The sequence below is a fragment of the Acidovorax sp. GW821-FHT09B03 genome, assembly GCF_059418305.1.
Genome location: NZ_JBWKPP010000007.1, coordinates 222,387 through 279,236, shown reverse-complemented (window position 1 = coordinate 279,236; position 56,850 = coordinate 222,387). Strand labels below are relative to the sequence as shown.

At 67.5% G+C, this 56,850-nt stretch carries 48 protein-coding genes and 2 riboswitches (1 of these 50 cut by a window edge); of the genes, 29 read left to right on the top strand and 19 right to left on the bottom strand.

Annotation, left to right across the window (positions count from 1 at the left end; genetic code table 11):
• Positions 1-115 precede the first annotated feature (115 nt).
• The 6 genes from gcvP to AC07PA_RS15770 all read right to left on the bottom strand — a co-directional run bounded on the left by gcvP (position 116) and on the right by AC07PA_RS15770 (position 7,936).
• On the bottom strand, positions 116-3,004 hold the full coding sequence (gene gcvP, locus AC07PA_RS15795) for an aminomethyl-transferring glycine dehydrogenase (RefSeq protein ID WP_007860260.1): 2,889 nt from the start codon (positions 3,002-3,004) through the stop codon (positions 116-118).
• Positions 3,005-3,043: 39 nt separating this feature from the next.
• Positions 3,044-3,418, bottom strand: coding sequence for a glycine cleavage system protein GcvH (gene gcvH / locus AC07PA_RS15790; protein ID WP_007860258.1), 375 nt, complete (start codon positions 3,416-3,418; stop codon positions 3,044-3,046).
• Between the two features lie 73 nt (positions 3,419-3,491).
• Positions 3,492-4,634 (bottom strand): glycine cleavage system aminomethyltransferase GcvT, encoded by a 1,143-nt coding sequence (gcvT, locus tag AC07PA_RS15785; protein ID WP_494609919.1) that lies wholly within the window; start codon positions 4,632-4,634, stop codon positions 3,492-3,494.
• 49 nt (positions 4,635-4,683) lie between these two features.
• A riboswitch (glycine riboswitch) is annotated at positions 4,684-4,808 on the bottom strand.
• Between the two features lie 13 nt (positions 4,809-4,821).
• Positions 4,822-4,912: riboswitch (glycine riboswitch) on the bottom strand.
• Between the two features lie 39 nt (positions 4,913-4,951).
• Entirely contained in the window at positions 4,952-6,247 is a 1,296-nt protein-coding gene (locus tag AC07PA_RS15780) for a TRAP transporter large permease (RefSeq protein WP_007860254.1), read from the bottom strand.
• The gene (locus tag AC07PA_RS15775) at positions 6,244-6,756 is read right to left on the bottom strand and encodes a TRAP transporter small permease (RefSeq protein WP_007860252.1); all 513 of its coding nucleotides are present in this window, start codon (positions 6,754-6,756) and stop codon (positions 6,244-6,246) included. The genes AC07PA_RS15780 and AC07PA_RS15775 overlap by 4 nt, the downstream gene beginning before the upstream one ends.
• Positions 6,757-6,961: 205 nt before the next feature.
• Positions 6,962-7,936, bottom strand: coding sequence for a TRAP transporter substrate-binding protein (locus tag AC07PA_RS15770; protein WP_007860249.1), 975 nt, complete (start codon positions 7,934-7,936; stop codon positions 6,962-6,964).
• A 439-nt stretch (positions 7,937-8,375) separates the two neighbouring features.
• Between AC07PA_RS15770 and AC07PA_RS15765 the strand changes: the two genes are divergently transcribed.
• The 11 genes from AC07PA_RS15765 to AC07PA_RS15715 all read left to right on the top strand — a co-directional run bounded on the left by AC07PA_RS15765 (position 8,376) and on the right by AC07PA_RS15715 (position 22,289).
• Positions 8,376-8,834 (top strand): Lrp/AsnC family transcriptional regulator, encoded by a 459-nt coding sequence (locus tag AC07PA_RS15765; RefSeq protein ID WP_007860247.1) that lies wholly within the window; start codon positions 8,376-8,378, stop codon positions 8,832-8,834.
• A gap of 88 nt (positions 8,835-8,922) precedes the next feature.
• Positions 8,923-9,831, top strand: a complete 909-nt coding sequence (locus AC07PA_RS15760) for a LysR family transcriptional regulator (protein ID WP_494609920.1) — start codon at positions 8,923-8,925, stop codon at positions 9,829-9,831.
• A 464-nt stretch (positions 9,832-10,295) separates the two neighbouring features.
• The gene (locus AC07PA_RS15755; RefSeq protein WP_145697235.1) at positions 10,296-11,120 is read left to right on the top strand and encodes a putative hydro-lyase; all 825 of its coding nucleotides are present in this window, start codon (positions 10,296-10,298) and stop codon (positions 11,118-11,120) included.
• A 16-nt stretch (positions 11,121-11,136) separates the two neighbouring features.
• Entirely contained in the window at positions 11,137-12,105 is a 969-nt protein-coding gene (locus AC07PA_RS15750) for a TRAP transporter substrate-binding protein (protein ID WP_494609921.1), read from the top strand.
• An 82-nt stretch (positions 12,106-12,187) separates the two neighbouring features.
• Positions 12,188-12,721, top strand: a complete 534-nt coding sequence (locus AC07PA_RS15745; protein ID WP_494609944.1) for a TRAP transporter small permease subunit — start codon at positions 12,188-12,190, stop codon at positions 12,719-12,721.
• A gap of 11 nt (positions 12,722-12,732) precedes the next feature.
• Positions 12,733-14,043 (top strand): TRAP transporter large permease, encoded by a 1,311-nt coding sequence (locus AC07PA_RS15740; RefSeq protein ID WP_007854479.1) that lies wholly within the window; start codon positions 12,733-12,735, stop codon positions 14,041-14,043.
• 73 nt (positions 14,044-14,116) lie between these two features.
• Positions 14,117-15,082 carry a TRAP transporter substrate-binding protein gene (locus tag AC07PA_RS15735; RefSeq protein WP_007854476.1) on the top strand — a complete coding sequence of 322 codons (966 nt, stop codon included), beginning with the start codon at positions 14,117-14,119 and terminating at the stop codon, positions 15,080-15,082.
• Between the two features lie 31 nt (positions 15,083-15,113).
• Positions 15,114-15,662, top strand: coding sequence for a hypothetical protein (locus AC07PA_RS15730; RefSeq protein ID WP_494609922.1), 549 nt, complete (start codon positions 15,114-15,116; stop codon positions 15,660-15,662).
• 42 nt (positions 15,663-15,704) lie between these two features.
• Complete coding sequence (locus tag AC07PA_RS15725) at positions 15,705-19,364, top strand: hydantoinase B/oxoprolinase family protein (protein WP_494609923.1); 3,660 nt, start codon at positions 15,705-15,707, stop codon at positions 19,362-19,364.
• A 107-nt stretch (positions 19,365-19,471) separates the two neighbouring features.
• The gene (locus AC07PA_RS15720; protein WP_494609924.1) at positions 19,472-21,136 is read left to right on the top strand and encodes a methyl-accepting chemotaxis protein; all 1,665 of its coding nucleotides are present in this window, start codon (positions 19,472-19,474) and stop codon (positions 21,134-21,136) included.
• 34 nt (positions 21,137-21,170) lie between these two features.
• A complete protein-coding gene (locus AC07PA_RS15715) occupies positions 21,171-22,289 on the top strand; it encodes an AIR synthase-related protein (RefSeq protein WP_494609925.1) in 1,119 nt (372 codons plus the stop codon).
• Between the two features lie 58 nt (positions 22,290-22,347).
• On the opposite strand, the gene AC07PA_RS15710 is transcribed toward AC07PA_RS15715, so the two are convergent.
• Positions 22,348-24,054 carry an electron transfer flavoprotein-ubiquinone oxidoreductase gene (locus tag AC07PA_RS15710; RefSeq protein WP_007854461.1) on the bottom strand — a complete coding sequence of 569 codons (1,707 nt, stop codon included), beginning with the start codon at positions 24,052-24,054 and terminating at the stop codon, positions 22,348-22,350.
• 140 nt (positions 24,055-24,194) lie between these two features.
• Here AC07PA_RS15710 and AC07PA_RS15705 point away from each other — a divergent pair, with 140 nt between their 5' ends.
• The 4 genes from AC07PA_RS15705 to AC07PA_RS15690 all read left to right on the top strand — a co-directional run bounded on the left by AC07PA_RS15705 (position 24,195) and on the right by AC07PA_RS15690 (position 29,545).
• Entirely contained in the window at positions 24,195-24,977 is a 783-nt protein-coding gene (locus AC07PA_RS15705) for an SDR family oxidoreductase (RefSeq protein WP_007854458.1), read from the top strand.
• Positions 24,978-24,995: 18 nt separating this feature from the next.
• The gene (locus tag AC07PA_RS15700; RefSeq protein ID WP_007854455.1) at positions 24,996-25,892 is read left to right on the top strand and encodes a DMT family transporter; all 897 of its coding nucleotides are present in this window, start codon (positions 24,996-24,998) and stop codon (positions 25,890-25,892) included.
• Positions 25,889-26,311: an acyl-CoA thioesterase gene (locus AC07PA_RS15695; protein WP_007854452.1), complete on the top strand. Its 423-nt coding sequence runs from the start codon at positions 25,889-25,891 to the stop codon at positions 26,309-26,311. Before AC07PA_RS15700 ends, AC07PA_RS15695 begins: the two co-directional genes overlap by 4 nt.
• Positions 26,312-26,482: 171 nt before the next feature.
• Entirely contained in the window at positions 26,483-29,545 is a 3,063-nt protein-coding gene (locus AC07PA_RS15690) for a bifunctional diguanylate cyclase/phosphodiesterase (RefSeq protein WP_494609926.1), read from the top strand.
• A gap of 1 nt (position 29,546) precedes the next feature.
• Here the strand turns inward: AC07PA_RS15690 and AC07PA_RS15685 are convergent, their stop codons facing one another.
• Genes AC07PA_RS15685 through AC07PA_RS15675 form a run of 3 tightly spaced genes read right to left on the bottom strand, consistent with a single transcriptional unit; the run spans position 29,547 to position 31,708 of the window.
• Positions 29,547-30,281: a hypothetical protein gene (locus AC07PA_RS15685; protein WP_494609927.1), complete on the bottom strand. Its 735-nt coding sequence runs from the start codon at positions 30,279-30,281 to the stop codon at positions 29,547-29,549.
• A gap of 7 nt (positions 30,282-30,288) precedes the next feature.
• Positions 30,289-30,870: a peroxidase-related enzyme gene (locus tag AC07PA_RS15680; protein WP_494609928.1), complete on the bottom strand. Its 582-nt coding sequence runs from the start codon at positions 30,868-30,870 to the stop codon at positions 30,289-30,291.
• A 43-nt stretch (positions 30,871-30,913) separates the two neighbouring features.
• Positions 30,914-31,708 (bottom strand): IclR family transcriptional regulator, encoded by a 795-nt coding sequence (locus tag AC07PA_RS15675; protein ID WP_494609929.1) that lies wholly within the window; start codon positions 31,706-31,708, stop codon positions 30,914-30,916.
• A gap of 122 nt (positions 31,709-31,830) precedes the next feature.
• Between AC07PA_RS15675 and AC07PA_RS15670 the strand changes: the two genes are divergently transcribed.
• The 11 genes from AC07PA_RS15670 to AC07PA_RS15620 all read left to right on the top strand — a co-directional run bounded on the left by AC07PA_RS15670 (position 31,831) and on the right by AC07PA_RS15620 (position 43,212).
• Positions 31,831-32,826, top strand: a complete 996-nt coding sequence (locus tag AC07PA_RS15670) for a Bug family tripartite tricarboxylate transporter substrate binding protein (protein WP_494609930.1) — start codon at positions 31,831-31,833, stop codon at positions 32,824-32,826.
• A 48-nt stretch (positions 32,827-32,874) separates the two neighbouring features.
• Positions 32,875-33,795, top strand: coding sequence for an amidohydrolase family protein (locus AC07PA_RS15665; RefSeq protein ID WP_494609931.1), 921 nt, complete (start codon positions 32,875-32,877; stop codon positions 33,793-33,795).
• A gap of 17 nt (positions 33,796-33,812) precedes the next feature.
• Complete coding sequence (locus tag AC07PA_RS15660) at positions 33,813-34,808, top strand: Bug family tripartite tricarboxylate transporter substrate binding protein (protein WP_494609932.1); 996 nt, start codon at positions 33,813-33,815, stop codon at positions 34,806-34,808.
• Positions 34,809-34,873: 65 nt separating this feature from the next.
• A complete protein-coding gene (locus AC07PA_RS15655; RefSeq protein ID WP_145697256.1) occupies positions 34,874-35,560 on the top strand; it encodes an RraA family protein in 687 nt (228 codons plus the stop codon).
• Complete coding sequence (locus AC07PA_RS15650; RefSeq protein WP_494609933.1) at positions 35,557-36,492, top strand: NAD(P)-dependent oxidoreductase; 936 nt, start codon at positions 35,557-35,559, stop codon at positions 36,490-36,492. Before AC07PA_RS15655 ends, AC07PA_RS15650 begins: the two co-directional genes overlap by 4 nt.
• Before the next feature lie 78 nt (positions 36,493-36,570).
• A complete protein-coding gene (locus AC07PA_RS15645) occupies positions 36,571-37,563 on the top strand; it encodes a Bug family tripartite tricarboxylate transporter substrate binding protein (protein WP_494609934.1) in 993 nt (330 codons plus the stop codon).
• A gap of 18 nt (positions 37,564-37,581) precedes the next feature.
• Positions 37,582-38,538, top strand: a complete 957-nt coding sequence (locus tag AC07PA_RS15640) for a tripartite tricarboxylate transporter substrate binding protein (protein ID WP_494609935.1) — start codon at positions 37,582-37,584, stop codon at positions 38,536-38,538.
• 6 nt (positions 38,539-38,544) lie between these two features.
• Positions 38,545-39,429, top strand: coding sequence for an amidohydrolase family protein (locus AC07PA_RS15635; protein WP_494609936.1), 885 nt, complete (start codon positions 38,545-38,547; stop codon positions 39,427-39,429).
• A 29-nt stretch (positions 39,430-39,458) separates the two neighbouring features.
• A complete protein-coding gene (locus AC07PA_RS15630; RefSeq protein WP_494609937.1) occupies positions 39,459-40,388 on the top strand; it encodes an SMP-30/gluconolactonase/LRE family protein in 930 nt (309 codons plus the stop codon).
• Between the two features lie 141 nt (positions 40,389-40,529).
• Positions 40,530-42,728, top strand: a complete 2,199-nt coding sequence (katG, locus tag AC07PA_RS15625) for a catalase/peroxidase HPI (RefSeq protein ID WP_007854424.1) — start codon at positions 40,530-40,532, stop codon at positions 42,726-42,728.
• A 94-nt stretch (positions 42,729-42,822) separates the two neighbouring features.
• Positions 42,823-43,212 (top strand): carboxymuconolactone decarboxylase family protein, encoded by a 390-nt coding sequence (locus AC07PA_RS15620; RefSeq protein WP_494609938.1) that lies wholly within the window; start codon positions 42,823-42,825, stop codon positions 43,210-43,212.
• 2 nt (positions 43,213-43,214) lie between these two features.
• On the opposite strand, the gene AC07PA_RS15615 is transcribed toward AC07PA_RS15620, so the two are convergent.
• Positions 43,215-43,757 carry a PAS and helix-turn-helix domain-containing protein gene (locus AC07PA_RS15615; RefSeq protein ID WP_007854419.1) on the bottom strand — a complete coding sequence of 181 codons (543 nt, stop codon included), beginning with the start codon at positions 43,755-43,757 and terminating at the stop codon, positions 43,215-43,217.
• Positions 43,758-43,834: 77 nt separating this feature from the next.
• Here AC07PA_RS15615 and AC07PA_RS15610 point away from each other — a divergent pair, with 77 nt between their 5' ends.
• The gene (locus AC07PA_RS15610; RefSeq protein ID WP_007854411.1) at positions 43,835-44,542 is read left to right on the top strand and encodes a CoA transferase subunit A; all 708 of its coding nucleotides are present in this window, start codon (positions 43,835-43,837) and stop codon (positions 44,540-44,542) included.
• 2 nt (positions 44,543-44,544) lie between these two features.
• The gene (locus AC07PA_RS15605; protein ID WP_007854410.1) at positions 44,545-45,183 is read left to right on the top strand and encodes a 3-oxoacid CoA-transferase subunit B; all 639 of its coding nucleotides are present in this window, start codon (positions 44,545-44,547) and stop codon (positions 45,181-45,183) included.
• Positions 45,184-45,302: 119 nt separating this feature from the next.
• Here AC07PA_RS15605 and AC07PA_RS15600 read toward each other — a convergent pair whose 3' ends face one another.
• From AC07PA_RS15600 to AC07PA_RS15565, 8 genes are all read right to left on the bottom strand, one after another.
• Positions 45,303-45,596 carry a hypothetical protein gene (locus tag AC07PA_RS15600; RefSeq protein ID WP_057206153.1) on the bottom strand — a complete coding sequence of 98 codons (294 nt, stop codon included), beginning with the start codon at positions 45,594-45,596 and terminating at the stop codon, positions 45,303-45,305.
• A 51-nt stretch (positions 45,597-45,647) separates the two neighbouring features.
• Positions 45,648-45,941 (bottom strand): DUF4148 domain-containing protein, encoded by a 294-nt coding sequence (locus tag AC07PA_RS15595; RefSeq protein WP_494609939.1) that lies wholly within the window; start codon positions 45,939-45,941, stop codon positions 45,648-45,650.
• Between the two features lie 251 nt (positions 45,942-46,192).
• A complete protein-coding gene (locus AC07PA_RS15590; protein WP_494609940.1) occupies positions 46,193-50,872 on the bottom strand; it encodes a LamG-like jellyroll fold domain-containing protein in 4,680 nt (1,559 codons plus the stop codon).
• 199 nt (positions 50,873-51,071) lie between these two features.
• A complete protein-coding gene (locus AC07PA_RS15585) occupies positions 51,072-51,926 on the bottom strand; it encodes a class I fructose-bisphosphate aldolase (protein WP_007854399.1) in 855 nt (284 codons plus the stop codon).
• A 35-nt stretch (positions 51,927-51,961) separates the two neighbouring features.
• Positions 51,962-52,969: an aldo/keto reductase gene (locus tag AC07PA_RS15580; RefSeq protein ID WP_145697277.1), complete on the bottom strand. Its 1,008-nt coding sequence runs from the start codon at positions 52,967-52,969 to the stop codon at positions 51,962-51,964.
• Positions 52,966-54,003 carry an ABC transporter permease gene (locus AC07PA_RS15575; protein WP_007854392.1) on the bottom strand — a complete coding sequence of 346 codons (1,038 nt, stop codon included), beginning with the start codon at positions 54,001-54,003 and terminating at the stop codon, positions 52,966-52,968. The genes AC07PA_RS15580 and AC07PA_RS15575 overlap by 4 nt, the downstream gene beginning before the upstream one ends.
• Complete coding sequence (locus AC07PA_RS15570) at positions 54,000-55,520, bottom strand: sugar ABC transporter ATP-binding protein (RefSeq protein ID WP_494609945.1); 1,521 nt, start codon at positions 55,518-55,520, stop codon at positions 54,000-54,002. The genes AC07PA_RS15575 and AC07PA_RS15570 overlap by 4 nt, the downstream gene beginning before the upstream one ends.
• Positions 55,521-55,531: 11 nt before the next feature.
• Positions 55,532-56,578 carry a substrate-binding domain-containing protein gene (locus tag AC07PA_RS15565; RefSeq protein ID WP_007854385.1) on the bottom strand — a complete coding sequence of 349 codons (1,047 nt, stop codon included), beginning with the start codon at positions 56,576-56,578 and terminating at the stop codon, positions 55,532-55,534.
• A gap of 181 nt (positions 56,579-56,759) precedes the next feature.
• On the opposite strand from AC07PA_RS15565, the gene AC07PA_RS15560 reads away from it, so the two are divergent.
• Positions 56,760-56,850, top strand: the beginning of a protein-coding gene (locus AC07PA_RS15560) for an FGGY family carbohydrate kinase (RefSeq protein WP_145697281.1). 1,454 nt of this gene lie beyond the right edge of the window; the window shows 91 of its 1,545 coding nt (coding positions 1-91); its start codon is at positions 56,760-56,762; its stop codon lies beyond the right edge, outside the window.

Below are 56,850 nucleotides of genomic sequence, written 5' to 3'. Positions count from 1 at the left end.
CTTTGGTGACTTTCTCTTGGCGACGCAAGAGAAAGTTACTGCGCCGCCGGGCGCACATCCCGGCCTCCGCCCTCAACGCAGGCAAGGAGCAACAGAAGGCCCCTGCCGCGCAAGATCAAGCGTAGTCGCTGACCGGAATGCAACTGCAAGACAGATTGCGATCCCCCCACACATTGTCCACCCGCCCCACGGGCGACCAGTACTTGGCACTGCGCAGCGCAGCCACAGGATAGGCCGCCGTCTCACGCGGGTACGGACGTGTCCACTCGCCGGTGAGCAGGCTCTCCGCCGTGTGCGGCGCATTCTTCAGGGGATTGTTGTCCTGCGGCCAGGCGCCCGCCTCGATCTGGCGGATCTCTTCGCGGATGGCGATCATCGCGTCGATGAAGCGGTCGATCTCGAACAGCGTCTCGCTCTCGGTGGGCTCCACCATCAGCGTGTTGGGCACGGGGAAGCTCAGCGTGGGCGCGTGGAAGCCGTAGTCGATCAGGCGCTTGGCCACGTCCTCGGCCATCACGCCGCTGGTGTCCTTCAACTGGCGCAGGTCCAGGATGCACTCATGGGCCACATGGCCGTTGGCGCTTGCGTACAGCGTGGGGTAGTGGTCCTTGAGGCGCGCGCTGATGTAGTTGGCCGACAGGATGGCGGTCTCGGTCGCGGCCTGCAGGCCTTCGGCGCCCATCATGCGGCAGTACATCCAGCTGATGGGCAGCACGGCGGCATTGCCCAGGGGCGCGGCCGAGACGGCGCCCACGCCGCCAGCAACGCCGGCCGTGGCATGGCCGGGCAGGTAGGGCACGAGGTCTTCCACCACGCACACCGGGCCCACGCCGGGGCCGCCACCGCCGTGGGGGATGCAGAAGGTCTTGTGCAGGTTCAGGTGGCTCACGTCGCCGCCGAACTCGCCGGGCGCTGCCACGCCCACCAGGGCGTTCATGTTGGCACCGTCCACGTAGACGCGGCCGCCGTGCTGGTGCACCAGGGCGCACAGCTCCTTGACCTGGGTCTCGAACACACCGTGCGTGCTGGGGTAGGTGATCATCACCGCTGCCAGATTGGCGCTGTGCTGCTCGCACTTGGCCTGCAGGTCCACGAGGTCCACGTTGCCGTTGGCGTCACACGCCGTCACCACCACCTGCATGCCCACCATCTGCGCGCTGGCAGGGTTGGTGCCGTGCGCGCTGCTGGGGATCAGGCAGATGTTGCGGTGGCCATGGCCCTGGGCCTCATGGTAGGCCTTGATGGCCAGCAGGCCCGCGTACTCGCCCTGCGAACCGGCGTTGGGTTGCAGGCTGATGCCGGCATAGCCCGTGGCCTGGCACAGCCAGGCGCGCAGCTGCTCGTCGAGCTCGCGGTAGCCTGCGAGCTGCTCGGCCGGTGCGAAGGGGTGCACCTGGGCGAACTCGGGCCAGGTGATGGGGATCATCTCGCTCGTGGCATTGAGCTTCATGGTGCAACTGCCCAGCGGGATCATGCTGCGGTCCAGCGCCAGGTCCTTGTCCGACAGCTGGCGGATGTAGCGCAGCATGCCGGTTTCGCTGTGGTGGGTGTTGAACACCGGGTGCGTGAGGTAGCTGCTGGTGCGGCGCAGTTCGGCCGGGATCAGCGGCTCCACGCCCTTCTCGAAGGCGTCGAAGGTCGGCAGGGCCTGGCCGTCCTTGGCGAAGACCTTCCACAGAAGGGCGATGTCGGCACGCGTGGTGGTCTCGTCGAGCGAGATGCACAGGTAGTGCTCGAAGTACACGCGCAGGTTGGCGCCCAGCTGCACGGCGCGCGCGGCGATGGCCTGGGTGGCGCCGTCGGTCTTGAGCGTCAGGGTGTCGAATGTCGCCTGCGGACGCACGGGCGCACCCAGCTGCTCCAGCCCCTTGGCCAGGATGGCGGTGTAACTGGCCACGCGCTGGGCGATGCGCTTCAAGCCCTCGGGGCCGTGGTACACGGCGTACATGCTGGCCACCACGGCCGGCAGCACCTGGGCCGTGCAGATGTTGGAAGTAGCCTTTTCGCGGCGGATGTGCTGCTCGCGCGTCTGCAGCGCCAGGCGGTAGGCGGGCTTGCCATGGGTGTCCACGCTCACGCCGACCAGGCGGCCAGGCAGGGAGCGCTTGAACTCATCGCGGCAGGCCATGTAGGCGGCGTGCGGGCCGCCCGCGCCCATGGGCATGCCAAAGCGCTGGGTGGTGCCTACGACGATGTCGGCGCCCCATTCGCCGGGCGGTGTGATCAGGGTCAGCGCCAGCAGGTCGGCGGCGGCGATGAAGGCGGCCTGCTTGCCATGGGCCTTCTCCACGTCGGCGCGCAGCTCGTCGATGCGGCCGCTGGTGGCGGGGTACTGGGCCAGCACGGCAAAGTATTCGCCGTCGAGCGCGGCATGCCACTCGGGCGCGGAATTGGCCAGCACCACCTCGATGTTGAGCGGCTTGGCACGGGTCTGGATGACCTCGATGGTCTGCGGATGCGCGTCACCGGCGACGATGAAGCGGTTGCTCTTGCTCTTGACCGAGCGCTTGGCCAGGGTCATGGCCTCGGCCGCGGCCGTGGCCTCGTCGAGCATGGAGGCGTTGGCAATCGGCATGCCGGTCAGGTCGCAGACCATGGTCTGGAAGTTGACCAGGGCCTCCATGCGGCCCTGCGAGATCTCGGCCTGGTAGGGCGTGTAGGCCGTGTACCAGGCCGGGTTCTCGAGGATGTTGCGCAGGATCACGCCCGGCGTGTGCGTGCCGTAGTAGCCCTGGCCGATGAAGCTCTTGAGCACCTGGTTCTTGCCTGCCATGGCCTTGAGCTCCGCCAGGGCCGCCGCCTCCGTCACGGGGGTGGGCAGGTCCATGGCCGTGCTGCGTGCAATCGAGCGCGGCACGATGCTCTCGATGAGGGCGCGGCGAGAGGCCTCGCCGATCACCGACAGCATGTGCGCTTCGTCGGCCGCGTCGATGCCGATGTGGCGGGGCAGGAATTCGGTGGCGTTTTCGAGCGCGCCGAGCGGCAGGGCGGATTGCATCAACATGGGGCAGGTCTCAGGCTTCTTCGAGGCAGGGGGCAGGGCTTAGGCGTTCTTGGCGAACTCGGTGTAGTCGGTCTCGGACAGCAGCGCGTCGAGTTGGCCGGCATCGCTGAGCTTGACCTTGAAGAACCAGCCCGCGTTCAGGGGATCGGAATTGGCCAGCGACGGATCGGCGCGCAGGGCTTCGTTGACTTCGACGATCTCGCCGGAAACGGGCATGTACACGTCGGCGGCGGCCTTCACGGACTCGACCACGCCGGCGACTTCGCCCTGGGCGAAGCTCTTGCCCACTTCGGGCAGGTCCACGAACACCACGTCACCCAGGGCATCCTGGGCGTGCACGGTGATGCCCACGACGGCGGAGTCGGCGTCGGCGGCGTTGATCCATTCGTGGTCTTTGGAGAATTTGACGGTCATGGGGAAAGCTCCTGGGGCTTTGAAAAATGAAGGAATCTGCAATGTAGCGGGCCGGGCCCGCAGCGGTGTGAAATCAGCCGCGGAAATAGTTGGCAGGCGTGAACGGCATGGCGCGCACTTCCATGGCCACGGCCTTGCCGCGCACGATGGCGTTCACGCGGGTGCCGATGGCGGCAAACGCGGGGCTCACGTAGCCCATGGCCACGGGCTCGTTCACCGTGGGGCCCAAGAGGCCGCTGGTGACTTCGCCGATCTTCTGGCCATCGGTGCTCTGCAATTCGGTGTGCTCGCGCACGGGCACGCGCTCCAGCGCCACCAGGCCCACGCGCTTGCGTGGCAGGCTGGCGGGGTTGTCGATCTGTGCCAGCACCTTGTCGGCACCGGGAAAGCCGCCTGCGCGCGCGCCGCCGGTGCGGCGCACCTTCTGGATCGCCCAGTTCAGCGCCGCCTCGGGCGGGGTGGTGGTGGTGTCGATGTCGTTGCCGTACAGGCACAGGCCGGCTTCCAGGCGCAGCGAGTTGCGTGCGCCCAGGCCGATGGGCTTGACCTCGGGCTGGGCCAGCAGGGCGCGGGCCAGCGTGTCGGCCTGGGCCGCGGGCACCGAGATCTCGAAACCGTCCTCGCCCGTGTAGCCGCTGCGCGTCACGAAGCAGTCGCAGCCGGCGATGGTGTAGCTGCCGCCGGTCATGAACACCAGCTTCTCGATGCCCGGGGCCAGGCGCGCCAGGGCGGTCACAGCCTGCGGGCCCTGCAGCGCCAGGAGGGCGTGGTCGGGCATGGGCACCACATTGCAGCGCTGGCCGATGCACGCCTGGATGTGTGCGATGTCCCCGAACTTGCAGGCACCGTTGACGATCACGAACAGCGTGTCGTTGCCCTGGTTGAAGAACATCAGGTCGTCGATGATGGTGCCTTCGTCGGTCAGCAGCAGGCCGTAGCGCTGCTTGCCTACTGGCAGGTCGACCACGTCCACGGGCACCAGGGTCTCGAAGGCCGCGGCGGCATCCGGGCCGACGAGCTTGAGCTGGCCCATGTGCGATACGTCGAACAGACCGGCTGCGGTGCGGGTGTGCACATGCTCGGCCATCAGGCCGGCGGGGTACTGCACGGGCATGGAATAGCCGGCGAACGGCACCATGCGGGCGCCCAGCTCCAGGTGCAGGGCGTTCAGGGGCGTGGTGAGCAGGGGGGCTGCGGTAGCGGCAGGGGCAGACATGGGCGGACTCCGGGCAAATGAAAGCCGCAACCCGTGCATGGGTTGCGGGATTTGCCCTGCTGTCCGCTTTACCTGAGAGATTCACCGCACCACCCTGGCTGGCGGCTGCGGCTTGCTCCTTCGGTGGATGGCCTGCGCTGTGCTGCGCGGCCACCTCTCTCCAGCAAGGGAACGCCTGCATCCCTGCAGGCGCTTGCCAGTCCTTTTGCCTGAGCGTTCGGGGTGTCCCTGCGCCTTCGGCGGCCCCCGCGAAGGGGACTCTCTCCTGACGGGCGCAAGTATATCCGCTGGAGGGCAGCGTCGGGCCAACAGCCTCGCTACTTGATGAACCCGAGCACCTTGGGCAGCCAGGTCGACAGCTGCGGGATGAAGGTCAGCACCACCAGCACCACGCCATGGGCCCAGAGGAAGGGCACCAACTCGCGCACCAGTTGCGACATGGGCACGCGCGAGACGTTGCAGGTGACGAACAGCAGCCCGCCCACGGGCGGCGTGATCATGCCCAGCGTGAGGTTGTAGATCACCACCATCGCGAAGTGGATCGGGTCGATCCCCAGCTTCACGGCCACGGGCGCGAGGATGGGGGCGAGCACCATCACGCCCGGCAGTGGCTCGATGAAGATGCCGAACAGCAGCAGAAAGATGTTCACGATGATCAGGAACATCCACGGTGAGAGGTTCATGCCCACCAGCCAGTCGGCCATCTGCTGCGGAATGCCCTCGATGGTCAGGATCCACGCGAACGCGGCCGACAGCCCGATGATGATCAGCACCGAGGCCGACAGCAGGGCCGAGCGCGCCAGGATGTCGGGAAGCGCCTTCCACTGCAGCGTGCGGTAGACGAACTTGCCGCACACCAGCGCATAGAACACCGCCACCACCGAGGCCTCGGTGGGCGTGAACCAGCCGGCGCGCATGCCGCCCAGGATCACCACCGGCAGCAGGATGGCGGGCAGCGCCTTCCAGGTGGTCTGCAGGATCTCGGCCAGGGGCGGCATCCGGCCGTCGCCCTTGTAGTTGCGCTTCTTGGAGACATGGAAGTTCACGACGCACATGGCCACCGCGATCAGCAGGCCCGGCAGCAGGCCGGCCACGAACAGCGCGCCCACCGAGACGGTCTCGTCCTGCAGCGCATAGATGATCATGATGATGGACGGCGGGATGATGGGCCCGACGATGGCCGTGGAGGCCGTGAGCGCCGCCGCGTACGAGCGGTCGTAGCCGGCCTTGTCCATCATGCGGATCAGCATCGAGCCCGGGCCCGCCGCATCGGCCAGAGCCGAGCCCGAGATGCCCGAGAAGAAGGTCAGCGAGACCACGTTGGTGTAGCCCAGCCCGCCGCGCTTGTGGCCCACGAACTGGCCGGCAAAGCGCAGCAGCACCTCGGTCAGCGAGCCGCCGCTCATGAGCTCGGCCGCGAGGATGAAGAAGGGCACGGCCATCAGCGGAAAGCTGTCGATGCCGGTGAAGGTCTCCTTGAGCAGCACCATCAGCGGGTAGCTCTCGGCCAGGATCAGCGTGGCCGCGGTGGACAGGCCCAGCGCAAACGCCACGGGCACGCCCATGGCCAGGAACAGGCAGGCCGATACGATGAGGATGATGGACGCGCTCATAGGGAGGCACTCGCATTCGCATCGAAGTGCGCGTCGGCCGCGAACGTGCGGTCCATGACGTAGCCACGCACGATGAACAGGAAGTGCACGATGAGCAGCACGCCGCCGATCAGCATGGCGCTGTAGATGTAGGCAAACGGGACCTGCGTCACGGCCGTCATCTGGAACATGGTGCGCTGCATGTACAGCCAGCCGTACCAGACCATGAAGCCGAAGAAGGCGAACAGCAATGCCGCGACCACGGCACGCAGGGCGATGGCACCGGTGCGGGGCAGGGCATCCTGCAGGTTCTCCACCGCGATGTGGCCGCCATAGCGCAGCACCGGGCCGGCGCCCAGGAAGGTCAGCCAGATCATCATGTGGCGCGACACCTCCTCGGCCCATTCGAGCGAGTTGTGGGTGACGTAGCGCATCACCACGTTGGTGAAGATGATGATGGACATGGCCGCCAGCAGCAGGATCAATGCCCAGCGGTTGGCGGCCAGAAAATAGCGTTCGAAGGTTTTCACGGGACGGTCTTGGACAAGGGCGTGCAGGGTCAAAGCAAAAGCGCCCGGCGCCTTGTGTGGGCCGGGCGATGCGGGGCGCGGGTCAAGAGCGGCTCACACAGCCCAGCGAAGCGGTCCTGGCTAGGCGTTGCGTCGCAGACAGTACAACCAGTACGGCAAGACGCAACAACGACGCCAGGAGGGCTGTGTGAGTCGCTCAAAAGAGTTAACGAACGTCCTGGATCTTCTTGATGTTGTCGGCGCCGAACTCCTTGGCATAGCCGACATAGGCGGGCTTGAGCGCTTCGCGGAAGGCGGCACCGTCCACCGTCTTGATGACCTTCATGCCTTGCTGCTCGAGCAGGGCGATGCCGTTGTTCTCGTCGTCGTTGACCTTCTTGCGCTGGGCCACCGAGGCGCTCTTGGCGGCGTCGGTGAAGACCTTCTTGTCCGCGTCATTGAGCTTGTTCCAGACCTTGGGCGAGAGCAGCAGCAGCGCGGGCGAGTACACGTGGCCGGTCAGCGACAGGTGCTTTTGCACCTGCGAGAACTTGGCCGACAGGATCACGGGGATGGGGTTCTCCTGGCCGTCCACCGTGCCCTGCTGCATGGCGCCGAACAGCTCGGGGAAGGCCATGGGCGTGGGCAGGATGCCGAAGGTGCGGTAGCCGTCCATGTGCACCTTGTTTTCCATGGTGCGCATCTTCAGCCCTTTGGCATCGTCGGGCTTGACGATGTCGCGCTTGCTGTTGGTCATGTGGCGGAAGCCGTTTTCCGTCCAGGCCAGCGCGATGATGCCCTTGCTCGGGAACTTGGTCAGGATGTCCTGGCCGATGGGGCCGTCCATCACCTTGCGCGCGTGGTCGTAGTCGCGGAACAGGAAGGGAATGTCGACGATCTTCACTTCGGGCACGAAGTTGCCCACGGGGCCGGTGGAGGTGTTCACCAGGTCCTGCGTGCCGAGCTGGATGGCTTCGATCTGCTCGCGCTCGCCGCCCAGCGCGGAGTTGGGGAAGTACTGGCACTTGTAGCGCCCCTGCGTGCCCTTCTCGACTTCGTCGCAGAAGACCTTGGAGCCCACGCCGTAGTGCGAATCGGGCGCCGTGGCGTAGCCGATCTTGAGCGTGGTGGTCTGCGCGCTGGCGGTGGCCATCAAGCCGAGCGCAAGGCCCAGGCCCGCAGCGAGGGAAGTCAATTGCATGGTGTCTCCTGTGAGTATGTTTCTGGCCGGGGTCCGTGGCGTGCCCGGGTGGCGGTGCAGCACGGAACCGCAGCCTCAAAAATTATGGCGCTGCAGCATGGCGCCGGGCATCGGGGTTTGTGCTGGTAAGCGTGCTTATCAACGCCATGAATCCGTGCCAATGGTCGCTTGGGCGACAAAGTGGGCTGATCGCCAGGGAGAAGGCGGTGCGAGAGGGGGAGGACGGGTGGAGGCCATGCTGCTCCGGTGCGGTTTGCCAAGTGCCCCGGTCTGGCGGTAACCAGTCCGGGGCCCTGTCAGTTTGTGCGCTCCGGTAAGAGCGCCTTGATGTCCAAAGTATGCGCTGCAAGGCGCAGCAGTTCTTTCCATTTTTCGCTCGATATTCCAATAATGCAGAAAAATTTGCTGCACATGTGGAGATTCATGAATAATTGGGGCCATGGATCGCTTGGACAGAAAAATTCTCGCTGTGCTGCAGGGCGATGCACGCGCCAGCCTGCAGGAGATCGGCCAGGCCGTGGGCCTGAGTCCCTCGCCGTGCTGGGGCCGCATCAAGAAGATGGAGGAGGCCGGTGTCATCCAGGGCTACACCGTGCGGCTCAACCCGCAGGCGCTGGGCCTGTCGGACACGGTGCTGGTGCAGGTCACCCTGGACAGCCATTCGGACAACACGCTCGAGAAGTTCGGCGAAACGCTGGCCAGCATCCCCGAGGTGATCGAGGCGCACCTGGTCTCGGGAGACTACGACTACCTGCTGCGCGTGGTGGTCAAGGACACGCGCGACTACGAGCGCCTGCTGCGCGAGAAGCTCTACAAGATCAAGGGCATACGCCACAGCCGTTCGAGCTTCGTGCTACGCACGCTCAAGAAGGCCGACCTGCCGTTGTTCGCGGAATAGGGCTGGCCGCTGCGCCACTGGCACGTTCGGTGCTCTGCAGCTTCCTGGCAGGCGCACAATCCTGGCGCCGCCGCCCCACGGAAAAACCATGAACCTGCGTTTCGTCGAAGCCTTCTACTGGGTTGCCTCCCTGCGCAGCGTGACGCGCGCGGCCGAGAAGCTGTTCCTCACCCAGTCGGCCATGTCCAGCCGCGTGGCCGCGCTGGAGGAGGAGCTCGGCGTGCTGCTGCTCGACCGCAGCGACAAGCGCTTCAAGCTCACGGTGGCGGGCACGCGCTTTCTCAGCTACGCCAAGCGCATGCTGGAGCTGCAGCGCCAGCTCAAGGCCGAGATGGGCTCGGGCGCGCCCATGGAGGTCTCCATCCGCCTGGGGGCCATCGAGTCGGTGCTGCACTCCTGGTTGATCCCGTGGATCGAACAGCTGCGCAAGGACAACCCGCTGCTGGAGCTCGAACTCACGGTGGAGACCACGCCCGTGCTGCTCGACCAGATCCGCCGCGGCGCGCTGGACACGGTGTTCGCCGCGCTGCCGGCGTCGGCCGAGGGCATCCGCACCCAGGCACTCACCCCCATGGAGATGGTCTTCGTGGGCAACAGCACCCTGCACCGCAAGCGGCGCTATGCGCTCGCGGACTTTGCCGAGACCGACATCCTCACTTTCCAGCGCGGCTCGCAGCCGCATGTCTCGTTGCTGGACGTGCTGCGCCAGGCCCAGGTGGAGCCACGCTGCGTGCACACCATCTCCTCCATTTCGGCCATGGTGCAACTGGTGCAGGGCGGCTTCGGCGTGGCCACGCTGCCGCGCCAGGCCGTGCAGCGGCTGCTGGCGTTCCCCGACCTGCGCCCGCTGGCCTGCGAGGCCGAGCTGCGCCCGCTGCCCATCCACCTGAGCTACCGCGAAGACCCCTCTTCGCCGGCCGTGGAGGGCGTGGTGCGCTCGGCCCTGGCCTTTGTCGAACTGCAGGCCGAGCGCAGCAAGGGCCGCGCCAAAAGCTGAAGCCTGGCTGACAAGGCGCACCGGGCGCTGCTTCGGCGCAGGCCGGTCGGGCTGCCGCGCAGCGGTTTGCCCCCCGTTTTCGGGCACCCGGGAGGTCCTGGGCCGCCCCTTCGGCCCGGCCGTGCCTGTTGTTGGTGCAGCCTGGCGATGGTGTGCAGGCCCCCGCGCCCTTGATCGCGAGGGATCGATGGGCACTCGCCCGCCTGTGTCCGCACCCGCCATCACCGCCGTGGAGCGCCGTTTTCGCAGACTTGCATGCACGTTCCGGAGCGGCCGAAAGTGCCACTTCCCATATCCCTAGGGTTTTCACTTAGCACCAAGTTGGGTGAACTGTGCTCCAGCGCAGTGCATCGAAAAAATCGATGACCTGAGAGAAAATTTTTGAATTTGCCAGGGGCGATGCGGCGCCAACACAATCCACCCATCGCCCCGCATCCGACATTTCGCAACGCAAGGAACCCACGGTGGACTCCACACACAACAACACGCCCCAGGTCTTTGGTTCCGCAGGCAGCAGCAACGCCGCACACGTGCGCAGCGTGATCCGCCAGGGCCTGTGGACCTCGCACACCAGCGGCCTGGCCGATGGCCATGTGCAGGGCAACCTGGTCATCCTGCCCGAGGTGCAGGCCGGCGATTTCCTGCGCTTTTGCCAGCGCAACCCCAAGCCCTGCCCGGTTCTGGCGGTGAGCGAGCCCGGCCAGTTCACGCTGCCGAGCCTGGGCGAGGGCATCGACATCCGCAGCGACGTGCCGCTGTACCGCGTCTGGCGCCATGGCGAGCTGGCCGAGGAGGTGGCGGACATCGCGGCCCTGTGGCGCCCCGACCTCGTGACCTTCATTCTGGGCTGCTCGTTCTCGTTCGAGTCGGCATTGATCGAGGCCGGCATCCGCCTGCGCCATGTCGACGAAGGCAAGAACGTGGCCATGTTCCGCACCAGCCTGCAGACCGAGCCGGCCGGCCCCTTCGGCGGTGCCATGGTGGTGACCATGCGGCCCATGCCGGCGGCCGACGTGATCCGCGCCGTGCAGGTGACCTCGCGCTTTCCCAATGTGCATGGCGCACCGGTGCACATCGGCGACCCGTCGCTGATCGGCATCGCCGACATCACGAAGCCGGACTACGGCGATGCCGTGGCGCTGATGCCCGGCGAGATCCCTGTGTTCTGGGCCTGCGGGGTCACGCCCCAGTCCGCCATCCTGCACGCCCAGCCGGCGTTCTGCATCACCCATGCCCCGGGCTGCATGCTGATTTCCGACCTCCTCAACCACCAACTCGCCAGTTTCTAAAACCAGGAGCCTCCCCATGAAAACCATCGCTTTCAGTATGTGTGCCCTCGCGTTCGCCGGCATCGCCCAGGCCCAGGCCAAGTGGGACCTGCCCTCGGGCTACGCCACCAACACCTTCCAGGTGCAGAACCTGCAGCAGTTCGCCCAGGACGTGGACAAGGCCACGGGCGGCAAGCTCAAGATCACGGTGCACCCCAATGCCTCGCTGTTCAAGGCCAACGAAATCAAGCGCACGGTGCAGTCGGGCCAGGTGCCGGCAGGCGAGTTCATCCTCTCCGGCGCGGCCAACGAGTCGGCGGCCTACGGCCTCGATTCCATCCCCTTCCTGGCCACGAGCTATGCCGACGCCAAGCGCCTGGACCAGGTCTCGCGCCCCATGCTCAACAAGACCCTCGCGTCCCAGGGCATGAAGCTGCTGTACACCGTGGCCTGGCCCGCGCAAAGCCTGTACTCGACCAAGCCCGTCACGGCGCTCAAGGACCTCAAGAGCACCAAGATGCGTGCCTTCAACCCCGTCACCTCGGGCATCGCCGTGGCCGTGGGCGCCCAGCCCGTGACCATCCAGTTGGCCGAGCTGCCCGCCGCGCTCACCACCGGCACCGTGGACAATTTCCTCACCTCCAGCGCCAGCGGCGTGGAAAGCAAGCTCTACGAGAGCGTGAAGTACTTCTACGCCGTCTCGGCCTTCCTGCCGCGCAATGCGGTAGTGGTTAACCAGAAGACCTTCGACTCGCTGGACAAGCCCACGCAGGAGGCCGTGCTCGCACAGGCCGCCGTGGCCGAGCGCCGCGGCTGGGCCCTGAGCGAGCAGAAGGACCAGGAATACCTCAAGGAGCTTGCGGCCAAGGGCATGCAGGTGGACACCGTGGCCGCAGGCCTGAAGGCGGAGTTCAAGCCGATCGGCGAGCGCATGACGGCCGACTGGATCAAGGTCGCCGGTGACGAAGGCAAGGCCGTGATCGAAGCCTTCAACACCAGGAAGTGATGGGGCCACCATGTCTTCCCTGACCCAAACCTCTCCGGCCCCCGCCGGTGTGCACGCCGGGGTGGCCGTACCGCCGCACCTGCTGCGGCGGGTGCTCGACGCCAGCTATGGCATTGCCGGCACCATCGGTGCCTGGTGCATCGCCGGCATCTGCGTGCTCATGGTGGTGCAGTCCCTGGGGCGCCAGTTCGGCTTTCCCACCGGTGCCATCAACGACGTGGTGGCCTGGCTGTGCGCCGCCGCCGCCTTCCTGACCATGGCCCATGCCTTCAAGCACGGCGACTTCGTGCGGGTGACGCTGGTGCTCGAAAAGCTCTCTCCCCGTACGCGCCGCACCTTCGAGCTGGCCTGCCTCTCGGTCGCCGTGCTGGCCATCGGCTACCTCACCTGGTGGGCCTGCGCCTTCACCTACGAGAGCTGGAAGTTCAACGAAGTGGCGCAGGGCCTGTGGGCGGTGCCGGTCTGGATCCCCCAGATGAGCTTCGCCATCGGCTCCATCCTGTTCCTCGTGGCAGTGGTCGACGAATGGTGGATCGTGGCGCGCGGCGGGGTTCCCACCTTCGTGCGCCTGGTGGAAGAGCGCCACGCCAAGGGCGACTTCTCTTCGGACCTCTAAGGAGCAAGACCATGGACATTCTTTCCATCGGCGCCTTCCTGCTGGTGATCATGCTGCTCATGCTCTCCGGCGGTGTCTGGATCGCCATGACGCTGGCCATCTGCGGCTGGGTCGGCCAGGCCTTCTTCACCAACAGCCATGCCGGCCTGAACTTGTTCTCTGCCTTCTGGGAGAGCAATGCGAGCTGGGAGCTGGCGGCCTTGCCGCTGTTCATCTGGATGGGCGAGATCCTGTTCCGCACCCGCCTCAGCGAGGACATGTTCAGCGGCCTGGCGCCCTGGCTGGGCAAGGTGCCCGGGCGGCTGTTCCACACCACCATCCTGGGCTGCGGCATCTTCGGCTCGGTCTCGGGCTCGTCGGCGGCCACCTGCGCCACCATCGCCAAGGTCTCGCTGCCGGCGCTCAAGAAGCGCGGCTACGACGAAAGCATCGCCATCGGCTCGCTGGCCACGGCAGGCACCCTGGGCATCCTGATCCCGCCGTCCATCACCATGGTGGTGTACGCGGTCGCGGCCGATGCCTCCATCATCCGCATCTTCCTGGCGGGCTTTCTGCCCGGCCTGCTGCTGATGCTGCTGTTCTCGGGCTACATCGCCTGGTGGTCGGTGCGCAACAAGGATCGCATGCCGCCCGACGAGCCGGCGCTGAGCTTCCGCGAGAAGCTGCACCTGTCGCGCAACCTGATTCCCTGCGCGCTGCTCATCGTGTTCATCTGCTGGTCCCTGGTGGCCGGCTGGGCCACGGCGACCGAATGTGCCGCCTATGGCGTGGTGGGTGCCCTGGCACTGGCCGCCTGGTGCAAGGCACTGACCTGGCAGAACTTCAAGGAAGGCCTGGCCGGCTCGGCCCGCACCAGCTGCATGATCATGTTCATCCTGGCGGGGGCTGCCTTCCTGACCAAGACCATGGCCTTCACCGGCATCCCGCGCGAGCTGGCTGCCTGGGTCGACTCCATGCACCTGTCGCCCTATGCGCTGATCGCCTGCCTGGTGGGGGTCTACCTGGTGCTGGGCACGGCGCTCGACGGCATCAGCATGATCGTGCTCACCGCCGCGGTGGTGATGCCGATGATCGAGAAGGCCGGCTTCGACCTGATCTGGTTCGGCATCTTCGTGATCCTGCTGGTCGAGATCGCCGAGGTCACGCCGCCCGTGGGCTTCAACCTCTTCGTGCTGCAGAACATGACGGGCAAGGACAGCAACCTGATCGCCAAGGCCGCCATCCCGTTCTTCTTCTGCCTGGTGGTGTGCATCGGCCTGATCACGGTCTTCCCGCAGATCGTCACCATCGTCCCGGACCTCGTCATGGGCGCGTCCAAGTAGGCCGCCGGCCTTCCTCTGTGTCTGCCGGCGCGCGCTGCCGCACCGGCCCCTTGTCCCCCTTCAGGAGCTTGCCATGAAGCACATGGTCTGGTTGGCCGCGCTCGCCGCGGTCCCGATGGTGCACGCCCAGGCACAGTGGAAACTGGCCACCGGCTACCGTGCGGAGACCTTCCACACGCGCAACCTGGTGCAGTTTGCGCAGCAGGTGGAAGCGGCCTCCTCGGGCGCTCTGCGCATCGAGGTGCATGCCAACAACACCCTGGCCAAACTGGCCGACATTCCCCAGGCGGTGCAGGGCGGCAAGGCCCAGGCGGGCGAGACCATCATGACCAGCCTGGTGGCGGACATGCCGATCGCCGGGGCCGACGCCGTGCCCTTCGTGGTGCGCAGCTATGCCGATGCGCGCCGGCTGTGGGACCTGCAGCGCCCGCTCATCGAAGGGCACTTCACCCGCAAGGGGCTCAAGGTGCTGTACGCGGTGCCCTGGCCGCCCCAGGGCCTGTTCTCCATCACCCCCGTGAAGTCGTCCGCCGACTTCAAGGGCACGCGCATGCGCACCTACAACCCGGCCACGGTGCGCATCGCCGAGATGCTGGGCGCCGCTTCCGTGGACGTGCCCATGGTCGAGGTCAACAAGGCGCTGGCGGCCGGCCAGCTCGACTCCATGATCACCTCGGCCCTGACCGGGGTGGAGAACCAGGTCTGGGGCCAGGTCCGGCAGTACTACGGCATCGATGCCTGGTTTCCCAAGAACGTCGTCTTCGTGAACCTGCAGGCCTTCGACGCGCTGCCTGCGCCGGTGCGCCAGGCCGTCACCCGGGCGGCATCGGAGGCCGAAACACGCGGCTGGGCCATGAGCGAGTCCATCGCGCAGGAGTCCGTGGCCGAGCTGCAGCGCAAGGGCATCAAGGTCGAGCGCGCGAGCGCCGAGCTCAATGCCGACCTCAAGCGCCTGGGCGAGCGTTTCTCGCGCGAGTGGGTGCGCTCGGTGGGCGGCGAGGCCAACCAGATCTTCATCCCTTACTACACGCAGCGCTGAGATTCCCGCAGTCCATTCCAGGAGACGCACCATGCACACCCCGAAAGACACCATCGAGACCTACCTGCGGGCCAAGGACGGCAACCGCCCGCACCTGATCGCCCAGGCCTTCGCCGGCGGCGCGCTGCTGCAGATGGAGCTGCGCCAGGGCGGCATGGTCTTCCCGCCCTCGGCACAGGGGCGCGAGGCCATTGCCGAGACCCTGGTGCGCAATTTCAACCGCAGCTTCGAGAACGTCTACACCTTCTGCCTGGCCGACCCGCCCGCGCCGCACTGCGCGGACTTCCACTGCGACTGGCTCGTGGCCATGACCGAGAAGGACAGCCATGCCGTGCGCGTGGGCTGCGGCCAGTACCACTGGCGCTTTGCGCCCGGCAACCGGCTCGCGCAGGAGCTGCGCATCGTGATCGAGGCCATGCAGACCCTGCCACCGGCCGACATCCTGCCCGTGATGGCCTGGGCCACGGCGCTCGGAGGCCCTTGGTGCCCGCGGGCGCATGCCCTGGCCAGCGCGCCGCCCATCCCCGTGGTGCGCGAACTCCTGCAGCGCCTGACTCCGGCCTGCGCGGCCGCGGCTTGATCCGTGCCACTCCCCATTTTTTCTTCTTCCATCGGAGCCACCATGACCACCCATACACCCCAAGTACAGATTCCCCGCTGGCAGTTCTGGATCGACCGGGGCGGCACCTTCACCGACATCGTCGGCAAGCGGCCCGACGGCACGCTGGTCACGCACAAGCTGCTGTCCGAGAACCCCGAGCAGTACAAGGATGCGGCCGTGGCCGGCATCCGCCACCTGCTGGGCCTGGCGCCCGGCGAGGCCGTGACGCCGGCCCTGGTGGAATGCGTGAAGATGGGCACCACGGTGGCAACCAATGCGCTGCTCGAACGCAAGGGCGAGCCCACGCTGCTGGTCACCACGCGCGGTTTCCGTGATGCGCTGCGCATTGCCTACCAGAACCGGCCACGCCTGTTCGACCGCCACATCCTGCTGCCCGAACTGCTCTACACCGAGGTGGTCGAGGCGCGCGAACGCGTCGGAGCGCACGGCAAGGTGATGCAGCCGCTCGACGAAGCCAGCCTGCGCGGCGACCTGCTGGCCGCCTGGGGCCGCGGCCTGCGCAGCGTGGCCATCGTCTTCATGCATGGCTACCGCTACACGGAGCACGAGCAGATGGCCCGCCGCATCGCGAAGGAGGTGGGCTTCACGCAGATCAGCACCTCGCACGAGACCAGCCCGATGATGAAGTTCGTGAGCCGGGGCGATACCACGGTGGTCGATGCCTATCTCTCGCCCATCCTGCGCCGCTACGTGGAGCAGGTGGCCAGCGAGATGCCAGGGGTCAAGCTGTTCTTCATGCAGTCCTCGGGCGGCCTGACGGACGCGACCACCTTCCAGGGCAAGGACGCCATCCTGTCCGGCCCGGCCGGCGGCATCGTGGGCATGGCGCGCACGGCCGGCCTGGCTGGGCAGGAGCGCGTGATCGGCTTCGACATGGGCGGTACCTCCACCGATGTGAGCCACTACGCCGGTGCGTTCGAGCGCGAGTTCGAGACCCATGTGGCCGGGGTGCGCATGCGTGCGCCGATGATGAGCATCCACACCGTGGCCGCGGGTGGCGGCTCGGTGCTGAGCTACGACGGTGCGCGCTTTCGCGTCGGCCCTGAGAGTGCCGGCGCCAATCCCGGCCCGGTGAGCTATCGCCGTGGCGGCCCGCTGGCCGTGACCGATGCCAACGTGATGGTCGGCAAGGTGCAGCCGAGCTACTTCCCCAGCGTTTTCGGCCCGGCGGCCAACGAGACGCTGGATGCGCAGGCCGTGCGCGCGCGCTTCGCCGAGCTGGCCGCGCAGACGCAGCGCCAGCCCGAGGAGGTGGCCGAGGGCTTCATCCAGATCGCCGTGCAGCAGATGGCCAATGCCATCAAGAAAATCTCGGTGGCGCGCGGCTACGACGTGACGCGCTACACGCTGCAGTGCTTTGGCGGCGCGGGCGGCCAGCATGCCTGCCTGGTGGCCGACGCGTTGGGCATGACGCGCGTCTTCGTGCACCCGCTGGCGGGCGTGCTCAGCGCCTACGGCATGGGCCTGGCGGACCAGACGGTAATCCGTGAACAGGCCGTGGAACTGCCGCTGGCCCCGGCCTCGCTGCCGCTGATCGCCGAGCGCCTGGAGGTGCTGGGCGCAGCCGCCCAGGCCGAGCTCACGCGCCAGCAGGTCAGCCAGCACCCGGTGCAGGTGCGCCACAACGTGCACGTGCGCTACGAGGGCACCGACTCGGCGCTCGTCGTGCCCTTCGGCGACATCGCCGCGGTGCAGGCCGGCTTCGAGGCGGCCTACCGCCAGCGCTTCGCCTTCCTCATGGTGGGCAAGTCGCTGGTGGTGGAGGCGGTGTCGGTGGAGGCCGTGATCCCCGGCGATGCGCCGGCCGAGCCGCGCCTGCCCCTGCATGCCGAGCGCGTGCACCCGCGGCGCGAAACCGTGCGCATGTACTCGGGCAGCCGGTGGCATGACGCCGCCCTGGTGGTGCGCGAGGACCTGCAGCCCGGCGACACGATCCCCGGCCCGGCCATCATTGCCGAGAAGAACACCACCACGGTGGTGGAGCCCGGCTGGCTGGCCCGCCTCACCGACCTCGACCACCTGGTGCTCGACCGCGTGACCGCGCGCACGGTGCAATACGCGGCAGGCACCACGGTGGACCCGGTGCTGCTCGAAGTGTTCAACAACCTGTTCATGAACATCGCCGAGCAGATGGGCCTGCAGCTGCAGAACACGGCCTATTCGGTGAACATCAAGGAGCGCCTGGACTTCAGCTGCGCACTGTTCGACGCCACCGGCAACCTGATCGCCAATGCGCCGCACATGCCCGTGCACCTGGGCTCCATGGGCGAGAGCATCAAGACCGTGATCCGCGAGAACACCGGCAGCATGCAGCCGGGCGACGTCTACATGCTCAACGACCCCTACCACGGCGGCACCCACCTGCCCGACGTCACCGTGATCACGCCCGTCTACGTGGCCGGCGGCAAGGAGCCCACCTTCTACGTCGGCTCGCGCGGCCACCATGCCGATATCGGCGGCACCACGCCAGGGTCGATGCCTCCGTTTTCCACGCGCATCGAGGAAGAGGGCGTGCAGATCAACAACGTGAAGCTGGTGGCCGAGGGCGTCTTCCAGGAAGAGTCCGTGCGCCACCTGCTGGCCACGGGTGGCGGCACCACGCCGTACCCGAGCCGCAACCCGCACCAGAACCTGGCCGACCTGCGCGCCCAGATCGCCGCCAACGAGAAAGGGGTGCAGGAGCTGTCGAAGATGGTGGACCAGTTCGGCCTGGACGTCGTGCAGGCCTACATGCGCCACGTGCAGGACAACGCCGAGGAGTCGGTGCGCCGCGTGATCACCCACCTCAAGGACGGGCAGTTCACGCTGCCGCTGGACAACGGCGCGCAGATCAGCGTCTCGGTCAGGGTCAACGTCGCCGAGCGCAGCGCGGTGATCGACTTTGCCGGCACCAGCGCGCAGCAGGTCAACAACTTCAACGCCCCGCGCGCGGTGTGCATGGCGGCGGTGCTCTACGTCTTCCGCACCCTGGTGGACGACGACATCCCGCTCAACGCCGGTTGCCTCAAGCCCCTGCAGGTCCTCATTCCGCAGGGCTCCATGCTCAACCCCAACCCGCCGGCCTCGGTGGTGGCGGGCAATGTGGAGACTTCCACCTGCATCACGAATGCGCTGTTCGGTGCGCTCGGCGTCATGGCCGGCAGCCAGCCCACCATGAACAATTTCACCTTCGGCAATGCGCAGTACCAGTACTACGAGACCATCGCGGGCGGCAGTGGTGCGGGCGCGGTGCTCGATGGGGAGGGCCGGGTGGTGCGCGGCTTCGAAGGCACGAGCGTGGTGCAGACGCACATGACCAACTCGCGCCTCACGGACCCCGAGATCCTGGAGTTCCGCTTCCCCGTGGTGCTCGACAGCTATGAGATCCGCGAGGGCTCGGGCGGCCGCGGCCGCTGGGCGGGTGGCAACGGCGGCGTGCGCCGCGTGCGCTTCCTGGAGCAGATGACGGCCAGCATCCTGTCCAACGGCCGCGTCAAGCCGGCCTTCGGCATGGCCGGCGGGCAGGCCGGCCTCACCGGCCTGAACCGCGTACTGCGCGCCAACGGCCAGGTCGAAGACCTGGCGCACATCGGCGCGGCGCTCATGGAGCCCGGCGACGTGTTCGAGATCTCCACGCCCGGCGGCGGGGGCTTTGGCGAATGCATGGCCGCCGTTGACTGATGGAGCGCGGCCTGTGCCTCATGGCACAGGGCTTGCATTGCCAGGGGATACCACCCCTTCGTCCGATGGGGTGGACGAGAGCGACACGCAACACCACGGAGAGAGCCATGAACTACCTTCCCGCCACGGCCGGTGCCACAAGCACCCACGCCGTCACGGCATCCCCGGCGGCTGCGCCCCTGGCGGAACCCCGGTCATCTGCCGCGCAGGCCCCGCGTGCCAGGCGCACCCTGACCGTGGGCCAGAAGCTGGCCGCGGCCTTCGGCCTGCTGGGCGTGGCGGTGGCGCTGCTCGGTTCCACCACCTGGCTCACGGGCCAGGGCACGACGCGCCAGGCCACGCTGCTCACGGCGGAGCAGTTGCCCATCGAGCGCTCGGTGCGCGAGTGGAAGACCCAGTCCGTGCACATCGGCCAGATCGCCCTGCGCGCCACCAGCTCGACCGACGTGTTTCCCCTGGTGGCCGAGATGCGCACGCAGCTGGCCGCCGAGGACGGCATGCGCAAGCGCATCGACGAGGCGCTGGCCGCCTCGGCCGCGGCCGCGAGCACCGTGCCTGCGTGGAAGCAGACCCAGGCGCAGCGCCAGCAGTACGCGGCCCTGCGCGACACCCTGGTGCAGAATGCGCTCGAATCCAAGGTCATCAGCCAGAAGGAACTGCAGGAGCACGCCGCAGCGCTGGCCCAGTACCTGAAAACCATCGACCAGCTGCTGGCCGAATCCGAGAAGTCCTCGGTGGCGGCGGCCGACGCGATGATTGCCGATGCTTCGCGCGCCCAGTGGGTCAGTGCGCTGGCGGTGGCCTTCGTGGTGGCGCTGTCGGCCTTGTTCGGCTGGCTGCTGCGCCGCTCCATCGTGCTGCCGCTGCGCCAGGCGTCGGACGCGGCGGCCCTGGTGGCGCAAGGCGACCTCACGGTGCGCATGGCCACCGACCGCACCGACGAGATCGGCGAGCTGCTCACCGCGCTCAACCGCATGGTCGAATCCCTGCACTACGTGGTGACCGAGGTGCGCGACTCGGGCGAGTCCATCCACGTCGCCAGCTCCGAGGTGGCGGCCGGCAACACCGACCTGAGCGCGCGCACCGAGCACGCCGCCAGCAGCCTGCAGCAGACGGCGGCCAGCATCGCGCAGCTGGCGCAGACCGTGGCCGCCAATGCCGACAGCACGCGCCAGGCCAACACCCTGGCCCACAGTGCCGCCCAGGTGGCGAAGAAGGGCGGCGACGTGGTCGGCGAGGTGGTCAAGACCATGGACGAGATCAACGCCAGCAGCAAGAAGATCGCCGACATCGTGGGCATCATCGACTCCATCGCCTTCCAGACCAACATCCTGGCGCTCAATGCGGCGGTGGAAGCGGCTCGGGCCGGCGAGCAGGGCCGGGGCTTTGCCGTGGTGGCCAGCGAGGTGCGCAACCTCGCGGGCCGCAGCGCCAACGCCGCCAAGGAGATCAAGGCCCTGATCGCCACCAGCGTGGACAGGGTGGGCGATGGTGCGCGCCTGGTGGTCACCGCCGGATCCACCATGCAGGACATCGTCACCAGCGTGCAGCAGGTGACCACGCTGATGTCCGAGATCAATGCCGCCAGCAGCGAGCAAAGCAGCCAGATCGGCCAGGTCAGCCAGGCCGTGGACCAGCTCGACCACATGACGCAGCAGAACGCCGCGCTGGTGGAAGAGGGCGCCGCGGCGGCCCAGAGCCTCAAGGACCAGGCCAACCGGCTGGCGGGGGCGATGGGGCAGTTCCAGCTGGCTGGGGGCGCGGCGGCTTAGCGATAATGGCGGCCCTGACTCCGCCGAGAACGCCATGACCGCTGCACCTGCTCCCGCCCCCTTGACCTATGACCAGACGGGCGTCAACTACGAACAGATCGACCCCTTGAAGGTTGCGGCACAGCGCGCAGCGGCCCAGACCGGGGCGCACATGGCCAGCCACGGCTTCAGCGAAGTGGCTGCTTCGCGCGGGGAGTCGGCTTATGTGGTCGATGTCGGCCCCATGTACCTGGCCAGCATCGTCGAATGCCTGGGCACCAAGGCCCTGCTGGCCGATGACATGGCCAAGCTCCTGGGCAGGAGCTTCTACGACGGCATTGCCCAGGACACGATTGCCATGGCGGTCAACGACCTGATCACCGTGGGCGCGACCCCGCTGGTCGTGCAGGCCTACTGGGCCGCGGGGGGCTCCGACTGGTTTGGCGATGCGCAGCGCTCGGAGGCCCTCGTCGCGGGCTGGAAGCGCGCCTGCGACACCTGCAAGGTGGCCTGGGGGGGCGGCGAAACACCGGCCCTTGCCGGGGTGGTGGCCGACGGCCGGGTGGACCTGGCAGCCTCGTGCACCGGCATCATCAGCCCCAAGGCACGGCTGTCGGTCGGTGACCAGCTCGGCGCGGGCGATGCCATCGTGCTGCTCGCCTCCAGCGGCATCCATGCCAACGGCGTGTCGTTGGCCCGCAAGCTGGCCGAGCGGCTGCCGCAGGGCTATCTCACGGACATCGGCAACGGGCAGACCTTTGGCGAGGCGCTGCTGGCGCCCACTGTGCTGTATTCGCCGGTGACGGAAGCCCTGGCGGCCGACGGCATCTACCCCCATTACTGCGCCAACATCACCGGCCACGGCTGGCGCAAGCTGCTGCGCCACCCCAAGCCGCTGACCTACCGCATCCAGCAGGTGCCGCCGGTGAGCCCGGTGCTGGCGTTCATGCAGAAGGAGTGCCAGCTCGACGACCACGAGGCCTACGGCACGCTCAACATGGGGGCGGGTTTCGCCCTGTTCGTGGCGGCCAAGGACGCGCCTCGCGTGGTCGAGGTGGCGCAAGGCCTCGGCGTCCCGGCGCTGGTCGCGGGTTATGTGGAAGAGGGGCCCAAGCAGGTCGTGATCGAGCCGATCAAGGTCGTCTACGGCGCGGACGAACTGCAGCTGCGCTGACCCCCGCATCCTGGGACACCAATGAAAAGGGCCTGCATCGCAGGCCCTTTGTCTTGGCTTACATGCCCGAGTAGTTCGGGCCGCCGCCGCCTTCGGGTGTCACCCAGACGATGTTCTGCGTCGGGTCCTTGATGTCGCAGGTCTTGCAGTGCACGCAGTTCTGCGCGTTGATCTGCAGGCGCTGGGCGTCGCCGCCCTTGGCCACGTCGGGCACGAACTCGTAGACACCGGCCGGGCAGTAGCGGGCCTCGGGGCCGGCGTACTTGGACAGGTTGATGTTCACCGGCACGCTCGCATCCTTGAGCGTCAGGTGGGCCGGCTGGTTCTCGGCGTGGTTGGTGTTGCTGATGAACACGCTCGAGAGCCGGTCGAAGGTCAGCTTGCCATCGGGCTTGGGGTAGATGATGGGCTTGCACTCAGACGCGGGCTTGAGGTGCACGTGGTCGGGCTTGTCGCGGTGCAGCGTCCAGGGGATGTTGCCCTTGAGCACGAACTGCTCCAGGCCGTTCATGATCGTCGCGGTGACCAGGCCCTTCTTGAACCAGTTCTTGAAGTTGCGGTCCTTGTTGAGTTCGGTGTGCAGCCAGCTCTTCTCGAAAGCCTCGGGGTAGGCGCTGAGCTCATCGTGCTGGCGCCCGGCCACCACGGCGTCGTAGGCGGCCTCGGCGGCCAGCATGCCGGACTTGATGGCGGCATGGCTGCCCTTGATGCGGCCCACGTTCAGGTAGCCCGCGTCGCAGCCGATCAGTGCGCCGCCCGGGAAGATGGTCTTGGGCAGGCTCAGCAGGCCGCCGGCCGTGATGGCGCGCGCGCCGTAGCTGATGCGCTTGGCCGGCTTGATGCCCTTGGATTCGTCGCCTTCCAGGTACCAGCGGATGTTGGCATGCGTCTTCCAGCGCTGGAATTCCTCGAATGGGCTCAGGTAGGGGTTGGAGTAGCCCAGGCCGGTGATGAAGCCCAGGGTCACCTTGTTGTCGTCCAGGTGGTACAGGAAGGCGCCACCGTAGGTGTCGTTCTCCATGGGCCAGCCGGCGGTGTGCATCACGAAGCCGGGCTGGTGGCGCTGCGGGTCGATCTCCCACAGCTCCTTGATGCCGATGGCGTAGCTTTGCGGGTCGGAATGCGCGTCGAGCTTGAAGCGCGAGATCAGCTGCTTGCCCAGGTGGCCGCGCGAACCTTCGGCGAAGATCGTGTACTTGGCATGCAGTTCCATGCCCAGCTGGAAGTCGCCCGTGGGCTCGCCTTCCTTGCCGATGCCCATGTTGCCGGTGGCCACGCCCTTGACGGAGCCGTTCTCGTTGTAGAGCACCTCGGCGGCCGGAAAGCCGGGGAAGATCTCCACGCCCAGGGCTTCGGCCTGCTCGCCCAGCCACTTGACCACATTGCCCAGGCGCACCACGTAGTTGCCGTGGTTCTGGAAGTTGTGCGGCAGGAACACATTGGGTACGCGAAAGGACGACTTCTCGCCCAGGAAGATCATCGCGTCGTCGGTCACGGGCTGGTTCAGCGGGGCGCCCTTGGCCTTCCAGTCGGGGATCAGCTCGGTCAGGGCCTTGGGGTCCATGATGGCGCCCGACAGGATGTGTGCGCCGGGCTCGGAGCCTTTTTCGAGCACCACGACCGAGATGTCCTGGCCTTTTTCTGCCGCGAGCTGCTTGAGCCGGATCGCGGTGGCCAGGCCGCCGGGGCCGCCGCCCACGACGACCACGTCGTATTCCATTGCTTCACGGGGACCATACTGGGCGAGGATTTCTTCGTTCGTCATGGGTTTTTCGTCGTGCGTTTGATAATCGAGTGATTGTCTTCGGACAGAGGCCAGGATTCTGTCTGTCTGGAGACTGATTGTATTCACCAAATTTGAATAATCGAACGATCGTTCTTTTTTCTGCAGTGGAGGCTCTCTAAATGGCATACAGCATCGATCTTTCCGGCCGGGTGGCCTTCATCACCGGTGCCTCCAGCGGCCTGGGGGCCCAGTTCGCGCGCACGCTGGCGCGCGCCGGGGCCGGGGTGGTGCTGGCCAGCCGCCGCATCGAAAAGCTCAAGGAGCTGCGCGCCCGCATCGAGGGCGAGGGCGGCGATGCCCACGTGCTCGAACTCGACGTGACCGACCACGCCTCCATCAAGTCCGCCGTGGCCCATGCCGAGACCGAGATGGGCTCCATCGACATCCTGGTCAACAACTCGGGCGTGAGCACCACCCAGCGCCTGCAGGACGTGACGCCCGAGGACTACGACTTCATCTTCGACACCAACGTCAAGGGCGCCTTCTTCGTCGCGCAGGAGGTGGGCAAGCGCATGCTGGCGCGCTCGCGCGGGGCGGCACCGGGCAGCTTCACGGGCGGGCGCATCATCAACATCGCCTCGATGGCCGGGCTCAAGGTGTTGCCGCAGATCGGCGCCTACTGCATGAGCAAGGCCGCCGTGGTGCAGATGACCCGTGCCATGGCCATGGAATGGGGCCGTTTCGGCATCAACACGAATGCCATCTGCCCGGGCTACATCGACACCGAGATCAACCACCGCCACTGGCAGACCGAGCAGGGCAAGAAGCTCATCGAGATGCTGCCGCGCAAGCGCGTGGGCAGCCCCGAGGACCTCGATGCGCTGATCATCATGCTGGCCAGCGACCAGAGCCATTTCATCAACGGTGCCGTGATTGCCGCGGACGATGGCTTTGCCGTTTGAGCCCGGCGCCGCCCACCGATGCTGACCGGCATCCTGGCGGGGCTCGCCGCCGGCGCGCTCTGGGGTCTGGTATTCGTCGCGCCGCGCATGGCCGGTTCGTTCGCTTCGGTGGACCTGACCTCGGGCCGCTTTGTGGCCTATGGCGCTGTGGCCCTCTCCATGCTGCTGTGGGGTTTGCGCGGCAGTTCGCGCCGACCCACCCTGGCACAGGCCTGGGCTGCGCTGTGGCTGTCGGTGCTGGGCTTCACGGGCTACTACCTGCTGCTGGTCTGGGCCATCCGCGATGCGGGTGCCGAGATGCCGGCACTGATCATCGGTACCATCCCGGTCTGGGTCATGCTGCTGGGCAAGCCGCAGGGCCTGCGCTGGGCGGCCCTGGCGCCCGGGCTGGTGCTCACCGTGGCCGGCCTGGCGCTGATGGCCGGCGTTCCGCATGGCGATCCCGCAACCCCCGGCGCCGGCAGCTACTGGCGCGGCATCGGCATCGCCCTGGTGGCCCTGGTGTTCTGGACCGCCTTCGCCATCTTCAACTCCGCCTGGCTCAAGCGCCACCCCGAGGTGCGCGCCACCGACTGGGCCAACTGGCTGGGCGTGGCCACCGGATTGGGCGGCCTGCTGCTGTGGCTGGCGGGCGGCTCCAGCCTGCCCGCGCTGGCCGCGCAGCCGGGCTTCGGCACCTTCGTGGCCGTGTGCCTGGCGCTCGGCTTTGGTTCGAGCTGGCTGGCGACCATCCTGTGGAATATCGCCAGCCAGCGCCTGTCCGCCAGCCTGTGCGGGCAGTTGATCGTGAGCGAGACGCTGTTCGCGCTCGTCTATTCCTTTGCGTGGGATGGCCGCTGGCCGACGCTGGCGCAGTGGGCCGCCGCCGTGTTGTTTACATTGGGCATCCTCGCTTCCATCAAGGCACACCGATGAAGATTGAAATCCCCGAGAAAAAGAAACTGGTGCACGAGATGCGCTTTCCCGTGCGCTGGGGCGACATGGATGCCATGGGGCACGTGAACAACACGGTGTATTTTCGCTACCTGGAGACGGCGCGCATCGACTGGATGGTATCGGTGGGCTGCAACCCCGACCCCACGGGCCAGGGGCCGGTCATCGTCAATGCCTTCTGCAATTTCTACCAACAGCTCGAATACCCGGCCGACGTGCTGCTCAAGTTCTACGTGAGCGACCCGGGCCGCACCACCTTCGAGACCTGGGGCACCCTGGAGCGGGTGGACCGGCCGGGTGTGGTCTACGCAGCGGGCGGCGCCACGACGATCTGGGTGGACTTCCCCCAGAAGAAGGCGGTCGCGCTGCCGGAGTGGATGCTGGCCATCGTCAACGGATGACGGCGGGGGCGCCTTGACACCCCCGCCCGAATCGGACTAAATCCAAACCATCGGCACGGTCTGCCATGGCGTGCAGCGCACAGCTGATGGGGGTTGTGCAGGTTCATTGTTGCAATGGGCGAGTGTGCGAACTCCTGGCCACGCCGCTTGCCTGTCACGGGGGTTTCGGCCATGGCCACAGACAGCAGCCCTGGGCGCAGCGATGCGCAATCCGACGCCCGCCTGCACGGCTGGGCAAATCCATTGGCCTTTGCCGTCTTTGTCGCGGGCGTGATCGCGCTCGGGATCGCCTTGCACTTCCAGGGCAAGCGGGCTGCCGAACAGACGGCGTCCGAGACTCTGCGGGTCACTTCCGAACTGTCGGCCCATTCCCTGGACACCTGGCTCACGGAGCGCTCTGGCGACGCCGAGGCCATCGGCTCCAACCCCCTGCTGGTCAAGGCACTCGGGCAGTGGGGGCAGGGCGATGCGCAACGCGCCGAATACGCTCCTGTCATCCATCGGCATCTCGAAGGCATACGCCGCGTCTACGGCTACCGGAGCATCGAGGTCATCGATGCCGACACGGCCAAGGCGGTGTTCAGCAGTGGCGCCGCACTGGACGCGCAGCAGCTCGGCCGCGTGGTGCAGGCGGGAACAGGTGCCTACCCGCGGTGGATCGAACTGCCTGCCGAGAACGGAGCCGGGCTGCGCCTGGCCCTGGTGCGCAGCATTGCCGGGCTCGCCCCGGGGACGGGCCATGTGCTGTACATGGAGATGGACCTGCAGTGGCTGGTGGACACCCTGGCCAAGGCCAGGCTGCCCAACTGGGGTGGAGAGACCATTCTGGTGCACCGCGATGCACGTGGCCTGCAGGTCCTGGCCCCGGCCAGCGGCCCCGGGCTGCAGGCGCTTCAAGGGGCGGGGCCCGTGGTGGAGTCGCTGTTGACCGAGCCCGGTGTTGCCGCGGCGCAGGGGCGCAACCGGCATGGCGTGGCGGTGATGGCCCGGCGCGAGAACATCCTGCTGCCGTCGTGGATGGTGCTGAGCCTGATGCCCGAGACAGCGGTGTATGCGGCGGTGCAGGACCGCAGCCGCCTCCTGGTCCTCGGGGCCACGGTGCTCATCCTGCTGGGCTCGCTGCTCTATGCTGCCTGGCGCCGCGGCGACCACCACCGCCACGCCGCGCGCGAGGCCGGGCTGCGCCGGCACTACGAGCATGTGATGCGGGGCTCGACCGACATCTTCTTCCTGACCGACAACGACGGCACCATCCTCGACGTGAGCCAGGCGACCGTCGACGTCTATGGCTACCCCCGCGAGCAGCTCATCGGCATGAACGCACAGCGCCTGCGGCCACCGGACAACGCCGCGGCGCAGGCGGCCATCCTGGAGGCCATGCAGCCCGGCGAGTCGCGCCACGTTCGCATCCCCCGGCTGCGCGCCGACGGCAGCACCTTCCTGCTGGAAGGTACCGTCGGCTGCTTCGAGTCGGACGGTCAGCGCTATTTCGTGGGCATAGGCCGCGACATCACGCGCCAGGCCGAGGTGGAGACGCAGTTGCGCGTGGCCGCGAGCTTCTTCGACCGCTCCGCCGCCGCCATCGTGGTCGGCGACCGTGACAAGCGCATCGTCTCGATCAATGCCCACCTCACCAAGATCACCGGCTACACGCTCGAGGACTTGCAGGGGCAGCCCACGGTGATCCTCAATGCGGGGCTCGACCCCGCAGGGGTCGAGCGTGCGCGCGCCATCCTCCAGACCGAAGACTTCTGGGAGGGCGAGGTGCACATCCGCCGCAAGGACGGCACGGTCTTCCCGGCGCGTCTGCTGGTCTGCGCGCACCGTGGCGCGGACGGCCAGGTGGAGCAGCATGTGGACCTGTTCACGGACCTGACGCGCCTCAAGCAGGCCGAGAGCCAGGCGCAGTACCTGGCCATCCATGACCCGGTCACGGGGCTGCCCAACCGCGCCCGGCTGGAGCAGGAGCTGTCGCAGTACATTGCCAGCATCGATGCCCAGGCCGTATCCCCGCACAACAGCCTGTCGCTGGCGCTGGTCAACCTGGACCGCTTCAAGGGCGTCAACGAGTCGTTCGGCTATGCCCAGGGCGATGTGCTGCTGGTCGAGACCGCCAGGCGCCTGCAGGGGCTGAGTGCCGACCTCAAGGGCCTGTACCGCTATGGCGGCGACGAATTCATGCTCGTTCTCGCGGGCAACCCCGTCACCCATGCCCTGCTGATCAGCCAGGTGCGCGCGCTGCTGGCCCCGCCCATCCGCCTGGGGCCGCAGGAGCACCCGGTCTCTCCCACCGCCAGCATCGGCATCGCCAGCTATCCCGAGCATGCGCACACGGCGGAGGACCTGTTGCACAACGTCGAAGCCGCGATGCGCATCGCCAAGGCCCACGGGCGCAACACCTGGCGCCTGTATGCGCCCGAGATGAATGCCTCGGCCTACGACGACATGCTGCTGGCGGTGGACCTGCGCCAGGCCATCGACGTCGGCGAACTCGAGTTGCACCTGCAGCCCCAGTTCACCCTGGCGTATGGCCAGCCCGTGGGCATGGAGGCCCTGCTGCGCTGGACGCACAAGACGCGGGGCCCGGTGTCCCCGGCGCGGTTCATTCCCATTGCCGAGTCTTCGGGGATGATCGCGGAAATCGGCAACTGGGTGCTGCGCGAGGCGGCGCGCATCTGGTCCCGCTGGCGCAGCGAGGGGCTGGTGCCGCTGCCCATTGCCGTGAACCTCTCGGCGGTGCAGTTCCAGGCACCCGATTTCCTGCACGAGGTGGGCCGTGTCCTCTCGGAGTTCGACCTGCCCGCGGGCGCGCTCGAGATGGAGCTCACCGAGGGCACGTTGATGGCCAATACGGATGCCGCCGTGGAGACCCTGCACCAGCTGGTGGGCAAGGGCATCCAGATCGCCATCGACGACTTCGGCACGGGTTACTCCAGCCTGAGCTATCTGCGCCGTTTCCCGGTGAGCAAGCTCAAGATTGACCGCTCCTTCATCCTCGACCTGGGCAAGCACGGCAACGAGGAGGCCGAGGCCATCGCCTCGGCCGTCATCGCCATGGCCAAGAGCCTGAAGCTGCGCGTGATCGCCGAAGGCGTGGAAACCGCCGAGCAGCGCGATTTCCTCAAGGACCATGGCTGCGACGAGGTGCAAGGCTACCTGTATGCCCGCCCGATGTCCGTGGAGGCCGCGACGGCGCTGCTCGCCGCCACCCAGCCGCAAGGCGACATGGCCTGAATCAGCTTGGCGGCAGCGCGATGCAGCGGCCCTGCGCGCCCTCGGTTCCAGTGCTGACACCGAGCAGCAGCACCCGCTGCCACTCCGGCAGGTAGCGGATGGCCGTCTGCGGTGCGCTGTAGGCGGCGGAGTCCTGCAGCGCCTCATCCATGCGCCACTGGCGGCCCGAGGGCAGGTGCTCGATGGTCAGCGTGCGCACACCGGTGTGGAAGGTGGTGGTGATCTTTCCTTCGGTGCCGAAGAAGCCGCCACCGGTGCGTGCCGTGCGCCGCGTGCCCTGGAAGGCGGTGCCGATGCGCAGGCGCTGGTCACGGCTGGTGCAGCTGCCTTCGAAGGCGGCGGCACAGGCCATGGGCAGGGGGTTCTGCTGCACCGTGACGACCTGCACGGAAGGCTGCTTGACTTCGTCGAGCGCCACCGGCACCAGGCTGGCGCAGTTGGCATCGGGCACCACGCGCCAGGCACCGGCACCGGGCAGGTCGGCAATGCCGTAGCGCGGCACGCCCAGGCCTGCCGCCAGGTAGTACACCGGCTCGGCCGTGCCCTTGCGCAGCAGCAGGGGCGGCAGGGTGCTCGACAGGGGCGAGAGTGCGCCGGCCGGCACCTGCACCGGCAGGGGATATACGTCCAGCGTGCCGCTGCCCGGTGCAAAGCCGCTGGCGGCGGCGTGGGCGCCGCAGGCCGCGAAGGCGCTGGCTGCGTACAGCCCGGCAGCCAGGAGGCAGGACGGCTGCATGGGTGCCTCAGGCGGCCGGTTTGGCCTTCGGGACACGGCCCATCAGGTAGAACTCGGGGTTGGGCTGCATGCCGGCAAAGCTGGCCATGCGGTTGCTCAGCCCGAAGAAGGCGGTGATGGCTGCGATGTCCCAGATGTCTTCGTCGTCGAAGCCATGCGCGTGCAGGGCGGTGAAGTCGGCATCCTCGATCTCGTGCGAGCGCTCGCAGACCTTCATGGCGAAGTCGAGCATGGCGCGCTGGCGTGGGCTGATCTCGGCCTTGCGGTAGTTCACCGCCACCTGGTCGGCCACCAGCGGCTTCTTCTCGTAGATGCGCAGGATCGCGCCATGCGCCACCACGCAGTACAGGCACTGGTTGGCCGCGCTGGTGGTGGTGACGATCATCTCGCGCTCGCCCTTGGTCAGGCTGCCTTCCTCCTTGAGCATCAGCGCATCGTGGTAGGCAAAGAAGGCGCGCCACTCGGCCGGGCGCCGCGCGAAGGCCAGGAACACATTGGGCACGAAGCCGGCCTTCTCCTGCACTTCGAGGATGCGAGCGCGGATGTCCTCGGGCAGGCTGTCGAGGGCGGGAAAGGGGTAGCGGGTCACGTCGGTCTCCTTGTTTTTTCTGATGGGCCCCAGTATCCGGGATTCAAGGATGCCAGTGCGTTGCGCGCACGGGGCTGTGCGACGGCGCGGCCGTGTTGCCTGCCAGCGCATACGACAGTTGCGTGGCCGCAGCCATTACGGTCTTGGCGAGGTTTTCGAGCTTTTCAGCCGGCAGGCGCGATGCCGGTCCCGAGATGCACACCGACCCCATCAGCCTCCAGTGCATGCCGAACACCGGCGCCGACACCGTGGCCACGCCCTGTTCGCGCTCGCCGATGGACCAGTGGTAGCCCTTCTGGCGGATCTCCTCGTAGGCCTTGCCCGGCTCGCCCGAGAAGGCCAGGATCACGCGGCCCGGCGAGCCCTTGTCCAGCGGCAGGCCCTCGCCCATGCGCGCATGGTGGCGCAGCGCCTGCGGTCCTTCCACGCGCACGAGGCAGGTGCGCACCTGGCCTTCGCGCACGTAGAAGGCGGCGCTCTCGCCCGTGGCATGGGTCAGCTCGCGCAGCGCCGGTTCCAGCACGTTCTGCACGTCGAAGCCCGCCTGGTAGCGTGCGCCCAGCCAGCCTGCAGCCGGGCCCAGGCGCCAGTCGCCATCCTCGCGCTGGACCATGAAGCCCGACTGCGCCAGCGTGCGCGCCAGGCGCAGCACCGTGGTCTTGTGCAGGCCGCAGCGCCGGCTCAGTTCGGCCAGCGACAGGCTCGACTCGCCCAGCGCAAACGCCTCCAGCACCTGCAGCGCGCGCGTGACGGCAATGACGCCACTGCTGGCATCGCCAGCTGTGCCGGGTACCGGTGGCGCGGCCGGAAGAGGGGGCTTGGGAGGAGGGTTGCTCATGGTGCAATTCGTTTCATGGTGTGCAACTGCATTGTATGGGTTGAAACGTCTGCGTAAAGTCGCACCCACGGCGCCGGGCCCTGCAGGCCGGCGTGACGAACCACCACAACGGAGACAAAACCATGCCAGCCTTCCCTTCGCTTTCGCGTTCCCTGTGCGCCGCCTTCCTGGGCCTGGCTGCCGCCGCCGTGCCCGGCGGCGCGGCATGGGCGCAGGCCGCCTACCCCAGCAAGCCGATCCGTCTCATCGTGCCCTTCCCTCCCGGCGGCGGCACGGACATGATCGCGCGCACCGTGGCGCAAAAGCTCACGGACCAGAACAAGTGGAACGTGATCGTCGACAACCGCCCCGGCGCGGGCGGCAACCTGGGCGTGGATGCCACGGCCAAGTCCGCACCCGATGGCTACACCCTGGTCATGGGCCAGACCAGCAACCTGGCCATCAACCCCACGCTCTACCCCAAGTTGCCCTACGACCCGCTCAAGGACCTGGTGCCCGTGGCGCTAGTGTCGTCCTCGCCCATCGTGATGGCCGCGCCCGTCAACTCGCCCTACAAGACCTTCGCCGACGTGGTGGCTGCCGCCAAGGGCAAGCCCGACGCGCTCACCCTGGGCTACTCGGGCAACGGCACGGTGGCCCACCTGGCCGGCGAGCTGGCCGAGAACGCTGCCGGCATCCAGCTGCGCCACATTCCCTACAAGGGCGCGGCCCAGGCCATGACCGACCTGGTGGGCGGGCAGATCGATCTGTACATGTCCTCCGTGCCCACGCTGCTGGGCCAGGTGCGCAATGGCAAGCTCAAGGTGCTGGCCATCACCTCGGCAAAACGCTCGTCCCAGTTGCCCGACGTGCCCACGCTGGCGGAATCGGGCTACAAGGGCTTCGAGGCCGTGACCTGGTTTGGCATCCTCGCGCCCGCCGGCACGCCAGCGCCCATCGTGGCCCAGCTCAACAAGGCCATCAACCAGGCGCTGCAACACGCCGAAGTGGCCGAGAAGCTGCGCAGCGAAGGCGGCGACGTGATGGGCGGCACGCCCGAGCAGTTCACCCAGCTGCTGCGCACCGAAGTGCCGCGCTGGGGAAAGATCGTCAAGGACTCGGGCGCAAGCCTCGACTGACTGAGCCTGCCGACCTTCTGCTGAGCCCACGCCCACCGGACCATCGCCATGACCCGCGATTGCCTTGCCACGCCCGTAGCTTTCTCGGTGGGCACCGAAAGGCCTGCGGTGGCCGTGCCCGCCGGCGCCTGCGACTGCCATGTGCATGTGTACGACAGCCGCTTTGCCCCGGCCCCCGGTGCCCGCCTGCTGCCGCCCGATGCCTCGGCCGGCGACTATGGGCAACTGCAGCGGCGCATCGGCACCACGCGCACCGTGCTGGTCACGCCGTCGACCTATGGCAGCGACAACCGCTGCATGCTCGAAGGGCTGGCCGCGCTGGGTGAACAGGCACGGGGTGTCGCGGTGATCGACGGCAGCGAAAGCGATGGCGAACTGCAGCGCCTGCATGCCCTGGGCGTGCGCGGCGTGCGGTTGAACCTCTCGCTCGGCGTGTCGGGCACGGCCGAGCTGCTGGAGCCGCTGGCCGCGCGCATCGCGCCCCTGGGCTGGCACCTGCAGCTGCTGATGGCACCCGACCTGCTGGCATCGCTGGCGCCCGTGCTGCGCCGCCTGCCGGTGGACCTGGTGTTCGACCACTTCGGGCGCATCGCACCCGCACAGGCCGGCACGCATGCCGCCCATGCGCTGCTGCTGGAACTGCTGGCGGCGGGCAAGGCCTGGATCAAGCTGTCCGGCGGCTACATCGTGAGCCCGCTGCACACGGTGGAAGACCCGGCCCTCGATGCGCTGGCCCACGGCTACCTGCGCTGTGCACCCGACCGCGTGCTCTGGGGCAGCGACTGGCCCCATGCCACCGCCACGGCCGGCGTGCAGCCGCTGCCCGACGACGCGCGCCAGCTCGACCGCCTGGCGCAGTGGATCGATGGTGCAGGGCAGGGCGCAGCCACCCTGCACGGCGTGCTGGTGGACAACCCGCGTGCCCTCTACGGCTTCGCGCAGACCGAATTTCCCGATTCCTTCCATTGATACCAGGAGCCCATGCCATGACCCTGTCGCCCCCTCTTTCCTTGACGCGCCGCAGCGTGCTCGGCTCCCTGGCTGCGTCGCTGGCCAGCGGCCCGGCCTTTGCGCAGGGCGACTGGCCCGCCGGCAAGCTCATCACCTGGGTCGTGCCCTACCCACCGGGCGGCAGCACCGACGTGCTGGGCCGCAACCTGGCGCTGCGCGTGGCGTTCTCCCTGGGCACCAACGTCATCGTCGACAACAAGGCCGGCGCCACCGGCACCATCGGCGCCGCCTTCGTGGCCAAGGCCGCACCCGATGGCTACACCCTGCTGGGCACCTCCATCGGCCCGCAGGCGATCGCACCGCACCTCATGGGCAAGCTGCCCTATGACCCCATCGCGGGCTTCGAGCCGGTGATCACCATCGGCACCATTCCGCACATCCTGGTGGTGGGTGCCAAGCAACCCTTCCAGTCGGTGGCCGAGCTGCTGGCCGCGGCCCGCGCCCAGCCGGGCAAGCTGGCCTTCGCCTCGGGCGGCAACGGCACCATTTTGCAGATGCAGGGCGAGCTGCTGCAGCAGCAAAGCGGCGTGCGCTTCATCCACGTGCCCTACAAGGGCGACACCCCGGCGCTGCAGGACACGCTGGCCGAGCAGGTGCAGTTCATGTTCGCGCCGGCCGCCGCCGCGCTGCCCCACGTGCAGTCCGGCAAGCTGCGCGCGCTGGCGGTCACGTCGGCCCAACGCCTCAAGGCCCTGCCTGCCGTGCCCACCATGGGCGAGGCCGGGCTCAAGGACTTCGTGGTCGAGCAGTGGCAGGCCGTGTTCGCGCCCGGCAAGACACCTGCACCTGTCGTGCAGCGTCTGAACGACGAGATCGGCAAGGCCTTGAAGGACCCCGCCGTCCTTGCCCTGGCCGACAAGCTGGGCGTGACCCTGGTGGGCGGCACGCCACGCCAGCTCGGTGACCTGCAGAAGGCCGACTCCGCCAAGTGGGCCAAGGTCATCAAGGACGGAAACATCACCGCCGAGTAATTCCCGGGGTGCCACGCAGGCACTGCACTTTTCTCCGCATACCAAAACCCAACAAGGACTGCACCATGAGCCAGCTTCCCGAAATCATCCGTGACATCGAACGCGTCAGCGCCGAGGTCGTCCAGAAAGCCGCCACCTTCCAGGCTGCCATCCTCGCCGACGTGGCGGGCCGCCGCGGCACCATGCACGCCCGCGTGGCCCCGGTCCACCAGGACATGCAGGTCGCAGGCCCGGCCTTCACCGTCGAAGTGCGCCCTGGCGACAACCTCATGATCCACGCCGCCATCGCGCTGGCCAAGCCGGGCGACGTGCTGGTGATCGATGGCAAGGGCGACCAGACTGCGGCCCTGATGGGCACGCTGATGCTCAGCGCCTGCAAGAAGCTGGGCCTGGCGGGCGTGATCGTCGACGGTGCGATCCGCGACAAGCTCGAACTGCTGGAACTGGGCTTCCCGGTCTTCAGCGCGGGTTTCAACCCCGCCGGGCCAACGAAGTACGTGCCCGGCCGCATCAACCACCCCATCTCGGCCGGCGGCACCATGGTGAACCCCGGTGACCTGGTCGTCGGCGATGCCGATGGCGTGGTGGTGATCGAGCGCGCCAAGGCCCCGGCGATGATGGCCCTGGCCGACAAGAAGGTGGCCGACGAGGCCGCCCGCATCGAGGCCATCGCCCGCGGCGACACGGCATCGAAGTGGCTGCCCGCGGCCCTGCGCGCCGCTGGCGTGCTCAAGGAAGGAGAATCGCTGTGAGCCGCCCGGCCCTCATCGTGACGGGCGCCGACCTGGCGGCCCAGGCCCTGGCTTTGCTTCAGGACTTCGAGATCGTCTACGCCGGCAAGACCCCTACCGAGGACGACCTGGTGGCCCTGTGCCGCACCCATGACCCCGTGGCCATCATCGTGCGCTACGGCAAGGTCGGCGCGGCCGTGATGGACGCGGCGCCCTCGCTCAAGGTCATCTCCAAGCATGGCAGCGGCACCGACACCATCGACAAGGTGGCTGCCAAGGCGCGCGGCATCGAGGTGGTGGCCGCCGTGGGCGCCAATGCCGCGGCCGTGGCCGAGCAGGCCCTGGCCCTGTTGCTGGCCTGCGCCAAGTCGGTCGTGGCGCTCGATGCGCGCATGCACGCCGGCCACTGGGACAAGGCCACGCACAAGAGCCTGGAACTCTACGGCCGCACCGTGGGCGTGGTCGGCCTGGGCGCCATCGGCCTGCGCTTTGCGAAGATGGCCGACGCGCTGGGCATGCGCGTGCTCGGCTTCGACCCCTTCGCGAAGAACCTGCCGGCGTATATCGAGAGCGTGGACCTGGCGGCCATCTGGCGCGAGTCCGATGCGATCTCGCTGCACTGCCCGCTGACCGAGGAGAACCGCGGCATGCTCAATGCCGCCACCCTGGCGCAGTGCAGGCGCGGTGTGGTGGTGGTGAACACCGCACGCGGCGGTCTGATCGACGAGCCAGCGCTGCTGGCCGCCGTGCGCAGCGGCCAGGTGATGGCCGCGGGCCTGGACAGCTTTGCCGTGGAGCCCATGGTGGCCGGCCACCCCTTCCAGGGCGAGGCGAATGTCATCCTCTCCCCGCACATCGGCGGCGTGACCAGCGATGCCTACGTGAACATGGGCGTCGGTGCGGCCAAAAACCTGCTCGCAGTGCTGGCGCGCAGCACGGCCGCGGCAGCGTAAGGCAACGGGCGGGGCAGGGCGCGCGCCTTGCCCCACGCGTGGGGCCTTCCAGAGAATCGAACAAAGGAGACACCAACAATGAACAGGCAAGAACGATTTCCAGCGCTCGCAAGAACGGCGTTGCTGGCCACCTTGACCTTGGCATCCGCCACCTGCTTCGCCCAGGCCGCCGGCTATCCGAACAAGCCGGTGAAGCTGGTGGTGGGCTTTGCCGCCGGCGGCCCCACCGACGTGGTGGCGCGCGCCTTTGCCGACCACGCCAGCCAGGCGCTGGGCCAGCCCTTCGTCGTCGACAACAAGCCCGGCGCCAACACCATCCTGGCCGCACAGGCCGTGGCCAGCGCACCGGCCGACGGCTACACACTGCTGTTCGGTGCCACCAACCACACGATGATCCCGGGGCTGTACAGCAACCGGGTGAAGTTCGACGCGGTGAAGTCGTTCAGGCCGTTGTGCACGGTGGCCACCAGCCCCACGGTACTGGTGGTGGGGCCGGGCCTGCCCGTGAAGTCGCTGGCCGACTACCTGGCCCGTGCACGCAAGGAGCCGGGCCGCACCACGGCCGGTACCGCGGGCGTGGGCAGCTCGGGCCACTTCGCCACCGAGGTGTTCGCCAGGGCCAACGGCCTGCAGCTCAACCATGTGCCCTACAAGGGGGCCGCGCCGGTGGTGACGGACCTGATGGGTGGCCAGCTCGACAGCTCGTTCGCCACGCTGGGCTCGGTGCTGCCGCAGGTCCGCAGCGGCAAGCTCACGGCCCTGGCCGTGGCATCGTCCAGGCGCTCGCCGCTGCTGCCCGAGGTGGCCACCTTTGCCGAAGCCGGTGGCGGCAACTACTCGGCCGATGCCTGGTATGGCGTGCTGGCGCCCGCCGGCGTACCGGATGCCGTGGTGCAGAAGCTGGAACGCGCCGCCACGGACTTCGCGAAAAGCGCCGCAGCGGCGGAGAAGCTGCGCGGCCTGGGGCTGGATGCGGATTCCACCTGCGGCAAGGCCTTTGCCACGCAGGTCGAGCGCGAAGTCGCCACCTACACCCAGATTGCCAAGGACCTGGACCTCAAAGCTGAATAATTGATCGGAGACAAACCCATGTTGCGTTTTTTCAAACCCCTGATCGCCGCCTGCGCCCTGGCCGCCGGCCTGGCCCACGCCGCCTACCCCGACCGCCCGATCACCATCGTCGTGCCCTATGCGCCAGGCGGCGCAGCCGACGCCGTGGCGCGCGTGCTGGCCACGCGCCTGGGCGCCAGGCTGGGCGCCAGCGTGATCGTGGACAACAAGGCCGGAGCCAGCGGCACCATCGGCGCGAGCTACGTGGCCAAGGCCAATGCCGACGGCTACACCCTGCTGTACGACGCCACGCCGTACTCCATCAACCCGCACCTGTTCCCCAAGATGCCGTATGCCGCCAACGCGCTGCAGCCGCTGTCGCTGGTGCTGCTGGCACCCAACGTGCTGATCGTGAAGGCGGACTCGCCGATCAAGAACATCAACGACCTGGTCGCCCGCGCCAAGGCCACGCCGGGCAAGCTCAACTTCGCCTCGGGCGGCAGCGGCACGGTGCAGCGCCTGGCTGCGGAGCTGATGCGCCAGCAGCTCGGCCTGGACATGGTGCATGTGCCCTACAAGAGCGGTGGCCCGGCCATCACCGACGTGATGGCCGGGCAGGTGGACTTCATGTTCGGCACCGTGGCCGCGACCTATCCCCATGTGTCGGGCGGCAAGCTGCGTGCCCTGGCCGTGTCGGCGCCCGAGCGCTCCAAGCGCCTGCCCGATGTGCCCACGGTGGCCGAGACGGTGGTGCCCGGCTACGAGGCCTACGAGTGGAACGGCATGTTCCTGCCCGCCGGAACGCCCGAACCCATTGCCGCCAAGTTGCGCCAGGCCGTGCAGGACGTGATGCAGGAAGACGAGGTGAAGCAGCGCCTGGCCGACATCGGCGCCCAGCCGGTGGGCTCCACACCGGCCGAGTTCGCCACCTTCCTGAAAAAGGAAGACGCCAAGTGGGGCGAGGTGGTGCGCAAGGGCCATATCAAGCTGGACTGAGCCTTGATGTCCGCACCTGTGCCGCATTCGGTGGGCACCAACGGGCCGTCGCGTGTGCTGCCGCCGTTGGCGTGCGACAGCCACATGCACATCTTCGATGCGCGCTTCGCGCCATCACCGCATTGGCCGCGCACACCGCCCCATGCGCCCGTCGCCGCCTACCGGCAACTGCAGCAGCGCCTGGGCATCGCGCGCACGGTCGTGGTCACGCCATCGACCTACGGCACGGACAACGCCTGCACCCTTGATGCGCTGGACCAGTTGGGCGACAGCGCGCGCGGCGTGGCGGTGGTGGATGCCGCGGTGGATGGCGCCGAACTGGCTCGCCTGGCCGCACGGCGCGTGCGCGGGTTGCGTGTGAACTTCGTTTCTCCGCAGTCCTGGGGCACGACCACCGCGGAGATGCTTTCCACGCTGGCGCACAAGCTGGCGTGCCATGCGGACTGCGGTGGCTGGCACATCCAGGTGTTCGCGCACCCGGAGCAGATCGTGGTGCTCGAACCCGTGCTGCAGTCCTTGCCCGTGCCGCTGGTGATCGACCACATGGGCCGGATCGACCCGGCGCATGGCGTGTCGTCCGAGGCCTGGGGCAGCCTGCGCCGCCTGCTCGATCAGGGCAACACCTGGGTCAAGCTCTCCGGCGCCTACATGCGCTCCACGGTGCATGGCCCGGGCTATGCCGATACGCTGCCCCTGGGCCGTGCGCTGGTGCATGCCGCGCCCGAGCGCTTGGTCTGGGGTAGCGACTGGCCGCACACCACCGAGCCGCAGGGCACGGTGAATGATGCCGACCTGGTGGACCTGCTGCAGGCCTGGGCGGGCACGGATGCCGTGATGGACCGTATCCTGGTGGACAACCCTGCACGGCTGTACGGATTTCTTTCGGCGTGAAGACCAGAACCAACGAAAGCCATCACCTCATGTTTCTGCTGCAAGCCCCCCAAGTACGCGACCTCGAACCCTTCACCGCCATGCCCGAGGCACTGCGCCGGCGTGAGCGCAGCGCCTGGGCCGATGCCAACCGCGCGGGCGCCATCACCGACTTCTTCCTCGAAGGCCCGGTGTTCGACGACGCCGGCAACCTCTACGTGTCCGACATTCCCTGGGGCCGCATCCTGCGCATCGATCCCGCGGGTACCTGGACCCTGGTGGCCGAGTACGACGGCGAGCCCAATGGCATGAAGTTCCTCGACGCCGGCACACTGCTCATCACCGACTACAAGAACGGCCTGATGCGGCTGGATGTGGTGAGCGGCCGGGTCACCCCCTATCTGGAGCGCCGCAATAGCGAGCGCTTCAAGGGCGTGAACGACCTGGTGTTCGATGCCGAGGGCAACCTGTACTTCACCGACCAGGGCCAGAGCGGCCTGCACGACCCGAGCGGGCGCCTGTACCGCCTGCGTCCCAATGGCCAGCTCGACCTGCTGCTGGCCAATGTGCCCAGCCCCAATGGCGTGGCCCTGTCGCCCGACGGGCGCGTGCTCTACCTGGCCGTGACGCGCGGCAACTGCGTCTGGCGCGTGCCGCTGCTGCCCGATGGCAGCGTGGCCAAGGTAGGGCAGTTCTTCACCTCCTACGGCCCGAGCGGGCCGGATGGACTGGCCGTGGACGCCAAAGGCCGGCTGCTGGTGGCCAACCCGGGCCTGGGCTATGTCTGGGTGCTCAACCACCGCGCCGAGCCCGAGCTGGTGCTGCGCGGGCCGGACGGTGCGTCCACCACCAACCTGGCGTTCGGCGGGGAGGGCGGGCGCACGGTGTTCGTGACCGACTCAACCCATGGCCAGATCCTGCTCGCCCACTTGGATGCGCCTGGCCTGCCGCTGGCGCGGGGACTGGCCGCGTCCCGCTAACACCCTGAGTGACAATGGCTTTGCAATTTCGATAAATATTGGCTATTGAAGGCATTCAATCGATTCAATTGATGCGCCATGGATTGCTTCCTAAGATGGGCCTCGCCAAGTGCTTGAACCGCTTACACAAGGAGAGACCCCATGACGACAGAAGCCAAATGCCCGTTCGACCACACCAAGGCAGCCGCGCCCAAGGGCCGTGGCAACGCCGACTGGTGGCCCAACCAGCTCAACCTGCGCCCGCTCAACCAGAGCTCTCCGCTTGTCGACCCCATGGGCGACGGCTTCAACTACGCCGAGGAATTCAAGAGCCTGGACCTCGCGGCCGTGAAGGCCGACCTGCACGCGCTGATGACCGACTCGCAGGACTGGTGGCCGGCCGACTTCGGCCACTACGGCCCGTTGTTCATCCGCATGGCCTGGCACAGCGCCGGCACCTACCGTCTGGCCGACGGACGCGGTGGCGCGGGGGCCGGGCAGCAGCGCTTTGCTCCGCTCAACAGCTGGCCCGACAATGCCAACCTGGACAAGGCGCGGCGCCTGCTCTGGCCCATCAAGCAGAAATACGGCCGCAAGATTTCCTGGGCCGACCTGATGATCCTTACCGGCAACGTGGCGCTCGAATCCATGGGTTTCAAGACCTTCGGTTTCGGTGGCGGCCGGCCCGACGTGTGGGAACCCGATGAAAACGTCTACTGGGGCGCAGAGACCACCTGGCTGGGCGGCGACAAGCGCTACAGCGGCGAGCGCGACCTGGCCAAGCCCCTGGCCGCCGTGCAGATGGGCCTGATCTACGTGAACCCCGAGGGTCCCAACGGCAACCCCGACCCCATCGCCGCGGCGCGCGACATCCGCGACACCTTTGCCCGCATGGCCATGGACGACGAAGAGACCGTGGCGCTGATCGCCGGCGGCCACACCTTCGGCAAGACCCACGGCGCAGGCGACGCGGCCCTGGTGGGCCTGGAGCCCGAGGGCGGCGGCATCGAGGACCAGGGCTTCGGCTGGATCAGCAAGCACGGTAGCGGCTTTGGCGGTGACGCCATCACCAGCGGCCTGGAGGTCACCTGGACCACCACGCCGACGAAGTGGAGCAACAACTTCTTCGAGAACCTGTTCGGCTTCGAGTGGGAACTCACCAAGAGCCCGGCCGGCGCCCACCAATGGACCGCCAAGGGCGCCGAGGCGACCATCCCCGATGCGCACGATGCTTCGAAGAAGCGCGTGCCCACCATGCTCACCACCGACCTGTCGCTGCGCCAGGACCCGGCCTACGAGGCCATCTCGCGCCGCTTCCTCGCACACCCCGAGCAGTTCGCCGATGCGTTCGCGCGGGCCTGGTTCAAGCTGACCCACCGCGACATGGGTCCGCGCGTGCGCTACCTCGGCCCCGAGGTACCGGCCGAGGTGCTGATCTGGCAGGACCCGATTCCCGAGGTGGACCATGCCCTGGTGGACGACCAGGACGTGACGGTGCTCAAGGCGAAGATCCTGGCGTCGGGCCTCACGGTGCCCGAGCTGGTGTCCACCGCCTGGGCCTCGGCTTCCACCTACCGCGGTGGCGACAAGCGCGGCGGCGCTAACGGTGCCCGTATCCGCCTGGCGCCGCAGAAGGACTGGGAGGTGAACCAGCCTGCGCAACTGGCCAAGGTGCTGGGCAAGCTTGAAGCGATCCAGCAGGACTTCAATGCAACGCAGGCGGGCGGCAAAAAGGTCTCCATCGCCGACCTCATCGTGCTCGGTGGTGCGGCGGCCATCGAGTCGGCCGCCCGCAGCGCCGGCCAGGAAGTGAGCGTGCCCTTCACTCCGGGCCGCATGGACGCTTCGCAGGAGCAGACCGACGTGCCTTCGTTCGAGGTCATGGAGCCGCTGGCCGATGGCTTTCGCAACTACGTGCGCCCCGGCCTCGAAGGCGCCGTGGCCGAGCTGCTGATCGACCGCGCCAACCAGCTCACGTTGACTGGCCCCGAGATGACGGTGCTGGTGGGCGGCCTGCGCGCACTGGGCGCGAACGCAGGGCAGGGCGGCCATGGTGTCTTCACCAAGACGCCCGGGGCCCTCACGAACGACTTCTTCGTGAACCTGCTGGACATGCGCACCCGGTGGCAGAAGTCGGCCTCGGATGCCGGCGTGCTGGAAGGGGTGGACCGTGCTACGGGCGCCGCGAAGTGGAAGGGCACCGTGGCCGACCTGGTGTTCGGCTCCAACTCGCAACTGCGTGCGCTGGCCGAGGTCTACGGCAGCAGCGACGCCCAGGCCGTGTTCGTGCAGGACTTTGTGAAGGCCTGGACCAAGGTCATGAACCTGGACCGCTTTGATCTGGCGGCAGCCAAGGCCTGAGCGGTTTGAATGCGCCCCCTGCAGGGGGGCGCATTTTTTCCTGTGTGCAACCCTACGGCTACCATCGCGGCCTCAAACCAACCGGAGAGCCCGCATGACGCAACCCCCATCCACCAAGGACTTCGACAAGGGCCTGGCCACGCGCAAGCAGGTCATGGGCGAGGATTTCGTGGCCAATGCCTTCGGCAATGCCACGCAGTTCACCCAGCCGATCCAGGAGTTCATCACCCGCAATGCCTGGGGCGACGTCTGGCAGCGCCCGGGGCTGGACCTGAAGACCCGCAGCCTGATCACCGTGGCCTTCCTCACCGCTCTGGGCAAGCAGCATGAGCTCAAGGGCCATGTGCGCGGCGCGCTCAACAACGGCGCCACGGCGGCCGAGATCCAGGAAGTGCTGCTGCACGCCAGCATCTACTGCGGCCTGCCTGCCGCGGTGGACGCCTTTCGCACGGCCGCCGAGGTGGTCGACGGGCCGAAGAAGTAAGGCTACCCTGCGAGCAGCTTGTGCACCAGGTCGGCGGCTGTCGACGCGTTGTACTTGCGCATGAGGCGCGCGCGGTAGATCTCCACCGTGCGGTGGCTGATGTCGAGCGTGCGCCCGATTTCCTTGGAGGTCAGGCCCTCGAGCAGGCGCGCGGCCACCTCGCGCTCGCGCCCGGTCAGTTCGGCCTTCACGGGGCGCTGCGAGCTCAGGTCCTCGAAGCTCCAGATGCCCGAGGCATGGGGGTCTTCGCGGTTCAATGCACGTCCTGACACATGGCACCAGAATACTTCGCCATTGGCGCGCTTCATGATGCGGTTGTCGGCGTAGTGGCCCTTGGCGTTGAGGATGGGCTCCATGTGTGCGCCCAGGCGCTCATATTCGTCGGCGCTCGGATACAGGATCTGGAACGACTGCCCGATCAGCAGCTCGCGTGAGGCGCCGAACATCTCGCAGACCTGCCGGTTGCAGTCCACCATGGCGCGGTTGCGCGACAGCACCAGGCCCACGGGGGCCATGTCAAACGCCAGCCGGTAATCTACGTCCATAGTGCAAGTCTTTACGGGGTACTACTTATTCGGATACGTAGTATCGTAGCGCATCCAACATTCGCAAGGAGATCGTGGTGAACAAGATTTTTCCCTCCGCAGCCAAGGCGCTGGAAGGCGTGGTTGCAGATGGCCAGTTGCTGGCCGTCGGCGGTTTCGGTCTGTGCGGCATTCCCGAGGCATTGATCGACGCGCTGCGTGACTCCGGTGCGAAGAACCTCACCGTGATCTCCAACAATGCGGGCGTCGATGGCTTCGGCCTGGGCAAGCTGCTCGAGACGCGCCAGATCAAGAAGATGATCTCCTCCTACGTGGGCGAGAACAAGGAGTTCGAGCGCCAGTACCTGGCGGGCGAGCTGGAACTCGAATTCACGCCCCAGGGTACGCTGGCCGAGAAGCTGCGCGCCGGCGGTGCGGGCATCCCGGCCTTCTTCACCAAGACCGGCGTGGGTACCATCGTGGCCGAGGGCAAGGAACTGCGTGAGTTCGACGGCGAGACCTATGTGATGGAGCGCTCGCTGGTGCCCGACGTCTCGCTGGTCAAGGCCTGGCGCGCCGACAAATCCGGCAACCTGCAGTTCCGCCTCACGGCGCGCAACTTCAACCCTGCGGCCGCCACGGCCGGCAAGGTCTGTGTCGTCGAAGTGGAAGAGATCGTGGAGACCGGCGCCATCGAGCCCGACCAGGTCCACCTGCCCGGCATCTACGTGCACCGCATCGTGCACAACGCCCACCCCGAGAAACGCATCGAAAAACGCACCATCACCGAGAAAGCAGGAGCCTGACCATGCCGTGGACCCAAGACCAGATGGCCGCCCGTGCGGCGCAAGAACTCGAAGACGGTTTCTACGTGAACCTGGGCATCGGCATCCCTACGCTGGTGGCCAATTTCACGGGTGACAAGGAAGTGTGGCTGCAGTCCGAGAACGGCATGCTGGGCATCGGCCCCTTCCCGACCGAAGACGCGGTGGACGCCGACCTGATCAACGCCGGCAAGCAGACCGTGACCACCATCAAGGGCTCGTCGATCTTCGGCAGCGACCAGTCCTTCGCCATGATCCGCGGCGGCAAGATCAACCTGTCCATCCTGGGCGCCATGCAGGTCAGCGAAAAGGGCGACCTGGCCAACTGGATGATCCCGGGCAAGATGGTCAAGGGCATGGGCGGCGCCATGGACCTGGTGGCCGGCGTCAAGCGCGTGATCGTGCTCATGGAGCATGTGGCGAAGAAGAAGGACGGCACCGAGGACCTCAAGATCCTGCCCCAGTGCACGCTGCCCCTGACGGGCGTGGGCGTGGTCGACCGCATCATCACCGACCTGGCCGTGCTGGACGTGACGCCCGAAGGCCTCAAGCTCATCGAGCTGGCCCCTGGCGTGACGTTCGAGGCCCTGCAGGCCAAGACCGGCGTGACCGTGCTGCAATAAGGCAGGGCATATGCCGTGGCCCCCTGGGCCACACCAAAAAGGCCGGGGCCCCGCGAGGGGCCCCGGCCTTTTTTGCATGCTGGCTGCAGTTGCGGTCTGCAGCCTTGCACTGGTGCGGATTACAGAACGCCGATCTCGCCCGAAGGGATCTGGCCGGTGCGCACGGCTTCGGCGGCAGCGGCGCGCACGGCGGCGCGGTCGGCCTTCGACTGGTAGGTCACCACGCGGGAGCCGGCGGGTTCCATGCTGTGCGTGCGGGCCTCCACGGCCGCTTCGGCAGCCACTTCGGCGCGGGTGCGGTTGGTCTCGAACTTGAGGGCGAACTGCGAGCTGTCGGCTTCATCGGCGTAGGCACCGAAGGAAGCGAAAGCGGCGACGGCGGCGATGGACAGGAAACGTGCGGTGTTGTTCATGGTGATTCTCCGATCAAAAGGGGTAGGGGGCTTGCTGCGGGGCGGTGCGGATTACAGGTAGCCGGCTTCGCCCGACGAGATCTGGCCGGTGCGCAGGGCCTCTGCAGCCTGGGCGCGCACGGTGGCACGGTCGGCCGTCGATTGGTAGCTCAGCACGCGGGAGCCGGCGGGCTCCATGCTGTGCGTGCGGGCTTCCACAGCGGCTTCGGCGATCACTTCGGCGCGGGTGCGGTTGGTCTCGAACTTCAGGGCGAATTGCGAGCCGTCGGCCTCGTCGGCATGGGCGCCGAACGATGCGAAAGCGGCAACAGCGGCGATGGAGAGAAAACGTGCGGTGGTGTTCATGATGGCATCCTTGGGATCAAAAAGCGTCTCGAAAAACCGGCACAGAAAGCATTCCTGAACCGGGTTCGGTGAGTCGCATTGCGGGTTCGGCTCATCGATGGATGAACTGTACGCCTTGGGTGTCCACAGAAAAACCATCCAGTCACGAACTGACTGTTCCAGTTTTGAAAACAGTTGCACGAGCACGCCGGCATGAAAAAAGCCCGCGGCTGCATGGCAGCCGCGGGCTCAAGAAGAACCGGCCCGGGGGCTCAGGGCAGCTGGTTCCAGTTCTGGTTGTTGCCGCCGTTGCAGGTCCAGGTGAGCAGGGGAGTGTCCTGCGCCGTGGAGTTGTTGGGCACGTCCAGGCAGGCGCCCGATGCGCGGTTGCGCACGGTCGATCCCGACAGCGTCCACTGCGCCGTGTTGCCCACCGTGCAGGCCAGTTGCACCACGCCGGCACCGCTGGTGGCTGCGCTGTCCTGCGCCAGGCACAGGTTGCTGTGCTTGGCCACCAGCTGCACATAGCCGCCCGCCAGGTTGCGCACCGTGAAGGTCTCGTTGTTCGCCGTGCCGCAGGGCCACTGGATGGCAACCGCGCCGCTGGCGGCCGAAGCCCCGCGGATGTTGACGCACAGCGTGCTCTGGCTGGAGCGCAGGCGCGTGGTGTATTCGGCCGCCGTGTCCAGCGAGCGCACGTAGTCGGCCAGCGCCTGCCGGTCGGCCGCGGGCAGGCCGGCCACGTTGCCGTGGCCGCCGGCGATCACGTCGAGCACGCTGGCCTTCTGGCCGTTGTGCAGGTAGGACCTGGCGGCCCAGCTGCCGATCAGCGTGGGCGTGTCGAAGCCCACACCGGCCAGCGGCTGGTTGGCACCCTTGCCCGAGGAGGCCTGGATGCTGCCCACGTCGTGCCTGAGGCCGTCCTGGAAGGTGCCGCCCGCATGGCAACTGGCGCAGTTGGCGTTGGCGAACAGGGTCTGCCCACGCGCTGCCTCCACCGTGAGGCTGCCGTCGGCTGCGCGCGCCGGGCTGCGCATGTACTTGTTGAGCGAGGCCAGGTAGGCCGCCAGGTCGTCGAGCTGCGCGTTGCGGCCCGCCTTGGGCGCGCCTAGCGGGTCGCTGGTGGCGGCAAAGTCCGCGTCGCTCAGGAAGCCCGTGCCGCCGAAGGCGCTGCGCATGTCGTTCTCGAAGTCCTGCACCTCGTCGAAGTTGGCGCTCCAGTGCAGCTTGCCGTGGCCGGTGCCGCGCCGGCCCTGCAGGCTGATGGTGCGGCGCAGGCCCTCGCCGCGCTGGGTGAAGTCCCAGACCATGCCGTCGTCACCGCCGTCCGCGTGGCAACTGGCGCAGGACATGTAGTTGTCCTTGCTCATGCGCCGGTCGGCCGCGTTGTAGAACACCAGCTTGCCGCGCAGCGCCGCTGCCGCCAGGGGCTCCTGCGCCACCGTGGCCACGTTCTGCAGGAACACCGCCGCAGCGCTGCGCGAGGCCAGCACGTCGGCCACGTCGTGCACGGTGACCGAGCGCGCGAGGAAGTTGTTCACGAACAGCCGCTTGCGCGCAGTGTCCAGGTACAGGCCGTGGGGCGCGCTGCTGGCGTTGATCTCGCCGCGCACGGCGCGGGTGTAGGCATCGACGATGGCGATGTTGTTGCCCTCCATCTGCGCCACGAACAGGTAGTCGCCTGCAGGGGAGAAGAGGGCGGCGCGTGCCGGCGCCCGGTCGTCGAAGTCGATCTGCTCGGGCAGCAGGTGCGTGGCCTGCGCCAGGTCGACCTGCGAGAGGATGGAGCGCACCGTCTGGTCGTGCAGCAGGTCGCCACCGTCGCGGAAGCGCCCGCGCACGATGTTGTCCTTCTTGCCGGGCAGCACGGCGCGCGAGCCATCGGGCGAGATCACCACCTGGCTCAGGTAGTTGGCCACGCCGCGCGAACTGTTCTCGGTGTCGATCGTGGTCGTGTCCACCGGCAGGGCGATGGTGGACAGCAGGCCCATGGTGCTCAGACCCACCTTGTGCAATTGCCCGCCCGTCATCTTCGACTTGAAGCGCGTGACGTAGACCGTCTGCGAATCGGCCGCCACCGCGATGCCGCGCAGGTCGCCCTCCAGCGCCAGGGTGCCCGTGGTGTTGCCGTTGGCCGGGTCGAAGGCGATCAGCGTGGACTTGCTCTCCAGCGTCAGCAGGCCCTTGCTGCCATTGGGCGTGAAGGCCACGCCATAGGGGCCGCTGCCGTAGGGCAGGTTCACCGTGGCCGCGATGCTGCCATCGGCCGGGTTCAGCGCCACGAGCTTGTCCTCGCCCTGCACGGTGACCCAGATGCGGCCGTCCGGTGCACGCGCCAGGGTCTTGGGTTCGTCGCCCACGCGCGTCTCCCAGCGCTTGGTCAGGGCCAGCGCATCGATGGCCGCCACCGTGCCGCTGTCGGGGTTCACCGCATAGACGCTGTTGGCATCGCCGACGATGTTGCTCGAGTGCGTGGGCGCCGTGGCCGTGGTCGGGAAGATCACGGTCACGTTGTAGGTGTAGAAGGTGTCCTGGCCCGCCGCGTTGCGCACCGTCAGGGTCACCGTGTAGTGGCCGGGGCGGTTGTAGCTGTAGGTGGTGTTGGCCTGGGACGAGAAGGCGGTCTGCGTGCCGTTGCCGAAGTTCCAGCGGTAGGTGACGCCTGTGCCACCGCCCAGCCGGGTCGGGTCGAAACTCAGTTGCCCGTTCACCAACTGTGGACCGCCGCTCACACCGGCATCGCCGATGATGGCCTGCGAGCGCAGCTGCGTGACATCGGCATCGCTGAGCACGCGCCCGTAGACCCGCACATCGGCCAGGCTGCCGCGGAAGAAGTCGGCGTTGCCCTGGATCTGCCCTAGCAGCGCGAACTTGTTGGACAGGCCCTTGGTGCCCGTGAGCCCGGTGGAGCTGGTCTTGGCGCCGTCGATGTACAGCGTCTGCGCACCCGAGGCCGCGTCGCGCGTCATCACCACGTGGTGCCAGTTGCCATCGTTCACGGCCGCGGTGGAGCGGGTGCCGGGGTTGTTGCCCGCCACGTTGCCCACCGAGAGGTTGAGCCGCCCGGTGTTGTCGATCCAGCCCCAGAACACGTCATCCGCACCGCCTGACTGGTCGCGCCCGAAGAGCCCGGGCGCCGTCCAGGCGTTGGCCGAACCGTTCTGTGTGGTCTTCATGTAGAACGCCAGCGATGCCGTGCCACCCAGGGCGGTGGCCACGCTCTCGTTCTTGAGCGGCACACCGCCCGTGCGCTGCGCGAAGTTCAGGCCGATGCTGCTGAACTGGTCGGCCGCCGAGGCCGTGCCGTTGTTGGCACCGATCTCGTCGGTCAGGGTGCTCGACAGCGGCCAGTGGTTCATGAGGCTGATGTCGGTGGCGTTGCCGGTGTGGAACACGGCCTTGTACTCGGCCGCGATGCCGTTGCCCGCATAGTCTTTCACCCCGCCAGCCGTGAGCACGATCTCATAGCTGGTGCCGGCCGCCAGGGGCTGCGTGGGGTGGAAGTTGATGATGCCCAGTTGCACGCTGTAGGTGCCGGCCAGGGCGTTGCCGTTGACCGGGCGCACGATGAAGGTGCCGGCGTGCACGCTCTCGGGCAGGATGCTGTCGGTCAGGCCCACGCCGATTCGCGAGGTCAGCGCCTGCTGCTTGGCGCCGTTGGTGGGCGAGGTCTGCTTGACCGCGGGCGGCGTGGTGTCGCGCGCCGTCTGGTGCACGATGAAGCCGCTGCCCGAGCCGTGGTCGTTGCCGATGAACAGCAGGTTGCCCATGGGCGCCACCTGGCCGTGGTCGGAGTGCGAGTACTCGGGGTCGTTGGTGGCGAACAGGCTGCCCTGGCCCACCTCGACGTGGTTGAGCGGGTTGCTCACGTCCACCTTGTGCACCTTGAACTGCGCGCCCTGGAACACATAGTGGTCCTGCATGCCGCAGTACAGCTGTTCGTCGATGACCAGGCGGTTGTCCTCCACCACGAACTGCGTGCGGTCGGACAGGTCGTAGCTGTACATCTTGGCGCCGCCACCGCGGGCCGAGGCGTGCAGATTCTTGCCGTCGAAGCAGGTGGCGTAGTAGTTGGGGTTGGAGCCCACGGTATCCAGCACCTTGGGGTTGAGCGGGTCGGAGATATCGAGGCTCGCAAAGCCATCGGTGTTGTCCATCGAGGTCAGCACCATGTGGTTGCCCATGGTGAAGATGGGGCCGACGCGAAAACCCCCGAGCTCGCCGGTGGGCACGGGGTTGGGCTTGCCCGCACCGCGGTTGGCGATCACGGCGTTGGCCGGGTCGCTGGCATCGACGATGTAGACGCCGTCGTTGGCCGAGGCCACGTACACGTAGGGCGCCTGCCACCACAGCTGCCAGGCCACGTTGGTGTAGTCGCCGCCGTTGACCGTGGGCAGCGCCAGTTTCTTGACCTGCTGGATGTTGTTGATGTCGGTGAAGTCCCAGAACTCGATGCCCTTGATGCTGGGCACCACCACGTACTGCTTGCCGCCGATCTTCGCGGTGCCGAAGGCATGGGCCTCGCGGAACTCCTTGGTGCGGCCCTCGGGCTCGTAGATCTTCTTGGCGAGCACGATGGCGCGCGGGTTGGACACGTCGTACAGCAGAAAGCCGCCGGGGCCCAGGCCGCTGTCGGGCGCGAAGGAGGTCAGAAAATAGCCGTTGAGCATGATGCCCACGTTGAGCCCATAGTCCTTGCGGCCGGGGTAGGTGGCCGGCACGTCGCCCGAGGCGCGTGTGATCATGGAGACCGGCTTGAACAGCTCGGCCGAGGTGTAGGTGAGATTGCCCAGGCCCGGCCCCTGCAGCGGCAGCGGAACCTCGGCGGCCTGCGTGACCGCAGCCGCCATGGTGGTAAGGGTGGTCATGGGGTTGACCCCCGTGATCGCCGCATGCGTGAGCAAGGTGGCGAACGGCAACAGCAGTGCCATCAGGTAATACCGGATTTTCATCGTCGTCTCCTGTGTGTGTGGTTCTTGGTGAACCTTCTTCCTCGATCTTTCCGACAGCCTTTCGAAGGCGCGCGCAGGCACGCCGGCCGGTGGCATCACCGCCACCGGCCGCAGGGCTCTTTCTCCTGGGCTCCCTCTCTTCTTTTCTTTTTCTGTGCTCTTCAGTGCGCAGCCTTGCGCGCGTGGTGCTTTCGCTGCATCAGGATGCGTGCGTTCCCGTGCTGTAGATGTCCCAGGCGGCTGCCGCGCTGGCGCCGCGGTGGATCATGGCCATCAGCGCATCGACCACGGCCGAGGGCTTGGCGTGCTGGTACACGTTGCGGCCGTAGACCATGCCCACGGCCCCCTGGTCCAGCAGCACGCGCGAGCGTGCGAACACCTGCTGCAGGTCTTCGCGGCCGCCGCCGCGCACCAGCACCGGGCAGCGCGCGGCCTGCACCACGCGGTGGAATTCGGCGGGGTCGGTGGTCGGGTCGGCTTTTACGATGTCGGCACCCATTTCGCGCGCCAGGCGTACCAGGGTGACGATCTTCTCGGCGTCGCCATCGACCATGTAGCCGCCCTGGTCGCTGTGCGGGCGCATCACCAGCGGCTCGATCATCAGCGGCATGCCGTAGCGGTCGCAGTCGGCGCGCACGCGCGCGATGTTCTGCACGCACTGGCGGAACAGGTCGGGTTCATTGGGCAGCATGAACAGGTTGACCACCACGCAGGCCGCATCGCGCTGCACGGCCGGCAGCACCGGATCGTGCTCGTTCTGCAGCAGGGCCCACATCACGCGGTGGGCGGTGGCGTTGTAAGGGTTGCCCATGTCGATGCGCATCACCAGCGCCGGCTTGTTGCGGCCCGGGCGGTCCTGCAGCAGGTCGGCCTGGCCGTAGTTGAGCTGGATGGCATCGGGCGCGGCGGCCACGAGCTTGTCCATCACCTGGGGCATGTCTTCCAGGCCGTTGAGGAAGCTGGGCTCGTTGCACACGCCATGGTCGAGTGCGATGTCCAGGCAGCGGCCGTTGGTGAGCAGGCGGTTCAGGCGTGCGGTCTTGTCTTTCGACATACGAAGAGGTCCTTGGGTTGGGGGATGGATACGGGTCAGGCCAGGGCCTTCAGGTGGGCGCTTGCGGCGTCGTCGATGCGCTGCACGGCCTCCTCGGGCAGTTCCAGCGCACCGGCTGTCGCGTTCTCGGTGGCCTGCGCCCGCGTGCGCGCACCGCACAGCGCCACCGACACGCTGCCGCTGGCCAGCGTCCAGGCAATCATCAACTGGCCGAAGGAACAACCGAATTGCCGGCGCAGGGGCTCCAGCTCGTCGAAGAAGGCCTTGAGCCGGGCGCGGTTGGCCGCGCTGAAGCGCGGATTGCTGGCGCGCTGGTCATCGCCCGTGAACTGGCGCGCCGGGTCGATGGGGCCGGCCAGCAGGCCCAGTGCCAGCGAGGAATAGCCCAAGATGGCGACGTTGTTGCGGCCGCACAGCGGCAGCAGGGTCTGCTCGATCTCGCGGTCGATCAGGCTGTAGCGCTCCTGCGCGGCATCCACGGGGCCATGGCGCAGGTACTCGGCCAGGGTCGGTGCATCCACGTTGCTCACGCCGATGGCGCGGATCTTGCCCTGCTTCTTGAGATCGAGCAGGGCGTCCATGGTCTCTTCGACCGGCGTGGTGCTGTCCTGCCAATGGGTGATGTACAGGTCGATGTAGTCGGTCTGCAGGCGTTTCAGGCTCTCCTCGGCCTCGTGGAAGATCGATGCGCGGCCCAGGTGCCGGTGCACGGGGTGGCCATCCTCGTCGAAGAAGTGCGTGCCCTGCTGCGTATGCCAGACCAGGCCGCACTTGGTGGCGATCACGGCCTCGTGGCGGCGGCCCTTGAGCGCCGCGCCGACGAGCTGCTCGGAGGCGCCCAGGCCATAGGCTGGTGCGGTGTCGATCAGCGTCACCCCGGCATCGAGCGAGGCGGCAATGGCTTCGGTGGCGGCGGCACTGTCCTGGCCGCCCCACATCCAGCCGCCCATGGCCCAGGTACCGAGGCCGATGGCCGAGCACTGGATGCCCGAAGGGCCCAGGGTGGTGGTCTTCATCGCTGCGTTCATCATCACGGCATTCATCGCTTGGTCTTTCGGGTGTTCATGAGGTGGTCGATGGTCACGGCGGCCAGCAGGATCAGGCCCTTGATCACGTCCTGCCAGTAGGGCGAAACGTCCAGCAGGATCAGCGAGCTGGTCACCACCGAGAGCAGGGCCAGGCCCAGCACGGCGCCGAGCACCGTGCCCGAGCCGCCCTTGAGGCTGGCGCCGCCGATCACGGCTGCGGCAATCACGTTGAGCTCCATGCCCACGCCGAAGGTCGGCGTGGCTGCGCCGAAGCGCGCGGTGTAGATCACCCCGGCCAGGCCGGCCGAGGCCGCGCACAGCACCGTGACCCAGAACTTCACGTGGCCCACGCGGATGCCCGAGTACAGCGCCGCCTTCTCGTTGCTGCCGGTGTAGAACACGCGCCGCAGCAGGCTGGCGCGGCGCAGCACGAAGTCGCTGACCACCACGATGAAAAGGAAGATCAGGATCACCGCCGGAATGCCGAACAGCGTGCCCTGGCCGATGAACTTGAACGAGGCCGGCAGCGAGAACAGCGACTGCGGCGTGCCCTGGGTGAGCGCCAGGCACAGGCCGCGCACGATGACCATGAAGGCCAGCGAGGCGATGAAATGGTTGAGCCCGATGCGCACCACGCAGCCGCCGATCATGGCCCCGATGAGGGCGCTGGCAGCGATCGCGATGAGCCCGGCCGTCCAGGGGTCGAACCCCATCAGGAACAGCTTGCCCGTGACCACCATCGCAAAGCACACCACCGAACCCACCGACAGGTCGATGCCGCCCACGATGAGCAGGATGGTCATGCCCACGACCACGATGCCCTCGATGGAAAACGAGAGCAGCATGGCGCGGATGTTGTCCCAGGTCAGGAAGTAGGGCGAGGCGAAGCTCATGCCGATGCACAGCACCAGGATGATGACCAGAAGGCCCATCTCGCGCATGCTGGTCAGCCTGGTTCCGCCCGGCTTGCCGGGCCCTCCCTGGGGTTTCTCGCGCAGGGGCTGCAGGCCGGCCACGCTGCCGGCATCCAGTTGTGCGGGGTGATTCATGCCATCTCCTCTTGTTGTCGTTCCAGTCCCGAGGCCAGCCGCAGCAGGGCCTCTTCCGTCATGTCCTTGCCTTGCACCTCGCCCGCGACGCGGCCATCGCGGATCACCAGGGCCCGGTCGCACAGCCCGATGATCTCGGGCAGCTCCGAGGAGATCACCACCACGCCCACGCCCTGGCAGGCCAGGTCGCGCAGGATGTGGTGGATCTCCGACTTGGCACCCACGTCCACGCCGCGCGTGGGCTCGTCCATCAGCAGCACCGCGGGGTTGGTCGCCAGCAGCTTGGCAATCGCCACCTTCTGCTGGTTGCCGCCCGAAAGGCTGGCCACCTCGATCTGCACGCCGTCGGACTTGAGCTTCAGGCGCGCGCCCAGCTCCTGCGCCAGCCGGTGCTCGGCCGCACGCTGCAGCAGGCCGAAGCGCGAGCTCACGCGCGCCAGCGCCATGGAGGCGATGTTCTGCGCGATCGGCAGGTCCAGGTACACGCCTGCGGCCTTGCGGTCCTCGCTGAGGTAGGCAATGCCTTCGCGCAGCGCGTCGCTGTATTTGCGGATGGTGAGCTGCTTGCCCTTGAGGCGCACGCTGCCGCCGGTGGCGGGGCGCAGGCCGCACAAAGTCTGCGCCAGCTCGCTGCGCCCGGCGCCCATGAGCCCGGCGATGCCCAGGATCTCGCCGCGCCGCACGGTGAACGAGACGCCATGCACGCGCTCGCCGTCGGCCAGGTCGCCCACTTCGAGCACATGCTCGCCGCGGTCTGCGTCCTGCAGCTTGGGCGGGTAGTAGTTGCCCAGGTCGCGCCCTACCATGCGGCGCACCAGGCCATCGGCATCGAGTTCAGACAACGGGCCCGAATGCACGTTGCGGCCATCGCGCAGCACGGTCACGCGCGTGCAGTGCGCAAAGATCTCGGCCATGCGGTGGCTGATGTAGATGATGGCTATGCCCTGGTCCTTGAGGTCGTGCAGCACCCGGAAGAGGGCGGCCGACTCGTTGTCGGTGAGGGCGGCGGTGGGCTCGTCGAGGATCAGCACCTTGCAGTCGAGCGTGAGCGCCTTGGCGATCTCGATCAGCTGCTGGCTGGAGATGGGCAGATCCCCCACGCAGGCGGCGGGGTCGATGTCCTGGCCCAGGCGCCTGAGCACCCGGGCGGCGCGCGCGTTCAGGCCGGCGTAGTCCATCCAGGCCTGCCGGCCGGCGTTGATCTCGGGCATGAAGATGTTCTCGGCCACGGTGGCGTCGGCGCACAGGGCGATCTCCTGGTGCACCAGGCCGATGCCCAGGCGCATGGCCTGGGCCGGACCATCGATGGTCACCACGCGGCCGTCGAGCAGGATCTCGCCCGCATCCGGCTGGTGGATGCCATCGATGATGTTCATCAGCGTGGACTTGCCCGCGCCGTTCTCGCCGCACAGGGCGTGGATCTCGCCCGCCTGCAGCGAGAAGTCCACGCCCGAGAGCGCATGCGAAGCGCCGAAGCGCTTGCAGATGCCACGCAGCGCGAGCAGGGGAGCGCCCATGGTGGTGGTGCTCACTCGCTGATGCCCTTGGTGCCGCGGCGGGCGAGGTACTTGTCCCAGTAGAAGTCGTCGGCGTTGGCCTTGCTGACCACGGCCAGGCCGTTGTCCAGGAAGGGCACGGCCATGGGGTTGGTGCCGTTGCGCTTGGCGTCGTTCATGGGGTCGATGAGGCCGGGGTTCTTGGCCAGGAACAGCATCATCATGCCCATGTAGCCCTGCATGCCCTGGTTGGGGTTGATGGCGCCGAACACGTCGCCGGACTTGATCATGTCCAGGATCTTGGCGTTCACGTCGCAGCACATCACCTTGATGTTCTTCTTGGTCTCCACCTTGGCCTGTGCCGCACCCAGGGCCGAGTTGGCCTCGGGCATGAACAGCGCGCCCAGGTTGGGGTTGGCCTGCGCCAGGCTCTGCACGGCCTGGTAGGCCTTGTTCGGGTCCTGGTTGCTCGCGGCGCGGCCCACCAGCTTCATGCCGGGGTGCTTGGTCTTCATGCGGTTGATGAAGGCGGCGATGCGGCGGTCGTGGTTGTCCTGGCCGGGGTTCTCCAGCACGGCGAACTCGCCCTTGCCGTTCAGCGACGCCGCGATCGCGTCGGCCGCCTGCGCGCCTTCGCGCTCGTTGTCCGAGGTGATGAAGGACGTGCGCTTGGAGTTGGGCGAGTCGGCTGCGAAGGTGACCACCGGGATCCCCATCGCCGCGGCGCGGTTGATGGGTTCGATGAACGGGTCGGGGTTCATGGGGTGCAGCAGGATGCCGGCGGGCTTGCGGGCCAGCTCCTGCTCGAACGACGCCAGCTGCTTGTTCACGTCGTATTCCGGCGTGCCGGTATAGCGGGTGCGCACGCCCAGGGTGCGGCCCAGCTGCTTCATCATTTCGTAGACCGGGAACCAGTACTCCACGCCCGAGACCATCACGTTCATCACGTAGACGTCGCTGGGGTTGCCGCGCAGGCCGCCCGCTGCGGCGGGGGCCGCTGCCGGCTGCTGCGCGAATGCGCTGGTGCCGGCCAGGCCGATACCGGCGGCGGCTGCGGACTTCAGGAAATTACGCCTCATTTTTTGTCTCCTCTTGTTGAACGGTGCAGCATGGGATGCTGCTTTCTCCAGGGCTGCGATGGGGTGCTTGGTGTCACGACAGTTGTTATGACAGGTAGAATGTAAGCGTGGATCGAATCTCCAGATAGTTAGGGGAAACACTACTGGATATACCTGCTGGTTCGGCGGAAGCTGTTATGACATGAAGACCCAACTACTGATCGGCATCGACCTCGGGTCGAGCAGCCTCAAAGCCCTGGCCCTGGAGGCCGCGAGCGGCCGCACCGTCGCCC

What these genes read in the sequence shown, in the direction of transcription:
- AC07PA_RS15685 (WP_494609927.1), bottom strand. Translation starts at nt 30,281, where the DNA reads ATGCAGCCGTCCTGCCTCCTGGCTGCCGGGCTGTACGCAGCCAGCGCC.
- AC07PA_RS15720 (WP_494609924.1), top strand. Translation starts at nt 19,472, where the DNA reads ATGAACTACCTTCCCGCCACGGCCGGTGCCACAAGCACCCACGCCGTC.
- AC07PA_RS15665 (WP_494609931.1), top strand. Translation starts at nt 32,875, where the DNA reads ATGACCCGCGATTGCCTTGCCACGCCCGTAGCTTTCTCGGTGGGCACC.
- AC07PA_RS15655 (WP_145697256.1), top strand. Translation starts at nt 34,874, where the DNA reads ATGAGCCAGCTTCCCGAAATCATCCGTGACATCGAACGCGTCAGCGCC.
- AC07PA_RS15585 (WP_007854399.1), bottom strand. Translation starts at nt 51,926, where the DNA reads ATGTCGAAAGACAAGACCGCACGCCTGAACCGCCTGCTCACCAACGGC.
- AC07PA_RS15780 (WP_007860254.1), bottom strand. Translation starts at nt 6,247, where the DNA reads ATGAGCGCGTCCATCATCCTCATCGTATCGGCCTGCCTGTTCCTGGCC.
- AC07PA_RS15620 (WP_494609938.1), top strand. Translation starts at nt 42,823, where the DNA reads ATGACGCAACCCCCATCCACCAAGGACTTCGACAAGGGCCTGGCCACG.
- AC07PA_RS15695 (WP_007854452.1), top strand. Translation starts at nt 25,889, where the DNA reads ATGAAGATTGAAATCCCCGAGAAAAAGAAACTGGTGCACGAGATGCGC.
- AC07PA_RS15690 (WP_494609926.1), top strand. Translation starts at nt 26,483, where the DNA reads ATGGCCACAGACAGCAGCCCTGGGCGCAGCGATGCGCAATCCGACGCC.
- AC07PA_RS15595 (WP_494609939.1), bottom strand. Translation starts at nt 45,941, where the DNA reads ATGAACACCACCGCACGTTTTCTCTCCATCGCCGCTGTTGCCGCTTTC.
- AC07PA_RS15575 (WP_007854392.1), bottom strand. Translation starts at nt 54,003, where the DNA reads ATGAATCACCCCGCACAACTGGATGCCGGCAGCGTGGCCGGCCTGCAG.
- AC07PA_RS15740 (WP_007854479.1), top strand. Translation starts at nt 12,733, where the DNA reads ATGGACATTCTTTCCATCGGCGCCTTCCTGCTGGTGATCATGCTGCTC.
- AC07PA_RS15765 (WP_007860247.1), top strand. Translation starts at nt 8,376, where the DNA reads ATGGATCGCTTGGACAGAAAAATTCTCGCTGTGCTGCAGGGCGATGCA.
- AC07PA_RS15710 (WP_007854461.1), bottom strand. Translation starts at nt 24,054, where the DNA reads ATGACGAACGAAGAAATCCTCGCCCAGTATGGTCCCCGTGAAGCAATG.
- AC07PA_RS15570 (WP_494609945.1), bottom strand. Translation starts at nt 55,520, where the DNA reads ATGGGCGCTCCCCTGCTCGCGCTGCGTGGCATCTGCAAGCGCTTCGGC.
- AC07PA_RS15735 (WP_007854476.1), top strand. Translation starts at nt 14,117, where the DNA reads ATGAAGCACATGGTCTGGTTGGCCGCGCTCGCCGCGGTCCCGATGGTG.
- katG (WP_007854424.1), top strand. Translation starts at nt 40,530, where the DNA reads ATGACGACAGAAGCCAAATGCCCGTTCGACCACACCAAGGCAGCCGCG.
- AC07PA_RS15605 (WP_007854410.1), top strand. Translation starts at nt 44,545, where the DNA reads ATGCCGTGGACCCAAGACCAGATGGCCGCCCGTGCGGCGCAAGAACTC.
- AC07PA_RS15580 (WP_145697277.1), bottom strand. Translation starts at nt 52,969, where the DNA reads ATGAATGCCGTGATGATGAACGCAGCGATGAAGACCACCACCCTGGGC.
- gcvT (WP_494609919.1), bottom strand. Translation starts at nt 4,634, where the DNA reads ATGTCTGCCCCTGCCGCTACCGCAGCCCCCCTGCTCACCACGCCCCTG.
- AC07PA_RS15715 (WP_494609925.1), top strand. Translation starts at nt 21,171, where the DNA reads ATGACCGCTGCACCTGCTCCCGCCCCCTTGACCTATGACCAGACGGGC.
- AC07PA_RS15600 (WP_057206153.1), bottom strand. Translation starts at nt 45,596, where the DNA reads ATGAACAACACCGCACGTTTCCTGTCCATCGCCGCCGTCGCCGCTTTC.
- AC07PA_RS15635 (WP_494609936.1), top strand. Translation starts at nt 38,545, where the DNA reads ATGTCCGCACCTGTGCCGCATTCGGTGGGCACCAACGGGCCGTCGCGT.
- AC07PA_RS15750 (WP_494609921.1), top strand. Translation starts at nt 11,137, where the DNA reads ATGAAAACCATCGCTTTCAGTATGTGTGCCCTCGCGTTCGCCGGCATC.
- AC07PA_RS15670 (WP_494609930.1), top strand. Translation starts at nt 31,831, where the DNA reads ATGCCAGCCTTCCCTTCGCTTTCGCGTTCCCTGTGCGCCGCCTTCCTG.
- AC07PA_RS15705 (WP_007854458.1), top strand. Translation starts at nt 24,195, where the DNA reads ATGGCATACAGCATCGATCTTTCCGGCCGGGTGGCCTTCATCACCGGT.
- AC07PA_RS15630 (WP_494609937.1), top strand. Translation starts at nt 39,459, where the DNA reads ATGTTTCTGCTGCAAGCCCCCCAAGTACGCGACCTCGAACCCTTCACC.
- AC07PA_RS15760 (WP_494609920.1), top strand. Translation starts at nt 8,923, where the DNA reads ATGAACCTGCGTTTCGTCGAAGCCTTCTACTGGGTTGCCTCCCTGCGC.
- AC07PA_RS15640 (WP_494609935.1), top strand. Translation starts at nt 37,582, where the DNA reads ATGTTGCGTTTTTTCAAACCCCTGATCGCCGCCTGCGCCCTGGCCGCC.
- AC07PA_RS15565 (WP_007854385.1), bottom strand. Translation starts at nt 56,578, where the DNA reads ATGAGGCGTAATTTCCTGAAGTCCGCAGCCGCCGCCGGTATCGGCCTG.
- AC07PA_RS15590 (WP_494609940.1), bottom strand. Translation starts at nt 50,872, where the DNA reads ATGAAAATCCGGTATTACCTGATGGCACTGCTGTTGCCGTTCGCCACC.
- AC07PA_RS15770 (WP_007860249.1), bottom strand. Translation starts at nt 7,936, where the DNA reads ATGCAATTGACTTCCCTCGCTGCGGGCCTGGGCCTTGCGCTCGGCTTG.
- AC07PA_RS15730 (WP_494609922.1), top strand. Translation starts at nt 15,114, where the DNA reads ATGCACACCCCGAAAGACACCATCGAGACCTACCTGCGGGCCAAGGAC.
- AC07PA_RS15725 (WP_494609923.1), top strand. Translation starts at nt 15,705, where the DNA reads ATGACCACCCATACACCCCAAGTACAGATTCCCCGCTGGCAGTTCTGG.
- AC07PA_RS15615 (WP_007854419.1), bottom strand. Translation starts at nt 43,757, where the DNA reads ATGGACGTAGATTACCGGCTGGCGTTTGACATGGCCCCCGTGGGCCTG.
- AC07PA_RS15700 (WP_007854455.1), top strand. Translation starts at nt 24,996, where the DNA reads ATGCTGACCGGCATCCTGGCGGGGCTCGCCGCCGGCGCGCTCTGGGGT.
- AC07PA_RS15660 (WP_494609932.1), top strand. Translation starts at nt 33,813, where the DNA reads ATGACCCTGTCGCCCCCTCTTTCCTTGACGCGCCGCAGCGTGCTCGGC.
- AC07PA_RS15645 (WP_494609934.1), top strand. Translation starts at nt 36,571, where the DNA reads ATGAACAGGCAAGAACGATTTCCAGCGCTCGCAAGAACGGCGTTGCTG.
- gcvH (WP_007860258.1), bottom strand. Translation starts at nt 3,418, where the DNA reads ATGACCGTCAAATTCTCCAAAGACCACGAATGGATCAACGCCGCCGAC.
- AC07PA_RS15675 (WP_494609929.1), bottom strand. Translation starts at nt 31,708, where the DNA reads ATGAGCAACCCTCCTCCCAAGCCCCCTCTTCCGGCCGCGCCACCGGTA.
- gcvP (WP_007860260.1), bottom strand. Translation starts at nt 3,004, where the DNA reads ATGTTGATGCAATCCGCCCTGCCGCTCGGCGCGCTCGAAAACGCCACC.